Origin of the sequence: Cupriavidus gilardii, assembly GCF_013314895.1 — a bacterium.
GTDB classification, from domain to species: domain Bacteria; phylum Pseudomonadota; class Gammaproteobacteria; order Burkholderiales; family Burkholderiaceae; genus Cupriavidus; species Cupriavidus gilardii_C.
Map to the genome: position 1 here is coordinate 169,945 of NZ_JABTYE010000001.1, position 56,605 is coordinate 226,549.

Annotated in this window: 50 protein-coding genes (2 of these 50 running past the window's edge); 28 read left to right on the forward strand and 22 right to left on the reverse strand. The window is 66.4% G+C overall.

What is annotated here, in order from left to right; genetic code table 11:
- Positions 1-839, forward strand: the 3' portion of a protein-coding gene (gene nadB / locus HTY53_RS00800) for an L-aspartate oxidase (protein WP_174104493.1). The gene continues 760 nt to the left of window position 1, outside the view; 839 of the gene's 1,599 nt are visible here — the last part of the coding sequence; its start codon lies beyond the left edge, outside the window; it ends in the stop codon at positions 837-839.
- 89 nt (positions 840-928) lie between these two features.
- Here nadB and nadC read toward each other — a convergent pair whose 3' ends face one another.
- From nadC to purN, 6 genes are all read right to left on the reverse strand, one after another.
- Positions 929-1,813 (reverse strand): carboxylating nicotinate-nucleotide diphosphorylase, encoded by an 885-nt coding sequence (gene nadC / locus HTY53_RS00805; protein WP_254599730.1) that lies wholly within the window; start codon positions 1,811-1,813, stop codon positions 929-931.
- The gene (gene nadA / locus HTY53_RS00810) at positions 1,810-2,958 is read right to left on the reverse strand and encodes a quinolinate synthase NadA (RefSeq protein WP_174104494.1); all 1,149 of its coding nucleotides are present in this window, start codon (positions 2,956-2,958) and stop codon (positions 1,810-1,812) included. Before nadA ends, nadC begins: the two co-directional genes overlap by 4 nt.
- Positions 2,959-3,130: 172 nt before the next feature.
- Positions 3,131-4,321 carry a DesA family fatty acid desaturase gene (locus HTY53_RS00815; protein WP_174104495.1) on the reverse strand — a complete coding sequence of 397 codons (1,191 nt, stop codon included), beginning with the start codon at positions 4,319-4,321 and terminating at the stop codon, positions 3,131-3,133.
- Between the two features lie 353 nt (positions 4,322-4,674).
- Complete coding sequence (locus tag HTY53_RS00820) at positions 4,675-6,048, reverse strand: mechanosensitive ion channel family protein (RefSeq protein WP_174104496.1); 1,374 nt, start codon at positions 6,046-6,048, stop codon at positions 4,675-4,677.
- Between the two features lie 104 nt (positions 6,049-6,152).
- Positions 6,153-7,553 carry an RsmB/NOP family class I SAM-dependent RNA methyltransferase gene (locus tag HTY53_RS00825; protein ID WP_174104497.1) on the reverse strand — a complete coding sequence of 467 codons (1,401 nt, stop codon included), beginning with the start codon at positions 7,551-7,553 and terminating at the stop codon, positions 6,153-6,155.
- On the reverse strand, positions 7,550-8,293 hold the full coding sequence (gene purN, locus HTY53_RS00830; RefSeq protein WP_174104498.1) for a phosphoribosylglycinamide formyltransferase: 744 nt from the start codon (positions 8,291-8,293) through the stop codon (positions 7,550-7,552). Before purN ends, HTY53_RS00825 begins: the two co-directional genes overlap by 4 nt.
- Positions 8,294-8,489: 196 nt before the next feature.
- Between purN and HTY53_RS00835 the strand changes: the two genes are divergently transcribed.
- The gene (locus tag HTY53_RS00835; RefSeq protein ID WP_174104499.1) at positions 8,490-9,149 is read left to right on the forward strand and encodes a response regulator; all 660 of its coding nucleotides are present in this window, start codon (positions 8,490-8,492) and stop codon (positions 9,147-9,149) included.
- 75 nt (positions 9,150-9,224) lie between these two features.
- Here the strand turns inward: HTY53_RS00835 and HTY53_RS00840 are convergent, their stop codons facing one another.
- Entirely contained in the window at positions 9,225-11,036 is a 1,812-nt protein-coding gene (locus tag HTY53_RS00840; RefSeq protein ID WP_254599744.1) for a hybrid sensor histidine kinase/response regulator, read from the reverse strand.
- Positions 11,037-11,259: 223 nt separating this feature from the next.
- Here HTY53_RS00840 and HTY53_RS00845 point away from each other — a divergent pair, with 223 nt between their 5' ends.
- The 5 genes from HTY53_RS00845 to dut all read left to right on the forward strand — a co-directional run bounded on the left by HTY53_RS00845 (position 11,260) and on the right by dut (position 17,683).
- Positions 11,260-12,267 carry a bifunctional riboflavin kinase/FAD synthetase gene (locus HTY53_RS00845; RefSeq protein ID WP_174104500.1) on the forward strand — a complete coding sequence of 336 codons (1,008 nt, stop codon included), beginning with the start codon at positions 11,260-11,262 and terminating at the stop codon, positions 12,265-12,267.
- Between the two features lie 115 nt (positions 12,268-12,382).
- Positions 12,383-15,313, forward strand: coding sequence for an isoleucine--tRNA ligase (ileS, locus tag HTY53_RS00850; protein WP_174104501.1), 2,931 nt, complete (start codon positions 12,383-12,385; stop codon positions 15,311-15,313).
- Positions 15,313-15,837: a signal peptidase II gene (gene lspA / locus HTY53_RS00855; protein WP_174104502.1), complete on the forward strand. Its 525-nt coding sequence runs from the start codon at positions 15,313-15,315 to the stop codon at positions 15,835-15,837. The genes ileS and lspA overlap by 1 nt, the downstream gene beginning before the upstream one ends.
- A 94-nt stretch (positions 15,838-15,931) precedes the next feature.
- Complete coding sequence (coaBC, locus tag HTY53_RS00860) at positions 15,932-17,131, forward strand: bifunctional phosphopantothenoylcysteine decarboxylase/phosphopantothenate--cysteine ligase CoaBC (RefSeq protein WP_174104503.1); 1,200 nt, start codon at positions 15,932-15,934, stop codon at positions 17,129-17,131.
- Between the two features lie 51 nt (positions 17,132-17,182).
- Positions 17,183-17,683, forward strand: coding sequence for a dUTP diphosphatase (gene dut / locus HTY53_RS00865; protein WP_149316705.1), 501 nt, complete (start codon positions 17,183-17,185; stop codon positions 17,681-17,683).
- A gap of 25 nt (positions 17,684-17,708) precedes the next feature.
- Here dut and HTY53_RS00870 read toward each other — a convergent pair whose 3' ends face one another.
- From HTY53_RS00870 to clpS, 4 genes are all read right to left on the reverse strand, one after another.
- A complete protein-coding gene (locus tag HTY53_RS00870; RefSeq protein ID WP_174104504.1) occupies positions 17,709-18,563 on the reverse strand; it encodes a VOC family protein in 855 nt (284 codons plus the stop codon).
- Positions 18,564-18,617: 54 nt separating this feature from the next.
- On the reverse strand, positions 18,618-19,610 hold the full coding sequence (locus HTY53_RS00875; protein WP_238511171.1) for a Bug family tripartite tricarboxylate transporter substrate binding protein: 993 nt from the start codon (positions 19,608-19,610) through the stop codon (positions 18,618-18,620).
- Between the two features lie 177 nt (positions 19,611-19,787).
- Positions 19,788-22,085 (reverse strand): ATP-dependent Clp protease ATP-binding subunit ClpA, encoded by a 2,298-nt coding sequence (clpA, locus tag HTY53_RS00880; protein ID WP_174104506.1) that lies wholly within the window; start codon positions 22,083-22,085, stop codon positions 19,788-19,790.
- Entirely contained in the window at positions 22,082-22,408 is a 327-nt protein-coding gene (clpS, locus tag HTY53_RS00885) for an ATP-dependent Clp protease adapter ClpS (RefSeq protein WP_006578051.1), read from the reverse strand. Before clpS ends, clpA begins: the two co-directional genes overlap by 4 nt.
- A gap of 468 nt (positions 22,409-22,876) precedes the next feature.
- Here clpS and HTY53_RS00890 point away from each other — a divergent pair, with 468 nt between their 5' ends.
- The gene (locus tag HTY53_RS00890) at positions 22,877-23,083 is read left to right on the forward strand and encodes a cold-shock protein (protein WP_006578050.1); all 207 of its coding nucleotides are present in this window, start codon (positions 22,877-22,879) and stop codon (positions 23,081-23,083) included.
- A gap of 270 nt (positions 23,084-23,353) precedes the next feature.
- Here the strand turns inward: HTY53_RS00890 and icd are convergent, their stop codons facing one another.
- Complete coding sequence (gene icd / locus HTY53_RS00895) at positions 23,354-24,604, reverse strand: NADP-dependent isocitrate dehydrogenase (RefSeq protein ID WP_174104507.1); 1,251 nt, start codon at positions 24,602-24,604, stop codon at positions 23,354-23,356.
- A gap of 265 nt (positions 24,605-24,869) precedes the next feature.
- Between icd and HTY53_RS00900 the strand changes: the two genes are divergently transcribed.
- On the forward strand, positions 24,870-25,535 hold the full coding sequence (locus HTY53_RS00900) for a pseudouridine synthase (protein WP_174104508.1): 666 nt from the start codon (positions 24,870-24,872) through the stop codon (positions 25,533-25,535).
- 111 nt (positions 25,536-25,646) lie between these two features.
- Entirely contained in the window at positions 25,647-26,171 is a 525-nt protein-coding gene (locus HTY53_RS00905) for a DUF192 domain-containing protein (protein ID WP_371558506.1), read from the forward strand.
- Between the two features lie 79 nt (positions 26,172-26,250).
- Here HTY53_RS00905 and HTY53_RS00910 read toward each other — a convergent pair whose 3' ends face one another.
- Entirely contained in the window at positions 26,251-26,736 is a 486-nt protein-coding gene (locus HTY53_RS00910; protein WP_174104509.1) for a YajQ family cyclic di-GMP-binding protein, read from the reverse strand.
- Between the two features lie 167 nt (positions 26,737-26,903).
- On the opposite strand from HTY53_RS00910, the gene murB reads away from it, so the two are divergent.
- Positions 26,904-27,914, forward strand: coding sequence for a UDP-N-acetylmuramate dehydrogenase (murB, locus tag HTY53_RS00915; protein ID WP_174104510.1), 1,011 nt, complete (start codon positions 26,904-26,906; stop codon positions 27,912-27,914).
- A gap of 109 nt (positions 27,915-28,023) precedes the next feature.
- Here the strand turns inward: murB and HTY53_RS00920 are convergent, their stop codons facing one another.
- From HTY53_RS00920 to argF, 4 genes are all read right to left on the reverse strand, one after another.
- Complete coding sequence (locus tag HTY53_RS00920) at positions 28,024-29,064, reverse strand: patatin-like phospholipase family protein (protein WP_174104511.1); 1,041 nt, start codon at positions 29,062-29,064, stop codon at positions 28,024-28,026.
- Positions 29,065-29,138: 74 nt separating this feature from the next.
- Complete coding sequence (locus HTY53_RS00925; RefSeq protein WP_149316696.1) at positions 29,139-29,450, reverse strand: pyrimidine/purine nucleoside phosphorylase; 312 nt, start codon at positions 29,448-29,450, stop codon at positions 29,139-29,141.
- Between the two features lie 118 nt (positions 29,451-29,568).
- Complete coding sequence (locus HTY53_RS00930; protein WP_174104512.1) at positions 29,569-30,798, reverse strand: argininosuccinate synthase; 1,230 nt, start codon at positions 30,796-30,798, stop codon at positions 29,569-29,571.
- Positions 30,799-30,962: 164 nt separating this feature from the next.
- On the reverse strand, positions 30,963-31,886 hold the full coding sequence (gene argF, locus HTY53_RS00935) for an ornithine carbamoyltransferase (protein ID WP_174104513.1): 924 nt from the start codon (positions 31,884-31,886) through the stop codon (positions 30,963-30,965).
- 392 nt (positions 31,887-32,278) lie between these two features.
- On the opposite strand from argF, the gene HTY53_RS00940 reads away from it, so the two are divergent.
- Positions 32,279-32,578 (forward strand): DUF3579 domain-containing protein, encoded by a 300-nt coding sequence (locus HTY53_RS00940; protein ID WP_174104514.1) that lies wholly within the window; start codon positions 32,279-32,281, stop codon positions 32,576-32,578.
- A gap of 136 nt (positions 32,579-32,714) precedes the next feature.
- Here HTY53_RS00940 and rpsT read toward each other — a convergent pair whose 3' ends face one another.
- Positions 32,715-32,981 (reverse strand): 30S ribosomal protein S20, encoded by a 267-nt coding sequence (gene rpsT, locus HTY53_RS00945; protein WP_006579059.1) that lies wholly within the window; start codon positions 32,979-32,981, stop codon positions 32,715-32,717.
- Positions 32,982-33,313: 332 nt separating this feature from the next.
- Between rpsT and murJ the strand changes: the two genes are divergently transcribed.
- Positions 33,314-34,864 carry a murein biosynthesis integral membrane protein MurJ gene (gene murJ / locus HTY53_RS00950; RefSeq protein WP_174104515.1) on the forward strand — a complete coding sequence of 517 codons (1,551 nt, stop codon included), beginning with the start codon at positions 33,314-33,316 and terminating at the stop codon, positions 34,862-34,864.
- Between the two features lie 33 nt (positions 34,865-34,897).
- A complete protein-coding gene (locus HTY53_RS00955; RefSeq protein ID WP_023263957.1) occupies positions 34,898-35,746 on the forward strand; it encodes a SirB1 family protein in 849 nt (282 codons plus the stop codon).
- A gap of 102 nt (positions 35,747-35,848) precedes the next feature.
- On the opposite strand, the gene HTY53_RS00960 is transcribed toward HTY53_RS00955, so the two are convergent.
- Positions 35,849-36,481 (reverse strand): VTT domain-containing protein, encoded by a 633-nt coding sequence (locus HTY53_RS00960; RefSeq protein ID WP_371558503.1) that lies wholly within the window; start codon positions 36,479-36,481, stop codon positions 35,849-35,851.
- Between the two features lie 188 nt (positions 36,482-36,669).
- Here HTY53_RS00960 and mutL point away from each other — a divergent pair, with 188 nt between their 5' ends.
- From mutL to HTY53_RS00975, 3 genes are all read left to right on the forward strand, one after another.
- Complete coding sequence (mutL, locus tag HTY53_RS00965; RefSeq protein WP_174104516.1) at positions 36,670-38,658, forward strand: DNA mismatch repair endonuclease MutL; 1,989 nt, start codon at positions 36,670-36,672, stop codon at positions 38,656-38,658.
- 36 nt (positions 38,659-38,694) lie between these two features.
- Positions 38,695-39,648 carry a tRNA (adenosine(37)-N6)-dimethylallyltransferase MiaA gene (miaA, locus tag HTY53_RS00970; RefSeq protein WP_174104517.1) on the forward strand — a complete coding sequence of 318 codons (954 nt, stop codon included), beginning with the start codon at positions 38,695-38,697 and terminating at the stop codon, positions 39,646-39,648.
- Between the two features lie 78 nt (positions 39,649-39,726).
- On the forward strand, positions 39,727-40,233 hold the full coding sequence (locus tag HTY53_RS00975) for a GNAT family N-acetyltransferase (protein ID WP_174104518.1): 507 nt from the start codon (positions 39,727-39,729) through the stop codon (positions 40,231-40,233).
- A gap of 91 nt (positions 40,234-40,324) precedes the next feature.
- Here HTY53_RS00975 and purM read toward each other — a convergent pair whose 3' ends face one another.
- Positions 40,325-41,377: a phosphoribosylformylglycinamidine cyclo-ligase gene (gene purM / locus HTY53_RS00980; RefSeq protein WP_174104519.1), complete on the reverse strand. Its 1,053-nt coding sequence runs from the start codon at positions 41,375-41,377 to the stop codon at positions 40,325-40,327.
- A gap of 269 nt (positions 41,378-41,646) precedes the next feature.
- On the opposite strand from purM, the gene HTY53_RS00985 reads away from it, so the two are divergent.
- From HTY53_RS00985 to HTY53_RS01025, 9 genes are all read left to right on the forward strand, one after another.
- The gene (locus tag HTY53_RS00985) at positions 41,647-42,717 is read left to right on the forward strand and encodes an AI-2E family transporter (RefSeq protein ID WP_174104520.1); all 1,071 of its coding nucleotides are present in this window, start codon (positions 41,647-41,649) and stop codon (positions 42,715-42,717) included.
- A gap of 10 nt (positions 42,718-42,727) precedes the next feature.
- Positions 42,728-43,435, forward strand: a complete 708-nt coding sequence (gene hda / locus HTY53_RS00990) for a DnaA regulatory inactivator Hda (RefSeq protein ID WP_064576515.1) — start codon at positions 42,728-42,730, stop codon at positions 43,433-43,435.
- Between the two features lie 170 nt (positions 43,436-43,605).
- Entirely contained in the window at positions 43,606-44,280 is a 675-nt protein-coding gene (locus tag HTY53_RS00995) for an HAD family hydrolase (protein ID WP_174104521.1), read from the forward strand.
- A gap of 1 nt (position 44,281) precedes the next feature.
- Positions 44,282-45,787 (forward strand): polynucleotide adenylyltransferase PcnB, encoded by a 1,506-nt coding sequence (gene pcnB / locus HTY53_RS01000; protein WP_174104522.1) that lies wholly within the window; start codon positions 44,282-44,284, stop codon positions 45,785-45,787.
- The gene (gene folK / locus HTY53_RS01005) at positions 45,784-46,302 is read left to right on the forward strand and encodes a 2-amino-4-hydroxy-6-hydroxymethyldihydropteridine diphosphokinase (RefSeq protein ID WP_174104523.1); all 519 of its coding nucleotides are present in this window, start codon (positions 45,784-45,786) and stop codon (positions 46,300-46,302) included. The genes pcnB and folK overlap by 4 nt, the downstream gene beginning before the upstream one ends.
- Complete coding sequence (locus HTY53_RS01010; RefSeq protein WP_174104524.1) at positions 46,266-46,628, forward strand: DMT family protein; 363 nt, start codon at positions 46,266-46,268, stop codon at positions 46,626-46,628. Before folK ends, HTY53_RS01010 begins: the two co-directional genes overlap by 37 nt.
- Positions 46,629-46,683: 55 nt before the next feature.
- Complete coding sequence (gene panB, locus HTY53_RS01015; protein WP_174104525.1) at positions 46,684-47,505, forward strand: 3-methyl-2-oxobutanoate hydroxymethyltransferase; 822 nt, start codon at positions 46,684-46,686, stop codon at positions 47,503-47,505.
- A gap of 9 nt (positions 47,506-47,514) precedes the next feature.
- Positions 47,515-48,213: an ABC transporter permease gene (locus tag HTY53_RS01020; protein WP_174104526.1), complete on the forward strand. Its 699-nt coding sequence runs from the start codon at positions 47,515-47,517 to the stop codon at positions 48,211-48,213.
- Positions 48,210-48,932, forward strand: coding sequence for an ATP-binding cassette domain-containing protein (locus HTY53_RS01025; RefSeq protein ID WP_174104527.1), 723 nt, complete (start codon positions 48,210-48,212; stop codon positions 48,930-48,932). The genes HTY53_RS01020 and HTY53_RS01025 overlap by 4 nt, the downstream gene beginning before the upstream one ends.
- A 10-nt stretch (positions 48,933-48,942) precedes the next feature.
- Here the strand turns inward: HTY53_RS01025 and HTY53_RS01030 are convergent, their stop codons facing one another.
- Positions 48,943-50,847, reverse strand: coding sequence for a chorismate-binding protein (locus HTY53_RS01030; RefSeq protein ID WP_174104528.1), 1,905 nt, complete (start codon positions 50,845-50,847; stop codon positions 48,943-48,945).
- Positions 50,848-51,162: 315 nt separating this feature from the next.
- On the opposite strand from HTY53_RS01030, the gene HTY53_RS01035 reads away from it, so the two are divergent.
- Together HTY53_RS01035 and HTY53_RS01040 are read left to right on the forward strand one after the other, a co-directional pair.
- Positions 51,163-55,206: a hypothetical protein gene (locus tag HTY53_RS01035; protein WP_174104529.1), complete on the forward strand. Its 4,044-nt coding sequence runs from the start codon at positions 51,163-51,165 to the stop codon at positions 55,204-55,206.
- Positions 55,187-56,236, forward strand: coding sequence for a hypothetical protein (locus tag HTY53_RS01040; protein ID WP_174104530.1), 1,050 nt, complete (start codon positions 55,187-55,189; stop codon positions 56,234-56,236). Before HTY53_RS01035 ends, HTY53_RS01040 begins: the two co-directional genes overlap by 20 nt.
- A 110-nt stretch (positions 56,237-56,346) precedes the next feature.
- On the opposite strand, the gene dnaJ is transcribed toward HTY53_RS01040, so the two are convergent.
- Positions 56,347-56,605, reverse strand: partial view of a molecular chaperone DnaJ gene (gene dnaJ / locus HTY53_RS01045; RefSeq protein WP_006575623.1) — the 3' end only. The gene runs 875 nt beyond the window's last position; 259 of the gene's 1,134 nt are visible here — the last part of the coding sequence; its start codon lies beyond the right edge, outside the window — the gene reads right to left on this strand; its stop codon occupies positions 56,347-56,349.

Consider the following 56,605-nt stretch of genomic DNA (forward strand, 5'->3'; position numbering starts at 1 on the left):
GCGGCGAAGGCGGCCGGCTGGTGCTGCCCGACGGCACCCGTTTCATGCCCGAGCACGACGCACGCGCCGAACTGGCGCCGCGCGACGTGGTGGCACGCGCGATCGACTTCGAGATGAAAAAACGCGGCCTCGATTGCGTGTACCTCGACATCACGCATCAGCCGGCGCCCTTCCTGCGCGAGCACTTCCCGACCATTCATGCGCGCTGCCTGGAGCTCGGCATCGACATCACGCGAGAGCCGATCCCGGTGGTGCCGGCCGCGCACTACACCTGCGGCGGCGTGGTTACCGACACGTCCGGGCGCACCGATCTGGACAATCTGTACGCGGTTGGGGAGACGGCCTACACCGGCCTGCACGGCGCCAACCGGTTGGCATCGAACTCGCTGCTCGAATGCATGGTGATCGGCCGCGCGGCGGCCAGCGATATCGCGGCGCAGGACAAGGCCGGCAAACCCGACCTGACGCTGCCGCCGTGGGACGAGAGCCGCGTGTCGGATGCCGACGAGGAGGTCGTGGTCTCGCACAACTGGGACGAGTTGCGCCGGATGATGTGGAACTACGTCGGCATCGTGCGCACCAGCAAGCGGCTGGAGCGGGCGCAGCACCGCATAGCGCTGCTGCGTGAGGAGATCACCGAGTACTACGCGAACTTCCGCGTCACGCGCGATCTGCTCGAGCTGCGCAATCTGGTCGAAGTGGCGGCAATGATCGTCGACAGCGCCTATGCGCGTCACGAAAGCCGCGGCCTGCATTTCAGCCGGGACTATCCGGGTACCTTGCCGAAAGCGCTGCCGACCGTGCTGCAGCCGCCGAACGGGCGCCGGCGCGGCAACTGAGCGCGCGAACGAAGCGCAACGGACATGCAACGGACGCGCAACCGAAGACCAGGCCGGTCTGGCTCGCGCGGGATGTAGCCCCGGCTCGCTCAGCCGATGATGCGCAACGAGTAGTCGGTCGCGCGCACGTCCTTGGTCAGCGCGCCCACCGAAATCCGATCGACACCGGTCTCGGCGAAACGGCGGATCGTATTCGCGTTGACGCCGCCGGACACTTCGAGCACCGCGCGGCCGCCATTGATCCGCACGGCTTCGCGCATCATCGGCTCGGTGAAGTTGTCGAGCAGGATCGAGACCGCACCGGCAGCAAGCGCCTCGTCCAGCTCGACCAGCGATTCCACCTCGACCTGGATCGGCACGCCGGCGTTCAGCGCGGCCGCCGCCTGCAGCGCCGCGGTGACACCGCCGGCCGCGGCGATATGGTTTTCCTTGATCAGGATGCCGTCATAGAGCGCGAGCCGCTGGTTGTCGCCGCCGCCGACCTTGACCGCGTACTTCTGCGCGAGGCGCAGGCCGGGCAGCGTCTTGCGGGTGTCCAGCACGCGGGCGCGCGTACCGACGACCAGATCCGCATAGCGCCGCGTCGCGGTGGCCACGCCCGACAGCAGCTGCAGGAAATTCAGCGACGGCCGCTCGGCGGTCAGCAGCGAACGCGCCGGGCCGTCGATCTCGCAGACCACCGAATCGGCGGCCATCAGCGCACCCTCCTGCTGCAGCCAGCGCACCTGCAGGCGTGGATCGACCGCCCGCATGCAGGCATCGAACCACGGCTGGCCGCACAGCACGGCCTCTTCGCGCACGATCACGCGCGCATGCGCCTGTTTGTCGGCCGGCACCAGCTGGCCCGTCCAGTCGCCGGAGCCGACGTCTTCGGCGATCGCCGCACGGACGTTCTCATGCAGCGCCTCGGCAAGCGCGGGGCCGTATTGATCGAAGATCGGGTTCACTGCGTCGTTCATCGATGCATCGGTCATGCCGGACCGATCCCCTGGAACAGCGCCTGTTCCTGCGCCAGATCGGCACCGGGCCGTACCTTGGCCTTTTGCTGCGCGGCGAAGTCGAGCATGCGGTCGATGCAGGTATAGGCGCGACGGCCGATCTCGGGATCGACATGGATCTCGTTGCGGCCGCTCTCCAGCACCTCGGCCAGATTGGTCAGCGCATTCATCGCCATCCACGGGCAATGCGCGCAGCTCTTGCAGGTCGCGCTGTTGCCGGCGGTCGGCGCCTCCATGAAGTGCTTGCCCGGCGCGGCCATCCGCATCTTGTGCAGGATGCCGTTGTCGGTGGCGACGATGAACTCGTTGGCGTCGAGCTGCTGGGCGGCGGCGATCAGCTGCGAGGTCGAGCCGACCACGTCGGCCTGCGCCACCACGTTGGCCGGCGATTCCGGATGCACCAGGATCCTGGCCTTCGGATGTTCCTTGCGGAGCAGATCGAGTTCGATGCCCTTGAACTCGTCATGCACCAGGCACGAGCCCTGCCACAGCAGCATGTCGGCGCCGGTCTGGCGCTGGATATAGCTGCCCAGATGCTTGTCCGGCGCCCACAGGATCTTCTCGCCGCGCGCGTGCAGATGCTCGACGATTTTCAGACCGATGCTGGAGGTGACCATCCAGTCGGCGCGCGCCTTGACCGCGGCGCTGGTGTTCGCATAGACCACCACGGTGCGGTCCGGATGCGCATCGCAGAAGGCGGCGAATTCGTCGGCCGGGCAGCCCAGGTCCAGCGAGCAGGTCGCGTCCAGGTCGGGCATCAGGATGGTCTTTTCCGGGCTCAGGATCTTGGCGGTCTCGCCCATGAAGCGCACGCCGGCCACCACCAGCGTCTGCGCCGGATGGTCGCGCCCGAAGCGCGCCATCTCCAGCGAATCGGACACGCAGCCGCCGGTCTCCTCGGCGAGGTCCTGCAGGTCGGCGTCGACATAGTAGTGCGCGACCAGCACCGCATTGCGCGCTTTCAGCAAGGCGCGAATGCGATCCTTCAATGCGGTGCGCTCGTCCGGCGTCAGCACCGGCGGCACCTTGGCCCAGGCGTGGGCGACGCAGCTCGCGCCACCCTCGGCCTGCGTCTGCGTCGGCTTCTCGAACTCGACGGTCTTGATCGTTTGGGGGGTCATCTCCTGTACTCCTCGGGGCACCCTTGCTCGCCATCGCATCGCATCGTCATGGCGGCCGGGACCGGTGCCTGGATGGGGCGGCATCGCCAAAAGAAAAGCCCCGCCAGCGACAGCATGGCGGGGCTTCGGGCGCGCCTGGCATTGTAGCAGGCGCTGTCGTTCTTATCAGGCGTTACGCGTAGCGGCGCAGGCGCAGCGAGAACTCCTGCAGCGCCTGGATGCCGCTGGCTTCGGCGCGGTGGCACCAGGCCTGCAGCTGTTGCAGCAGCTGTTCGCGCGTCAGGTTCGAGCGGCCCCAGATCGCGGCCAGTTCGCGGCGCATTTCGACGAAGGTCTGCAGCGCCTTGTTGTGCTCGACGATGCTGGCCAGTTGCTCGCGCTGCGGCTCGGCCAGCTTGGTCTCGTCACGATGGAGCCATTTGCTGGCCAGCTTGAAGCGGCGATAGTCGGCAACGCGCTTGGCCTTCAGCTGGGCCAGTTCCTGCCGGTATGCGTTCTTCAGCGCCTTGCCATAGCGGGCCATCACGTCATAGCGGTTGGCGATGATTGCTTCGAGCGTGTTGTGATCGACCGGACGGGCCTCGACCAGACGGGCCTTGGGCGGCGTCTTCTTGACCTTGGCCAGGCCGACCGCCTGCATCGCGCGGATGTAGCACCAGCCGATATCGAACTCGTACCACTTGATCGAGAACTTGGCCGAGGTCGGATAGGTATGGTGGTTGTTGTGCAGCTCCTCGCCGCCGATGATGATGCCCCACGGCGACACATTGGTCGACGCGTCCTCGCACTCGTAGTTGCGATAGCCCCACCAGTGGCCCAGGCCGTTGATGACGCCGGCGGCATGGATCGGGATCCACAGCATCTGCACGCCCCAGACCGAAAGGCCGATCACGCCGAACAGCGCCAGATCGATGATCAGCATCAGGCCGACACCCTGCCAGGTGAAGCGCGAATACAGATTGCGTTCGATCCAGTCGTCGGGCGTGCCGTGGCCGAACTTGGTCACGGTTTCCTTGTTCCTGGCTTCCGCGCGATACAGCTCGGCGCCTTCGAGCAGCACCTTGCGGATGCCGCGCGTCTGCGGGCTGTGCGGATCGTCTTCGGTTTCGCACTTGGCGTGGTGCTTGCGGTGGATCGCGGTCCACTCCTTGGTGACCATGCCGGTGGTCAGCCACAGCCAGAAACGGAAGAAGTGCGAGGCGATCGGGTGCAGATCGAGCGACCGGTGCGCCATGCACCGATGCAGGAAGATCGTGACGCCGGCGATGGTGATATGGGTCATGACCAACGTAAAGATCACGATCTTCCACCAGGACCAGTCGAGAAGGCCGTTGGCGGCCCACTGAAGAATTGTGTCGAACAAACTGTTCTCCGTGCTAGATAGAGGCTGGCTGCGACGCGCGAGGGTGTCGCAGCAACGCGCAGAAAAATGACTGCAAATCCAGTGATTGCGTCTTATGGCGTCAGCCAAGGCGCCTTGCGCCTTCGCGGGACCCCGGCACGCGCCGCTGCAATCTGGCGGCTGGCCCTCGGGCACGGATCGGTAGTCCGGCCGGGAGAATTCCCGGGACGACCCGCGATTTTACCGGAACGCCACCGTTCCAGCATCCGCTTTTACCCGTGCATATGCTTTTCGTTTGCCGTGTTGGACGCCGAAAACGATACATCGTTCCTTCAATGGCAAACGCGTCACATATGCGCCGAATAGCGTCGCGGTTATGCCGATTCGGCCGCATTGGCCGCCACCATCGATACCGGTGTGACCGTCTGCGCCCCATTCTGGGGCAGCACACGCAACTCGCGCTGCGGGTAGGGAATCGAAATGCCGCTGGCGCGGAATGCCTTCCAGATGGCCCGGTTCATTTCCGATTGCACGCCCAGCTTGCCGTTCTGCGGATCGGCGATCCAGCCGGCCACTTCGTACTCGATGCCGCTGTCGGCAAACGCCACCAGAAAGGCCGACGGTGCCGGGTCGGCGAGCAGGCGCGGCACGCCGCCCACCGCCTCGGTCAGCAGTGCCAGCACCATTTCGGGATCGGCGTCGTAGTCGGCCTGCACGCGGGTCGCAACCCGCACATTGGTGTCCGAAAACGAATGGTTCTGCACCGATTGCGCGACCAGCTGCTCGTTCGGCACCAGGGTCTCGCCGTCGCCGTTGCGCACCACGGTGTAGCGGGTGCGGATCTGCGCGACGATGCCGGTGTACTTGTCGACCGTGATCTGGTCGCCGAGCTTGACCGAGCGGTCCAGCAGGATGATGAAACCCGATACGTAGTTGCTGGCGATCTTCTGCAGGCCCAGGCCCAGACCCACCCCGAGGGCGCCGCCGAACACGGACAGCACGGTCAGGTCGATGCCGACCAACGACAGGCTGAACAGCAGCGACACCAGCAGCAGCAGCGCCTTGGACAGCCGCGTCAGCACCACGCGCAGGCTGGTATCGATCGTGGCCGAGCGCATCAGCCGCTCTTCCAGCCACGAACCGAACCACAGTGCGGCCAGCACGGTCAGCAGGATCCACACGCCGGCCATCAGCAGACTGGCCACGCTGATGCGCTGCTGCCCCAGGGCGAACTGGATCGACTGCAGCCACTGCACGACCTCGGACAGCACGCCGAGCACATACAGCGCCATGCCGGCCCAGACCACCGTGGTCAGCACCTTCTCGACCAGCGTCAGCATGCCGTGCAACTGGCCGTTGCCGGACAGCACGCGGCGCAGCACGTAAAAGGCGAAGTACAGGAAGGTGATGCCGAACAGCGGCACCAGCGCCAGCCGCAGCATGCTGACCGGAATCAGCGGCGCCAGCGCGAAGCGCGCCGCCAGCACCAGCACCCAGCCGAACAGCGGAAACATCGCCCGCTCCAGGCTGGCGGCGGCAAAGCGCAGCGCGAAGCTCGAACCCGCGTAGCGGGCCTCGAGCCGCCCGGCAACATGGCGGGCCAGCGGCCAGGCCAGCAGCACGCAGCCGGCCAGCACGGCGAGCTGCCACAGAAAGCCCGGGTCGCCGGCGTCTTGCATCAGATCGCCGAGCATCTTGCCGAACACGGCGTGGGATTGCGATAGATCGGTCAGGGGATTGGTGGCCATCGAGCGACGAGTTCAACCAGTGAAGAAAGCGATGAACAAAAAAATACCGGGCCGCGGCTGCCCGGTATTCAGCACAAGGGCAGGATCACCCGCCCCTTGCCGCGTTACCGCGCCCGCTCCAGCACCGCGGCGAAGAAGCCGTCGGTCTGGTGCAAATGGGGGTACAGCGCCAGCGTCTGCGCGTCCTCCGGCAGGTCGGCGACCGCGATCTTCTGCTCGGCCAGCACCTGCGCGACCGGCACCAGCTGGAAGTCGGCATGGCGGCTCAGGAAATCCCGCACGATCGCCTCGTTCTCGGCCTCCAGCACGCTGCAGGTGGCATAGACCACGCGGCCGCCCGGCTTGACCAGACGCGCCGCCGATTCGAGGATCGCCGCCTGCTTGGCGGTCAGCTCCAGCACCGACTGCGGGTTCTGCCGCCATTTGAGGTCCGGATTGCGCCGCAGCGTGCCCAGGCCGCTGCACGGCGCGTCGACCAGCACGCGGTCGATCTTGCCGGCGAGCCGCTTGACCTTGGCGTCCTGCTCCGAGTCGATCAACACCGGATGCACGTTCGACAGGCCGCTGCGGGCCAGGCGCGGCTTCAGATTGGCCAGGCGCTTGTCCGACACGTCGAAGGCGTAAAGCCGTCCGGTCGAGCGCATCAGCGCACCGAGCGCCAGCGTCTTGCCGCCGGCGCCGGCGCAGAAGTCGACCACCATCTCGCCGCGCCGCGGCGCGACCAGATGGCACAGCAGCTGGCTGCCCTCGTCCTGCACCTCGACCAGCCCGTTGATGAACAGCGGCAACTGGTTCAACGCCGGCTTGCCGGCCAGCCGGATGCCGGTCGGCGCGATCGGGGTCGGCTCGGCCTCGAGTCCGGCCTCTTCCAGTTCCGCCAGCACGGCCTCCCGCGAGGTCTTGATCAGATTGGCCCGCAGATCCAGCGGCGCCGGCCGCAGCCAGGCATCGCCGAGCGCGGAGGTAAAGGCCTCGCCGTGCCGGGCGACCAGTTGCTCGTACAGCCATTCGGGCAGATTGGCGCGCACGCGCGGTGCCAGGCTGGCGCGCTCGATCGTCATCAGGCGGTCCAGCCACTGCGCCTCGTCGGGATAGAGGAACGGCGTCAGCGCGTCGCGGCCCAGCGTCGCCGCCAGGCCCAGCAGCGCCAGCCGGCGCGGTGCCGCGCCCGAGCCCGACTCCGCGAACTGGGCGAACTCGACGCGCCGGCGCAGCACGGCGAATACCGCCTCGGCGATGATGCCGCGCTCGCGATGGCCCAGCTTCGGGTTCTCGCGGAAGTAGTAGCTGACCACGGCGTCGGCGGGCCGCGCGAACAGCATCACCTTGCCGAGCAGCCGGTCGATATGCTGGATATGCGTGGCGTGCAGGGCGCCGTGCGGACGTGCCTGGCCATCGTTGGCGCTCTCGCGCGGCGAGGTGGCCTTGCGGATCGGGCTCGGCTTGCGCTTGGTGCGCGGGGACGGACGCGCGCCGCCGCGCGGTGCCTGGGCGGGACGGGTCATTGACGGGCTCCGGTGGGTTCGACAGGGGTGGCGGAGTCCGACTGGGAGTCCGGTGTGGAATCGGGCGCCGTGGAGGGCTCCGAAGGTGTGCCGTCGGCCGACGAGGCAGCCAACGCAATCAGCAATTGCGGTTCCGGCGGCTCGACATGGACCGCGCCATCCTTGACGCGCAGCCGCCCTTCGACGAACCAGCGCACCGCGCGAGGATAGATCCGATGCTCGCAGGGCAGCAGTCGTGCGGCCAGCGTCTGCGGCGTGTCGTCGGGGCCGACCTCGATCACCGCCTGCAGCACGATCGGGCCATGGTCCAGGGCCGCGGTGACGAAATGCACGCTGGCGCCGTGCACCTTGACGCCGGCCTCCAGCGCCTGCTGATGCGTATGCAGGCCGGGGAAGCTGGGCAGCAGCGACGGATGGATGTTCATCATGCGGCCGGCATAGTGCTCGACGAATTCGGGCGTCAGGATCCGCATGAAGCCGGCCAGCACCACCAGGTCGGGCACATGGGCGTCGATGGCCTTGGCGAGCGCCTTGTCGAAGCTGGCGCGGTCGGGATAGTGGCGATGATCGACCACGCCGACCGGAATGCCTTGCGCGGCGGCGAACTTCAGGCCGGGCGCATCGGGGCGGTTGGACAGCACGGCGGCGATCCGCGCCGGCCAGGCCTGCTCGGCGCAGGCCCGGACGATGGCTTCCATGTTGGAACCGCGTCCCGAGATGAGGATGACGATGTTTTTCATCGCGCAATTCTACCAAGCGGCGCCCCGCCACAGCGCCGCGGAGACCCCTGCGGCGCAAACTAACTGGCCGGCGCTTCCCCCGATTGCGGATTGTGACGCCCCGCTCGCTCTGCTAGAGTCGCCCTATCGCCAATCCGCCCGCACGACGGGACGGGACCATACAACAAGGGCGAAGCTGTTTTAGACGGGAAATCGCATGTCGAATGTTGCACCGACCTTGCTGGTGGTCGACGACCACCCCATGGCGCTGTCCGGCACCACCCTGTTCCTGGCGCAGGTGATGCCCGATGTTGCAGTCCATGCTGCCGGGAGCGCCTCCGAGGCGCTGGATACCCTTCAACGCGGGCTGCGGCCCGATATCGTGCTGCTCGATATCTGGCTGAACGATGGCACCGGCTTCGATGCGATGCAGACGCTCAAGTCGATCGTGCCGGCCGCCCGCTTCATCTTCATGTCGGCCGAGGCCACGCCCGAGGTTGTCGAACGCGCCCGCGCGCTGTCGGCCTTCGGCTTCGTCGGCAAGCATCTGGACGCCCCTGCCTTTGCCGCGGTGGTACGCCGCGTGCTGGCCGGCGATACCGCCTTTCCGTCAGACGAGGCGCTGAACGGCCAGCCGCGCGCCTTCGGCCCGACGCACAGCATTCCGGTAACGCCGGCCGAACTCGGCCTGACGCCGCGCCAGGGCTCGGTGCTGGCGCTGGTGCTGGAAGGCCTGCCGAACAAGGTGATCGCACGCGAGCTGGGACTGACCGAGAACACGGTCAAGGAGCACGTGTCGGCAATCCTGCAGCGGCTGGGCGTGCGCACGCGGATGCAGGTGATGTCTCGCATGGAGCGGTTCCGGCTGCGGCAGTAGGGGCCGGGGCAGCACGCCCGAAATCGCGAGCGGCTGGGGCAGGTTCGGCGCCGCTTCGCTCGGATTCGCGCAGCGTCAGGCGGTTTCGGCCGTCGGCAGCCAGCGCCGCAGCAGCATCCGCAACGCGCCCGGGTCGACCGGCTTGGGCAGCACGAAATAGCCCGCCTCCTCGGCCTCGGCCAGCGCCGCCGACTTCAGGTCGCCGGTCAGCAGCGCGCTGCGCGCCTGCGGCTGGGTCTGCTGCCAGCGCTCGAGCAGCGCCAGGCCGTTTTCCTCTCCCGGCAGGCGCAGGTCGCAGAAGATGATGTCGGGGCGCAGGCCGCCCCCAAACATCCGCTCGGCCTCGGCGCCATCGGCCGCGCACCACACCCGCACGCCCCAGGCCTCCATCAGCGCAATCCAGGCATTGCGCACGTGGCTGTCGTCGTCCACCACCAGCACCTCGCCGCGCAGCCGGTCCGGCATCGCGTGCTGCGCCACCGCGTCGCGCCGCATCGCGCGGATCATGGCCACCGACTCCGCCGGCGCTGGATTGAGCGTGAACCAGAACATCGAGCCCTTGCCCGGCACCGAGCGCACGCCGTAGGTGCCGCGCATCAGCCGCACGCACTCCTTGAAGATCGCCAGCCCCAGGCCAAGCCCGTGCGAGCGGTCGCGCTGCGGGTTGTGAACCTGGAAGTACGGGCCGAAGATCTCGGGCAGGTGCTCGGGCGGGATGCCGCTGCCGGTGTCCCAGACCTCGATCCGCACCTGGCCGCCGCGCATGCGGGCGGCGACCAGCACCCGGCCCTGGCGTGTGTAGCGCAGCGCGTTCTGGACCAGATTGAACAGCGCCCGGCGCAGCAGCACCGGCTCGGCCATCGCGTGCAATTCGCCGGCCACGCGCGGCGACAGCCGCAATCCGGCGGCCTGCGCGTCGCCGGCAAACTGGTCGCAGACCTCGCGCACCAGCTGCCCGACATCGCACGGCTCCAGTGTGGGCAACACCTTGCGGCCCTCCAGCTTGGACAGGTCCAGCAGCGAGCGGAACAGCAGATCGATGGTCTGCGTGCCCGCCGCGACCTGCTCGACCAGCGGCCGCAGCACCGGCGAATCGTTGCGCGCGCGCAGTGCCTCGACCAGCATCACCAGCGCGTGCACCGGCTGGCGCAGGTCGTGGCTGGCGGCGGCGAGGAAGCGGGATTTCTCCTCGCTGGCGTGCAACGCGCGCTCCTTTTCCTGCTGGAACTGCCGCGCCAGCCGCCGGCTTTCGCCCTCCAGCCGGATCGCGCGCACCAGCGATCCATGCAGGTTCAGCGCATGGCGCGCCAGCATCAGCGCATAGATCAGCAGCAGCAGCCGGATATAGCCGCCGTGGCCTGGAAACGCGTAGCCGGCCAGCAACAGATTGGGCACCAGGATCGGAATGCCGACATAGAGCAGATTGACCGGCGCTGGCGCCTGCGAGCTCGCGCCGCCGGCCAGCGCGCCCAGCGTCAGCACCAGCAGCACGCCCGAAAACACCGCCGACGACGACACCAGATGCAGCAGCGCCGCACTGCCCCAGCTCAGGCCCACCAGCACCGCCACGCCGCGCATCGGATCGCGCCACTTGCGGGTGTGGGCCGAGCGGCTCAGCGTTGGGATATCGCGCCGGTAGCCCAGATAGAACCAGGCGCATGCCCCCGCCTGCAGCAGCATCGCCGCGCACCAGGCCAGCAGCGCGCCGCGGCTGGCTTCGTGCCAGAAGGCGGCGGCGGTCAGCCCGGGCAGCAGCAGGGCCGCGACGATGCCGCTGGGCACCACCCGATGTACCGCGGCCAGCAGCTTGGCCTCGGTGTCGGCATCCAGCGGCGGCGCGGGCGGCGGGAGGATGCGCTTGAGCAGCGCGATCAGGTTGGCGGGCAGCACCGGAGGGCGGCGTGAGAGACGGCGAGAATGTGGACGCGGCATATCATGCCGGCTTTCGCCGCGGTGCGCCACCGGACTGCAAGGGGGGCCAGGGATGCTCCCGCCACGGCCGCCCGGCACGCGCCCGGCGCCGTTGTGCCGCAGCGCGGGGGAAAGCGCCGGTTCCCCGGCCGGTTCCCTTTATAATCCTGCCTTTACCCAACCGTTTGTCGCCGTCCTCGTGAAAGTCTTCCGCGGCCTGCCCAATGCCGAGAGCCGGGCACCCTGCGCACTCACCATCGGCAATTTCGACGGAGTGCACCGGGGCCACCAGTCCCTGCTCGCGCGCGCGCGCGCGGCCGCCGACGCGCGCGGGCTGCCGCTGTGCGTGATGACCTTCGAGCCGCACCCGCGCGAATTCTTCACGCCGGACCGCGCCCCGACCCGCATCGCGCTGCTGCGCGACAAGCTCGAAAGTCTGCGCCGCAACGGCGTCGACCGCGTCGTGGTCGAGCACTTCAACGCCCATTTCGCTGCCCAATCGCCCGAAGCCTTTGTCGAGAACGTGCTGTGGCACGGGCTGCATGCGCGCTGGGTGCTGGTCGGCGACGACTTCCGCTTCGGCGCGAAGCGGGCGGGCGACTTCGCCTATCTGCAGCAGGCCGGCAAGCGCTACGGCTTCGATGTCGAGCAGATGGGCTCGGTCTCGGAAGGCGGCGTGCGCATCTCGAGCTCTGCGGTCCGCGAGGCGCTGGCCGCGGGCGATCTGGAGCATGCCCGCCGACTGCTCGGTCACGGTTATGCGATCAGTGGACATGTGGTCCACGGCCGCAAGCTCGGCCGCGACCTCGGCTTTCCGACGCTGAATCTGCGCATTCCGCACAAGCGCCCGGCGGTCAACGGCATTTTCGTGGTACAGGTGCACGGCCTGGCCGACGGCCCGCTGCCGGGTGTGGCCAGCATCGGCGTGCGGCCGACCGTCGATGACGCCGGGCGCGTGCTGCTGGAAGTCCATCTGTTCGATTTCGACCGCAGCGTCTACGGCGAGCTGGTGCGGGTCGAGTTCATCAAGAAGCTGCGCGACGAAGCGCGTTTCGACTCGCTGGAAGCGCTGACGGCGGCCATCGCCAAGGACTGCGCGGATGCGCGCGCCTTCTTCGGCCTGACCGAGCCCGACGCCCAAGGCGCCGACAGCACGGCCGGCGCCCCGGCGGTGCGTACCACGTCGGCCACGGACCGAATTAGCTAGCGGCCGGCTTTCGCCGCATGCGCGCGCAGCCGGGTCACCGCCGACCCCGCCTCATTTTTTGCGCCGGCCCGCACTGTCCGGGCCGGGCGCTCACCGAATCGCCCTGAGAATCGTCATGTCCGACACCAAGCAAGCCAAGGCCGGCGCCAAGCCGGAGAACAAGAGCGCCGAGAAGAGCACCGAAAAGAGCAAATACCCGGTGAACCTGCTCGACACCCCGTTCCCGATGCGGGGCGACCTGCCCAAGCGCGAGCCGCTGTGGGTCAAGCAGTGGCAGGAAAAGAAGATCTACCAGGCGATCCGCGCGGCGCGCCGCGGCGCGAAGAAGTTCGTGCTGCACGACGGCCCGCCGTATGCCAACGGCGACATCCACATCGGCCACGCCGTCAACAAGGTCCTGAAGGACATGATCATCAAGGCGCGCGGCCTGAGCGGGCTCGACGCCGTCTACGTGCCGGGCTGGGACTGCCACGGCATGCCGATCGAGATCCAGATCGAGAAGCAGTACGGCAAGGGCCTGCCGGTGCAGGAGGTCCAGGCCAAGGCGCGCGCCTACGCCACCGAGCAGATCGCCCGCCAGCGCAAGGACTTCGAACGGCTGGGCGTGCTGGGCGACTGGGACGACCCCTACCTGACGATGAACTTCAGCAACGAGGCCGACGAGATCCGGGCGCTCGGCAAGATCCTCGAGAAGGGCTATGTGTTCCGCGGCCTGAAGCCGGTCAACTGGTGCTTCGACTGCGGCTCGGCGCTGGCCGAAGCCGAGGTCGAGTACAAGGACAAGACCGACCTGTCGATCGATGTCGGCTTCCCGTTCGCCGAGACCGACAAGCTGGCGCGCGCCTTCCACGTGCCGCTGGAACAGCTGAACGCCAAGCCGGGCTGGATCGTGATCTGGACCACCACGCCGTGGACGATCCCGTCGAACCAGGCGCTGAACCTGCATCCGGAAGTCGAATACGCGCTGATCGACACGCCGCGCGGCTTCCTGATCCTCGCCACCGAGCGCGTCGAGGAACAGCTCAAGACCTATGAGCTCGAAGGCGACGTCGTCGCGACCTGCTCGGGCGCGGCGCTGACCGAGATCCGCTTCCACCATCCGCTGGCGAAGATGGACGCCGGCTACGACCGCCTGTCGCCGATCTACCTCGGTGACTACGTGACCACCGATACCGGCACCGGCATCGTCCACTCGGCGCCCGCCTACGGTATCGAGGACTTCCAGTCCTGCAAGGCGCACGGCATGCGCGACGAGGACATCCTGAGCCCGGTGATGGGCGACGGCGTCTATGCCAGCTGGCTGCCGCTGTTCGGCGGCCTGTCGATCTGGGATGCCAATCCGCGCATCGTCGAGACGCTGAAGGCCTCGGGCAATCTGTTCAATTCGCACCGCTACGAGCACAGCTACATGCACTGCTGGCGGCACAAGACGCCGATCATCTACCGCGCGACCTCGCAATGGTTCGCCGGCATGGATGTGGAGCCGGCCGACAACGGTCCGACGCTGCGCGAGACCGCGCTGGCCGGCATCGAAGCGACCGCCTTCTATCCGTCCTGGGGCAAGCAGCGGCTGCACAACATGATCGCCAACCGGCCCGACTGGACGCTGTCGCGCCAGCGCCAGTGGGGCGTGCCGATGGCCTTCTTCGTCCACAAGGAAACCGGCGCGCTGCATCCGCGCACGCCGCAGCTGCTCGAGGCTGTGGCCAAGCGGGTCGAGCAGCACGGCATCGAGGCCTGGCAGACGCTGGACGCCACCGCGTTCCTGAAAGAACTGGGCGAGACCGACGCCGAGATGTACGAGAAAAACCGCGACACGCTGGACGTCTGGTTCGACTCGGGCACCACGCACTGGACCGTGATCCGGGGCTCGCACCGCGAGGACCTCTACGATGCCGCCGCCGATACGCCGGACGGGCGCCTGGCCGACCTGTATCTGGAAGGCTCGGACCAGCACCGCGGCTGGTTCCACTCGTCGCTGCTGACCGCCTCGATGCTGTACGGCAAGCCGCCGTACAAGGCGCTGCTGACGCACGGCTTCACCGTCGACGGCGAGGGCCGCAAGATGTCGAAGTCGATCGGCAACACCGTGTCGCCGCAGGACATCGCCAACAAGATGGGCGCCGAGATCATCCGTTTGTGGGTGGCCTCGACCGACTACTCGGGCGAGCTGTCGATCTCCGACGAGATCCTGAAGCGCGTGGTCGAGGGCTACCGCCGCATCCGCAATACGCTGCGCTTCCTGCTGGCCAACCTGACCGACTACGACCACGCGCGCGACGCGCTGCCGCCGTCGGAATGGCTGGAGATCGACCGCTATGCCGTCGCGCTGACCGCGCAGCTGCAGAAGGAAGTGCTGTCGCACTACGACGTCTACGAGTTCCACCCGGTGGTGGCCAAGCTGCAGACCTTCTGCTCGGAGGACCTGGGCGGCTTCTACCTGGACGTGCTGAAGGACCGGCTCTATACCACCGCGCCGAATTCGAAGGCGCGCCGCGCCGCGCAGAACGCGCTGTTCCACATCACGCAGGCCATGCTGCACTGGATGGCGCCGTTCCTGTCGTTCACCGCCGAGGAAGCCTGGCAGGTGTTCGCGCACGGCACCGCGCATACTGACACGATCTTCACCAGCACCTACTACACGGTGCCGGAAGTGGACCAGGCCGACGACCTGCTGCAGAAATGGCACACGGTGCGTGCGGTACGCGCCGAGGTCACCAAACAGCTCGAGGCGGTGCGGACCGAGGGCGGCATCGGCTCGTCGCTGCAGGCGGAAGTCTCGATCCAGGCGGGCGGTCCGGCGCTGGAGGCGCTCGCCAGCCTCGGCGACGATCTGCGCTTCGTGCTGCTGACCTCGGCCGCGACGGTGTCGCCTGCGCCCGAGGCCGGCGATCTGCTGGTCACCGTGCACCCGTCGAGCCATGCCAAGTGCGAGCGCTGCTGGCACTACCGTGAGGACGTCGGCCACGATGCCGCCCATCCGACCCTGTGCGGCCGCTGCACGAGCAATCTGTTCGGCGCCGGCGAACCGAGGAGCCACGCCTGATGGCCGCGACCACCCGTACTGCCCGCGGCCGCGCCGCCGGCAACAAGAGCCGCAGCGCCACCCCGCTGCTGTGGCTGGCCTTCGCCGCGCTGGTCGTGGTGCTGGACCAGTTCTTCAAGATCGTGATCGTGCGCAGCTTCACCTATGGAGAATCGCGCCCGGTCACCGGCTTCTTCAATCTGGTGCTGGTCTACAACAAGGGCGCCGCGTTCAGCTTCCTGGCCGACGCCGGCGGCTGGCAGCGCTGGTTCTTCACCGGGCTGGGGCTGGCGGTCGGCGCGTTCATCGTCTGGCTGCTGTTCCGCCATGCCGGCCAGAAGCTGTTCAGCCTGGCGGTGTCGCTGGTGCTCGGCGGCGCGATCGGCAACGTGATCGACCGCATCGTCTACGGCCATGTGGTCGACTTCCTCGACTTCCATCTGCGCGGCTACCACTGGCCGGCGTTCAACGTCGCCGACTGCGCGATCACGGTCGGCGCGGTGCTGCTGATCGTCGACGAATTCCGCCGCGTGCGCCGGCACTGAGCCTGCGCCGAAGCCCGCACCGGCAGGTGAGCCGGCGCGTCCTCCGGCGCGCCGGTATCATCGACTCCCTCCCCCTCGCATCGAAGGCCCCTCCATGGATCTGCGCGGCAAACATCTCGTACTCGGGCTGACCGGCGGCATCGCCTGCTACAAGTCGGCCGAGCTGGTCCGGCTGCTGACCAAGGCCGGCGCCACCGTCCAGGTGGTGATGACGGACGCGGCGGCGCAGTTCATCACGCCGGTCACGATGCAGGCCCTGTCGGGGCGGCCGGTGTTCACCTCGCAGTGGGACGGCCGCATCGCCAACAACATGGCGCATATCGACCTGTCGCGCGAGGCCGATGCGATCGTGATCGCGCCGGCGTCGACCGATTTCCTCGCGCGCCTGGCCAACGGCCTGTGCGACGACCTGCTGTCGACGCTGTGCATCGCGCGCGATTGCCCGCTGCTGGTCGCCCCGGCGATGAATCGGCAGATGTGGATGGCGCCCGCGACCCAGCGCAATATCGCGCAGCTGCGCGCCGACGGCGTGGCAGTGCTCGGTCCGGGCAGCGGCGACCAGGCCTGCGGCGAGGTTGGCGATGGCCGCATGCTCGAGCCCGAGGAACTGCTCGACGATATCGTCGCCCACTTCCAGCCCAGGTTGCTCGCCGGCCGCAGGATGCTGATCACCGCCGGCCCGACCTTCGAGGCGATCGACCCGGTGCGCGGCATCACCAACCGCTCGTCCGGCAAGATGGGCTTCGCGCTGGCGCGCGCGGCGCGCGAAGCCGGCGCCGACGTGCTGCTGGTGGCCGGCCCGACGGCGCTGCCGACCCCGCGCGGCGTCGCCCGCATCGACGTGCAGAGCGCCCAGCAGATGCACGAAGCGGTGCTGTCGCAGCTGCGCGGCATCGACGTCTTCGTCGCGGTGGCCGCGGTGGCCGACTGGCGTCCTGCCGAGGTGGCCGAGCAGAAGCTGAAAAAGGCCAACGACACCGACACGCCGACACTGCGCTTCGTGCAAAACCCCGACATCCTGGCCACGGTGGCGGCGCGGCCAGACGCCCCCTACTGCGTGGGCTTCGCCGCCGAGAGCGAGAACCTCGAGCAATACGGCGACCAGAAACGCCGCCGCAAGGGCGTGCCGCTGCTGGTCGGCAATATCGGCCACCACACCTTCGGCCTGGACGAGAACGAGATCGTGCTGTTCGACGAGCACGGCGCGACGCGGCTGCCGCGGGCGGACAAGCTGTCGCTCGCGCGGCAGCTGGTGGCGGCGATCGCCGAGCGGCTGCCGGTTGAACGGCCTTGAGTAGGCACGATCGTCCCGGACGAATCTGATCCACCGCAAACCTGAACCCTGATGACCGCTTCCCCGAACCCGACCGTCGAAATCAAGATCCTGGACGCGCGCCTGCATGAGTGGGGCCTGCCCAGCTATCAGAGCGACATGGCCGCCGCGATCGACCTGCACGCCTGCCTCGACGCGCCGTTGACAATCGAGCCGGGCACGCCGGCGCAGCTGGTGCCGGCCGGCATCGCGGTGCATATGGGCAACCCGTACATGGCCGCGACGATCGCGCCCCGCTCGGGTCTGGGGCACAAGAAGGGACTGGTACTGGGCAATTCGATCGGCGTGATCGACGCCGACTACCAGGGCCCCATCATGGTCAGCGTCTGGAATCGCAATGCGCCGGGCACCGAGCCGATCGTGATCCAGCCGGGCGAGCGCATCGCGCAGATGATGTTCGTGCCGGTGCTACGGCCGGTGTTCACCACGGTGGAAGCGTTCTCGAGCGAATCGGCGCGCGGCGCCGGCGGCTTCGGCTCGACCGGCGTCCATCACGGCGGCGCGGCGGCCTGACGGCCGGCAGCAACGCCGCCTGGACTTAGCGCTGCTCGAACAGCAGCGCGACGCCGGCAGCCGCGTGGGCCGGAATCAGCGTTTCGGTCGCGCTCAGGTCGAGGCTGGGCACGCCCGCCTCGCGCCACAGCGCGCGCGCCTGCTCAAGCGACGCGGTGCGCAGCCGGATCGCGGCATAGCCGGGCACCGCCTGGCGGATATGGCCGGTGCCCGTCGCCGCTGCCAGCGCCTGGGGGGTGGACAGCACCAGCGTCGCATCGCCGACGGCCAGGCTGCAGACATGCTCGCTCAACTGCGTCAGTTCGGCGCCCATCAGTTCGGCATAGGCGCGCGCGGCGGCATCGACCAGCGACGGCGCCACCACCAGGAACATCGTCCCGATCGCTTGCGCGCCGTTCGCGTGCGTCATCCATTCCGGCCGCCACAGCAGTTCCGGCGTGCGGTGCTCGCACAGGAAGAAGCGCGCGCCGGGCGCATCGTCCATCGCGGTAACGCGGAAGGTGGCCGGGTGTTCGGATCCGTCGTCCAGACGCACCGGACGCGAGAATTCGACCGGCTCGGCGGTATGCCAGCCGCCGCCGCGCAGCGCCGCGGCGTCGGCTATCGCATCGTCGCTGCGGCACGATAGCGCGGCACAGCCGCCGCCGTGCTGCTGGCTGTGCCAGTAGTACTGCAGCGGATCGCTGGAGCCGTCGACATGCATCAGCTCGAGATAGTCGCGAGCCAGCATCACGCAATGGTTCTGCGAACCCAGCGTATGAAAGCCCCGCGGCGTCAGCGTGAAGCCGAGCCGCTGCCAGGTCTGCGCGGCGGCATCCAGGTCGGGGCAGATCACGACGGCATGGTCGAACTGGCGCTGCGCTGCGATGGTCGCTGTCATTGCCGCTGTCCTTGCGTCACGTTGGGTCGATTGTTCCGATCGATTTCGGATCGATCATTCGAACTGAAGATTGGCCTGGCGCGCAACCGCCTGCCACCTGTCGTGTTCGCGCCGGACCAGCTGGCCCAGCGCTTCGGGTGTGCCGGCCACCGGCTCGAGGCCGTGCGCCGCCAGCGTCGATGCCACCCGCGGGGCGCGAATCGCGTTCGACAGGGCGCCATGCAGACGGCCGACCACGGCCGCCGGCAGGCCGGCCGGACCGAATACGCCGATCCAGCCATAGGCCTCGAAGCCGGGCACGCCCTGTTCCGCGACCGTCGGCACCTGCGGCAGCTGCGCCAGCCGGCGCTCGCCAGTCACCGCCAGCGCCTTCAGCGTGCGCGTCTGCAGGTGGGCCTGCACGGCCGCGTAGCTCGCCAGCACCAGGTCGGCCTGGTCCGACAGCACGGCCTGCACCGCCGGTCCCGTGCCCTTGAAGGCGACATGCCGCCACGACGCCCCGCCTTCGCTCGCCAGCGCCTGCGCAGCCAGCTGATTCAGGCTGCCGGCGCCCGGCGACGCGACACGGATCGGTTCGTCGCGCTGCCGCGCCAGTCCGATCAACCCACGGATATTGTCGACGGGCAACGAAGGATGGACGGCCACCACCAGCGGATGACGCGCCAGCTGGGAGATCGGCGTGAAGTCGCGGAAGGTGTCGTACGGCAGCTGCTTGTAGGCGATCGGCTGAAGGGCGAGGCTGTCGAAGGCCATCAGCAGCGTCTGCCCATCGGGCCTGGCGCGGGCCACCGTGGCGGCGGCCTGCAGGCCGGCGGCGCCGGGGCGGTGATCGACGACCACGGGCTGCCCCAACGCCTGCTTCAGTCCGGGCTGCAGCTGGCGCGCCACCACGTCGCCGCTGCCGCCCGGCGGGATCGGCAGGACCATCGCCACGTGGCCGCCGTACGTGCTCGCAGACTCGCCCGGCAAAGCGTGGGCGATCAACGGGATCGGAGTCGTCGCCGCCAGGGGCAGCGACTTCAGCATCAGACGACGCAGGCGAAACATCGGTGGCTCGTTCAGCGTGCCGGCAGGCATCGGCGCCGCGACAGGCGGCGGCCCGCACCGTGCGCGGCCAAATGAATAGGGGCGGCATTGCTGCCGCCCCGTACTATTTTGCCGAAGGATAGCATGGAACGCGGGTGGCGGGCCTTCATGGCCCGCCACCCGGTCCTGCTGCTGCGGTCAGGCCTCCGCGCGTTGCTCGCTTTCCGGCGCCTCCGGCGGCTCGGTATCGATCTCGGCGAACTCCAGCTTGATCTGCTCCTTCTCGTCCAGATCGACCACGACCTTGCCGCCCGAGGCCAGTTGCCCGAACAGCAGTTCGTCGGCCAGGGCCTTCCGGATCATGTCCTGGATCAGCCGTTGCATCGGACGCGCGCCCATCAGCGGATCGAAGCCCTTGCGCGCCAGGAACTTGCGCAGGCGCTCGGTGAAACTGGCCTCGACCTTCTTCTCGTGCAGCTGCTCTTCCAGTTGCATCAGGAACTTGTCGACCACGCGCAGGATGATTTCCTCGTCCAGCGAGCGGAAGCTGATGATCGCGTCGAGCCGGTTGCGGAACTCGGGCGTGAACATCCGCTTGATGTCAGCCATCTCGTCGCCCTGCTCCCGCGATGACGTGAAACCGATCGCCGCACGGTTCATCGTTTCGGCGCCAGCGTTGGTCGTCATGATGATGATCACGTTGCGGAAGTCCGCGCGCCGGCCGTTGTTGTCGGTCAGCGCACCGTGGTCCATCACCTGCAGCAGGATGTTGAAGATGTCCGGATGCGCCTTTTCGATCTCATCCAGCAGCAACACGCAGTGCGGCTTCTTCGTCACTGCCTCGGTCAGCAGACCGCCCTGGTCGAAGCCCACATAGCCCGGGGGCGCGCCGATCAGACGGCTGACCGCGTGACGCTCCATGTACTCGGACATATCGAAGCGCAGCAGCTCGATGCCCATGATGAAGGCCAGCTGCTTCGCCACTTCGGTCTTGCCGACACCGGTCGGGCCCGAGAACAGGAAGGAGCCGATCGGCTTGTCGGTCTTGCCCAGGCCCGCGCGCGACATCTTGATCGCCGATGCCAGCGCCTCGATGGCCGGGTCCTGGCCAAACACCACCGACTTCAGATCGCGGTCCAGCGTCTGCAGCTTGCTGCGGTCGTCCTGGTTGACGCTCTGCGGGGGGATCCGGGCGATGCGCGAGACGATGTCCTCGATCTCGCTCTTGCCGATGGTCTTCTTCTGCTTGGACTTCGGCAGGATCCGCTGCGCGGCGCCAGCTTCATCGATCACATCGATCGCCTTGTCGGGCAGATGACGGTCGGTGATGAAGCGTGCCGACAGCTCGGCCGCCGCCGTCAGCGCCGCCGAGGCGTACTTGACGCCGTGGTGCTCCTCGAAGCGCGACTTCAGGCCGCGCAGGATCTGCACGGTCTGGTCGACCGAGGGCTCGACCACGTCGATCTTCTGGAAGCGCCGCGAAAGCGCGGCATCTTTCTCGAAAATCCCGCGATATTCGGTGAACGTGGTAGCGCCGATACACTTGAGCTGGCCCGACGACAGCGCCGGCTTCAGCAGATTGCTGGCGTCCAGCGTGCCGCCCGACGCGGCGCCGGCACCGATCAGCGTGTGGATTTCGTCGATGAACAGGATCGCGTTCGGGTTGTCCTTCAGCGATTTGAGCACGCCCTTCAGGCGCTGCTCGAAGTCGCCGCGGTACTTGGTGCCCGCCAGCAGCGCGCCCATGTCCAGCGAGTAGACCACCGCCTTCTCAAGGATGTCGGGCACTTCGTTCTTGGTGATGCGCCACGCCAGGCCTTCGGCGATCGCCGTCTTGCCGACGCCGGCCTCGCCCACCAGCAGCGGATTGTTCTTGCGCCGGCGGCACAGTACCTGCACCACGCGCTCCACTTCGCTCTCGCGGCCGATCAGCGGATCGATCTTGCCGGCCTTGGCCAGCGCGTTCATGTTCTGGGTGTACTGCTCCAGCGGGCTTTCCTTGCCGTCACCGCCTTCGCCCTCTGCCCCGGCCTCGCCATGCTTGGCCGGCTCGGACTGATCCTTGCGGATGCCGTGGCTGATGAAATTGACCACGTCCAGGCGCGTCACGCCCTGCTGCTGCAGGTAGTAGACGGCGTGCGAATCCTTCTCGCCGAAGATCGCCACCAGCACGTTGGCGCCGGTGACTTCCTTCTTGCCGTTGGAGGTCGACTGGACATGCATGATCGCGCGCTGAATCACGCGCTGAAAGCCGAGCGTCGGCTGCGTGTCCACCTCGTCGGTACCAGGCACGACGGGGGTGTTGTCGACAATGAAATTCTTCAGGCTGGTGCGCAGGTCCTCGATATTGGCCGCGCAGGCGCGCAGAACTTCCGCTGCCGTCGGGTTGTCCAGCAACGCCAACAGCAGGTGCTCCACGGTGATGAATTCGTGGCGTGCCTGCCTGGCCTCGACGAAGGCCATATGCAGGCTGACTTCCAGTTCTTGCGCAATCATGCTTCCTCCATCACGCACTGCAGTGGATGCCCTGCCTGCCGCGCGTGCGTTGACACCAGCTCGACCTTCGTCGCGGCGATATCCCTGGTATAGATACCGCAGACTCCCTTGCCTTCCCGATGGACGGTCAGCATGATTTGCGTCGCCGTTTCTCGGTCCCTGCTGAAATACTGTTGCAGGATCATGACGACAAACTCCATCGGAGTGTAGTCGTCGTTCAGCAGGACGACCTTGTACATGGCCGGCGGTTTGAGCGCCTGCTCTTTCCGCTCCAGTACGGTGCCTGCATCGCGTTGTGGGACATTCGCCAGCCGTGTAGCCATGGCTTTATTCTAACCCCTCCGCTCAAGTCTGCAATTTGGGCAAAAGCTGTCGGTTTCAAGGGCCAGCTGGCACTTCTCGACCATTCCTCGACTCTCGAACCGCGCCGCCCGGCGCAGCGGGCAACGGCGTGCCCGAGGGCGTGCCCCAGCGCGTGCCAATACGCTGCGCGAGCCGTCACAGTAGCACGGTTGGGCGTCGTCCCATTCCTGCCACATTGGCGTCAGGGTCGGGAATGTGCCGGCTTGACAGTCTGATTGTTTGCCAGAAGAATCGTTCGGACATTCAGGTCCGGTCCCGCGAGCCAAAGCAACAGGCCGGACCTCGAGTGCTCCGTGAGCAGGGAGGCCTACGGAGTCGGCAGCGGCGCCTCGACCGAGGCGCTGCGTTGTTTGGCGCAATGATCGTTGCGCCGGCGGCTGGCCTGAGCGCCCCCCTGTTTGAAATCTGTTTTTTCGTTGGGGGAGTTTATGGCAAGCGGTACGGTCAAATGGTTCAATGATGCCAAGGGCTTCGGGTTTATCACCCCGGACGACGGTAACGAAGAACTGTTTGCGCACTTTTCGGCTATCCAGATGAATGGCTTCAAGACCCTGAAAGAGGGCCAGCGCGTTTCGTTCGAAATCGTGCAAGGTCCGAAGGGCAAGCAAGCCACGAACATCCAGAGCGCCGCCTGAGCGCGACATCGCGACCGCACCGGCCGACAGAGCGCGCGGCGGTCGCTACAGGCTTCGGCGGCAGGCGTCCGGCGGGGGCAATCGGAACATCGGTTGCCGAGACGCAGGTCGTTGGATCCTGGGGAAAGGGCCCGGCAATGCCGGGCCTTTTCCATTGCTGCTGACCTCAAAAAGACAAACCCCCGCTACCGGTCGGCAACGGGGGTTCGCGCAACGCTGTCGCGCCGCGCAGCCGAACAACAACGGGCCGCGCGACGCCAGCGAAGTCGATTACATATTGTCGATCATCACCTGACCGAAGCCCGAGCACGAGACCTGGGTCGCGCCTTCGAGCAGACGGGCGAAGTCGTACGTGACCTTCTTCGACAGGATCGACTTCTCCATCGACGAGATGATCAGGTCCGCCGCCTCGGTCCAGCCCATATGGCGCAGCATCATTTCGGCCGACAGGATTTCCGAACCCGGGTTCACGTAGTCCTTGCCGGCGTACTTCGGCGCGGTTCCGTGGGTGGCTTCGAACATCGCCACCGAGTCCGACAGGTTGGCGCCCGGCGCGATGCCGATGCCGCCGACCTGCGCGGCCAGCGCGTCGGAAACATAGTCGCCGTTCAGGTTCAGCGTGGCGATCACCGAGTACTCGGCCGGACGCAGCAGGATCTGCTGCAGGAACGCGTCAGCGATCGCATCCTTGACGACGATGTCCTTGCCGGTCTTCGGGTTCTTGATCTTGCACCACGGGCCGCCGTCGATCAGTTCGGCACCGAATTCCTTCTGCGCGAGCTCATAGCCCCAGTCGCGGAAGCCGCCTTCGGTGAACTTCATGATGTTGCCCTTGTGGACCAGGGTCACCGAGGGCTTGTCGTTGTCGATCGCGTACTGGATGGCCTTGCGGACCAGGCGCTGGGTGCCCTGCTTCGACACGGGCTTGACGCCGATGCCCGAGGTTTCCGGGAAGCGGATCTTCTTGACGCCCATTTCGTTCTGCAGGAAGGCGATGACCTTCTTGGCCTGCTCGCTCTCGGCTTCCCATTCGATGCCGGCGTAGATGTCTTCCGAGTTCTCACGGAAGATCACCATGTCGGTCTTCTCGGGCTCGCGCACCGGCGAGGGCACGCCCTTGAAATAGCGCACCGGACGCAGGCAGACATACAGGTCCAGCTGCTGGCGCAGCGCGACGTTCAGCGAGCGGATGCCGCCACCGACCGGCGTCGTCAGCGGGCCCTTGATCGAGACCACGTACTCCTTGAGCACGTCCAGGGTTTCGTCGGGCAGCCACACATCCGGGCCATAGACCTTGGTCGACTTCTCGCCCGCGTAGATCTCCATCCACGAGATCTTGCGCTTGCCGGCGTAGGCCTTGGCCACGGCCGCGTCCACCACCTTGATCATCACCGGAGTGATATCGAAGCCGGTACCGTCGCCTTCGATATAAGGGATGATCGGATTGTCCGGAACATTCAGCGAGAGATCCTGGTTGACCGTGATCTTCTCACCGGCCGGGACCTTGATGTGTTGGTACATGACGTCTCCAGTACGGAACGGGGGTTTTCGAACGGCCGGCGGGTTCGTGACCAGACGGCGAAATGCGGGCCTAGCGGGAGGCATTGTAACGGCCCTCGCGACACCGGCATTGCTGCATCGCGAGACTGCGTCCTATTTGAGTCTTATATAAGACACAAGACCGGTTTCGTATTATGCAGCAATTTTTCATCATCCGCCATCCCGGGCAGGCGCTTGCGACGCACCCGCTGCGGCATACTGGCGCCTTTCCCGCACCGGTTTCCCCATGACCTTGATCGCCCTGAACAAGCCGTTCGGCACCATGAGCCAGTTCTCGCCCCATCCAAGCCGGCAGACGCTCGCCGACTGGATCGCGATGCCGAACGTCTACCCCGCCGGCCGGCTCGACGCCGACAGCGAAGGGCTGCTGCTGTTGACCGACGACGGCGTGCTGCAGGCACGCATCGCCGACCCGCGCCAGAAGCTGGCCAAGACCTATCTGGCGCAGGTCGAGGGCGTGCCGGACGAGGCGGCGCTGGCACGGCTGCGCGCGGGCCTCGACCTTGGCGATTTCCACACGCTGCCGGCGCAGGCCACGTTGATCGACGAGCCCGATTTCCTGTGGCCGCGCACGCCGCCGATTCGCTATCGCGCGGCGATCCCGACCCAGTGGCTGGAGATCGTGATCCACGAGGGCAAGAACCGGCAGGTGCGCCGCATGACCGCGGCGGTCGGCTACCCGACGCTGCGGCTGGTCCGGGTCGGCATCGGTGCGCTGGACCTGCGCCAGCTCGGTCTGGCGCCCGGAGAATGGCAGGAGGTCGCACCCCAGAGCCTGGGCATGTCCGGCCCCGCCCGCGGCGCCGCGCCTGTGCGGCCGGGGCGGCCGACTCCGGGCCGCACCAATACCAGCCGGACGGCGGGCCCCGGCCGGCGCCGGCGTCCGGCCTAGCAGGGCTGCGCTATGCTTGCGGCTGCAGTTCTGCCGCCGTCATGCCGCAGTTCTGCTGCACATGCCCCGCGTTCTGCCGGCCTCGCCGTCATGATCTTCGCCATTGCCGCCATTGCCGCCATGCCCTTCCGCCGTCCGTCGTCTGCCGCTGCGTTCGATTGCACTTCGTTTCCTTCGCCCCGTCGCCCCCTGGCGCGCCGGCTCGCCGCCCTCGCCTGCGGCGCAGCGCTGCTGGCCCCGCTCGCGCACGCGCAATCGCAAGCGCAGCAGCGGCTGCCGGTAGTCTCGCTGAGCGCCGGCATGTACGTGATCCGCGCCGAGGTCGCCGCCGACCAGCAGTCCCGTCAGCAGGGCCTGATGTACCGCAAGTCGATGCCGGCCAACGCCGGCATGCTGTTCGTGTTCGAGCAGAAGGCCGGCCACTGCTTCTGGATGAAGAACACCGAACTGCCGCTGTCGATCGCCTTCCTGGCGGACGACGGCACCATCGTCAATATCGAGGACATGCGGCCGCACAGCGAGGACAACCACTGCCCGAAGGCAGCGATCCGCTATGCGTTGGAGATGAACCAGGGCTGGTTCGCGCAGAAGGGCATCAAGGCCGGCGCGAAGATCGGCGGCCTGCCGGCGCAATAAGAGGGATCGGGCAAGGGCCGGAAACGACGACGCGGCCTGTCAGCCAGGCCGCGTCGGCATCCGCCAGGTCGGACCGGACTCAGTCGCGGAAGTTGTTGAAGTCCAGCGGCGCCTCGGGCACGTCCTTGCGCAGCATCGCGATCACGCTCTGCAGATCGTCGCGCTTGGCCCCCGACACGCGCACCGCATCGCCCTGGATGCTGGCCTGCACCTTGATCTTGCTGTCCTTGATCATGCGCACGATCTTCTTGGCCAGATCGCCGGTGACGCCCTTCTTGATCGTGATGACCTGCTTGACCTTGTCGCCGCTGATCTTCTCGGTCTTGCCGTAGTCCAGGAAGCGCACGTCGACATTGCGCTTGGCCATCTTGTTGAGCAGCACATCCTTGACCTGGCCGAGCTTGAAGTCGTCATCGGCAAACGCGGTCAGCTCGCCTTCCTTCTGCTCGACACGGGAATCGGAACCCTTGAAGTCGAAGCGGGTCGAGATTTCCTTGTTGGCCTGCTCGACCGCATTCTTGACCTCGACCATATTCGCTTCGCACACCACGTCAAACGACGGCATCGCCTACTCCTTCTGTATTTCCGGTACCTCGGACCTCGGGTACCCATGTTCGATCCGTGAACCGGCCGGCCCTCGCCGGTGGTTCCGTATAATCCCGCCAACCCTGCAGTCAGGCCGTTCCGCTCCATCCCGCTGTTCGGGCGTTCTCGTCCGGCAACTTTTTCCGCATGGCAGATTTCCACGAATTTTATCCGCTGCGCCAGCACAACACATTGGGTTTCGACGTACGCGCGCGCTTCGCGGTCGCGGTGCGCAGCGAAAACGACCTCGTCGAGGCGCTGGCCGACCCGCGCGCGGCACAGCGGCCGGTCGTGGTGCTGGGCGCCGGCAGCAATGTGGTGCTGACGGGCGATCTCGATGCGGTGGTGCTGCTGATGCAGATTCCGGGCTACACGGTCGCCGGCGATGACGATGCCTGGCTGGTCACCGTGGGCGCCGGCGAGAACTGGCACGCGACCGTCAATCGCACCATCGCCGACGGCATGCCTGGGCTCGAAAACCTGGCGCTGATCCCCGGCAGCGTGGGCGCCGCGCCGATTCAGAACATCGGCGCCTACGGCGTCGAGCTGCGCGAGCGCTTCCACAGCCTGCGCGCCTGGGACCGGCAAACCCGCAGCTTCGCCACGCTGAGCCTAAGCGATTGTGCCTTCGGCTATCGGGACAGCCTGTTCAAGCAGGCTGGCCGCGATCGCTACGTGATCACCGCGGTCACGCTGCGGCTGCCGCGCCGTTGGCAGCCGGCGCTCGGCTATGCCGAACTCGCCCGCGAGCTGCACGATCATCCGGCACCGGATGCGGCTGCGATTCGCGATGCGGTCATCGCGATCCGCCAGCGCAAGCTGCCCGATCCTGCGGTGCTGGGCAATGCCGGCAGCTTCTTCAAGAACCCAGTGGTCAGCGCCGCGCAGCGCGACGCGCTGGTGGCCGCGCATCCGGACCTGGTCAGCCATCTGCAGCCCGACGGCAGCTACAAGCTGGCCGCGGGCTGGCTGATCGACCGCTGCGGATTCAAGGGCCTGCGCGAAGGCCCGGTTGGCGTGCACGAGCGCCAGGCGCTGGTGCTGGTGCACCACGGCGGCGGCGACGGCCGCGCGCTGCTGGCGCTGGCGACGCGGATCGCCGACACGGTGCGGGAGCGCTTTGGCGTCAGGATCGAGCCTGAGCCGGTGGTGCTGTAGCGCGCGCGATATTGCCAGCGCTGTGCGCTGTGCCCTCTGCCCCAGCCCCTCTCCCGCGGACGGGAGAGGAAGAACACCTCTGGCCGCTCGATCGCCGGTCTGCGATCCCTTACAACGGCAGATCCTGCAGAAATTCCTTGCGGATATCGACGGTGCCGCGCTTGCCGACGGCATCGTAGTGCCGCTCAAGCCAGCCCTGTGCCGCGGTGCGGCCGCGCTCGCGCAGCATCAGCAGGAAGTTCCAGTCGGTGACCAGCTTGGTCGACGAAGACAGGTCCGCCAGCGCCTCGTCGGCGCGAATCGAATGCAGCAGGATGTATTTGAGCTTGTCGCGGTATTCGGGCTTGAGCCACTCCTCGTCGAGCAGCTTCTGCACAAAGGCGATCGCGCGCATCTCGCGCAGCAGCGACGCGTTGAAGGTGATCTCGTTGAGCCGCTCCATCACTTCCTGCGGCTGCGTGGGCACGTCCGGGCGCGAGATCGGATTGATATGGACGACCAGGATGTCGCGCGTCGCGGTCTGGTAGAAGAACGGAAACAGCACCGGATTGCCCATATAGCCGCCGTCCCAGTAATACCGGTCGCCGATCTCGATGGCCGGATACAGATAGGGCAGACAGGCCGAGGCCAGCACGGCGTCGACGGTCAGGTCGGCCGTCTGGAACACGCGCACGTTGCCGCTATTGACGTCGGTGGCGGCGATGAACAGCTTGGATTCGGGGCAGGCCCGCACGCGCTCGAAATCGACCTGATCCTCGAGCAGCGCGCGCAAGGGATTGAAGGTGCTGCCCTGCGCGGTCGCACTCCACCAGCCCGACCACATCCGCATCCAGTCCTGCAGCGGCCAGCTGTTGCCGGGCTGGCCGGACAGCCAGTCGACCGTCTGCTGTCCGATCGTCGAGAACGGCGAGCCGGCACGCGACACGCCGAACCAGAAATCGTGCAGTTTCTCTCTGGCACGCTCGGCGCCGCCTTCGAGCAGGCCATCGATCATCACCACCGCGTTCATCGAACCGGCGCTGGTGCCGCTGATGCCGTCGAAATGCAGGCGGCCATCCTCCAGCAGCGCGTCCAGCACGCCCCAGCCGAAGGCGCCGTGCGCGCCGCCGCCTTGCAGGGCGAGATTGATCGGCTTGTGTCGATTTGCCATGCCGGAACTCCGTGAAGCGGGACGATCGGGAGACGGCCGCCGTATTCGCGCGGCCGCGGACGCGCGAGGGGCGATCAGCCGAAGTGGCAGACGTAGTCGAGGGTCTGCTGTACCTCGATATCGAAACTGCTGTCGCCCGGGACGTTGAACTGCTGGCCCGCGCCGTAGGTCTGCCACTCGTCCGAGCCCGCCAGCCGCACGCGGCAGACGCCGGCATTGATCTCCATGATTTCCGGCGCGCCGGTCTTGAAGGTCAGCGAGGCGGGGAAGATCACGCCCAGCGTCTTGCGCGTGCCGTCCGGAAACAGCACGGTATGGCTGACGCATTTGCCGTCGAAATACAGATTGGCTTGCTTGACCACGGAAACATTGTCGAACTGGCTCATCACTGCTCTCCTGATAAACGATGGAAGTTGGGTGCGGACATGCGCGGATATGAAAAGAGGGGCCGCCTGGGCCCCTCTCCTTCCTTACCGATGCGCGTGGCAGCCGCTGGCTGGCGGCTTACTCGCCGCGTTGGCGGCGCGCATTCTCGGCGATACGCATGCGCAGCGCGTTCAGCTTGATGAAGCCGCCGGCGTCGGCCTGGTTGTAGGCGCCGAAGTCTTCGTCGAAGGTCGCAATGTTCTTGTCGAACAGCGTGTCCTTCGAATCGCGGGCCAGCACGATCACGTTGCCCTTGTACAGCTTGACGCGCACCCAGCCGTTGACGTTCTGCTGGGTATGGTCGATGAGCACCTGCAGCGCGCGGCGCTCCGGGCTCCACCAGTAGCCGTTGTAAATCAGGCTGGCGTAGCGCGGCATCAGGTCGTCCTTCAGGTGGGCGACTTCGCGGTCCAGGGTGATCGACTCGATCGCACGGTGTGCACGCAGCAGGATCGTGCCTCCCGGGGTTTCATAGCAGCCGCGGCTCTTCATGCCGACGTAGCGGTTTTCGACCAGGTCCAGACGGCCGATGCCATGCTTGCCGCCCAGGCGGTTCAGTTCGGTCAGCACTTCGGCGGGCGACATGCGCTTGCCGTTCAGCGCGACGATGTCGCCGCGCTCGAATTCGATGTCGAGGAATTCCGGCGCATCCGGTGCCTGCTCCGGCGACACCGTCCAGCGCCACATGTCTTCCTCGGCCTCGGCCTTCGGGTCTTCCAGATGGCGGCCTTCGAACGAGATATGCAGCAGGTTGGCGTCCATCGAGTACGGGGCGCCGCCCTTCTTGTGCTTCATGTCGATTTCGATGCCAGCCTTCTCGGCGTAGGCCAGCAGCTTCTCGCGCGACAGCAGGTCCCATTCGCGCCACGGGGCGATGACCTTGACGCCCGGCTCCAGGCCGTAATAGCCCAGTTCGAAGCGGACCTGGTCGTTGCCTTTGCCGGTGGCGCCGTGCGACACCGCGTCGGCGCCGGTGCTGCGCAGGATCTCGATCTGGCGCTTGGCGATCAGCGGACGGGCGATCGAGGTGCCCAGCAGGTATTCGCCTTCGTAGACCGCATTGGCACGGAACATCGGGAAGACGAAGTCGCGTACGAATTCTTCGCGCAGGTCGTCGATGAAGATGTTCTCGGGCTTGATGCCGAACTTGAGCGCCTTCTGGCGAGCCGGCTCGAGTTCCTCACCCTGGCCGATGTCGGCGGTGAAGGTGACCACCTCGCATTGGTAGGTGTCTTGCAGCCACTTCAGGATCACCGAAGTGTCCAGCCCGCCGGAGTAGGCGAGCACGACTTTCTTGATATCGCTCATGTTCGACTCGATGCGCAAAGGAGGCGCGGACCGGCAGGTAAGACAGCCCGCGCATCGGATAAGGAAAAACGGAAAGCCGCTATTTTGACATGACCGCCCGGGCTTGGGCGGCACATCGCCGGACGGCGCGGCCCGGGCGCCAGACGATCGATCGGATCAATCGCTCAATATCGCCCGCACAGCAGGTACTCCATCAGCGCCTTCTGCACGTGCAGCCGGTTCTCGGCCTCGTCCCAGACCACGCTCTTCGGGCCGTCGATCACGGCGGCCTCGACTTCCTCGCCGCGATGCGCCGGCAGGCAGTGCATGAACAGGGCGTCGGGATTGGCGCGGTCCATCATCGCGGTGGTCACCATCCAGTCCTGGAAGGCGCGCTTGCGGACCTCGTTCTCGGCCTCGAAGCCCATGCTGGTCCAGACGTCGGTGGTCACCAGATCAGCGCCCTGACAGGCGGTCAGCGGATCGTCGAAGACCTTGACCAGGCTCGCGGCGCTGGCGGGCACCATCGCCGGATCAAGCTGATACCCCGGCGGCGCGGAGAAATGGAAGGTGAAGCCGAGCCGCTCGGCCGCCTGGATCCACGTGTACGCCATGTTGTTGGCGTCGCCGATCCATGCCACCACCTTGCCGCGGATGCTGCCGCGGTGCTCGATATAGGTGAAGACGTCGGCCAGCACCTGGCAGGGGTGGTATTCGTTGGTCAGCCCGTTGATCACCGGCACGCGCGAATGGGCGGCGAAACGGTCGATGATCTCCTGTCCGAAGGTGCGGATCATGATGATGTCCACCATGCGGGAGATCACCTGTGCGGCGTCCTCGATCGGCTCGCCGCGGCCCAGCTGCGAGTCGCGCGTGTTCAGGAACACCGCGTGGCCGCCCAGCTGGTGGATGCCGGCTTCGAACGACAGGCGCGTGCGGGTCGAGTTCTTCTCGAAGATCATCGCCAGCGTGCGGTCGTGCAGCGGGTGCCAGGTCTCGTAGTTCTTGAACTTGGTCTTCAGAATCCGGGCGCGGTCGAGCAGGTACTCGTACTCCTTCGCATCGAGGTCGCTGAACTGGAGGTAGTGCTTGATCGGCGTTGGGCTCATAAAACAAAGAAGGCGGCTCGATGGGGACACGCGAGGCCATGAACGGTCATGGAACCACGCTGTCGCGGAGCCGCCTTTCGCGTCGCTTGCGCAATGTGAGTTCAGGAATCATAAGGGATTATTCCTGCTTTGGCGAGCCTGGGCGGGCGCACGGCCAGGGCGCCGGGGACCCCTCCCGGCTTATGCGGCAGTCTTATATAAGATATAATACCCGCTGATTCACGCGGGGCCCGGCATACCCTTGCCGCCGCCTGCCGCCGGCATCAAAAGTGCCCCCGCCACTCCCGACGCCCCGCCTTCCGGCCAGATTCGCGCGAACCGATCGCCTCTCGCCGCGTCAAACGGGCGCCCGTTGCGGGTTTCCCGTCGAGTCACCAGCCTCACCGCAGTCCATGAATTCCACCGTTCGCCAGTACTTCATCCAGGGCATCACCAAGGAAGGCAAGACCTTCCGTCCGAGCGATTGGGCTGAACGGTTGTGCGGCGTGATGGCGCAATTCCGCCCGCCTGGCGATACCGGCGATCCTCGCCTGACCTACTCCCCCTACGTGCGGCCCGTGATGGCCGGCGGCGTCAAATGCGTGGTGGTTGATGCGCGGCTGCGCGAGATCGAGCCGAAGGCGCTGGACTTCGTGCTGAACTTCGCGCGCGACAATCATCTGCAACTGGTCGAGGCCTGCTCGCTCGATTGAGCGAAGGCCGAAGAGCCCAGCGGGAGCGAACAGGGAAAAGCAAAAAATCAAAAAGCAAAAAGCAAAAAGCCCGTCATCGGACGGGCTTTTTTCACTACGCCGACAGCGCACCAGGCGCGGCCGAAGAACGCGGCAATCAGGCGGCCATGGCCTTGATCGCTGCCGACAGACGCGACTTGTGACGCGCTGCCTTGTTCTTGTGGACGATCTTCTTGTCGGCGATGCTGTCGATCACGGCTTGCGAGTTCTTGAAGATCTCGGCAGCAGCGGCCTTGTCGCCGGCGTCGATCGCCTTGCGGACAGCCTTGACGGCCGTGCGCAGACGCGAGCGCAGGCTGGAGTTGTGCGCGTTCTGGGCGACGGCTTGACGCGCGCGCTTGCGAGCTTGTGCGGAATTTGCCATTTCGTAAATATCCTGAATTCAGATGCGTGCGTGGAGTTGCACAAGAGCGACCCGGGATGCACTGACACACGAATCCGGAACGCAACTATCTTCTCGAATCGGCGATTATACACACAAGATCGAAGCCGCCGCAAGGAAGATCCCACCCGCCGGCGAAGGCGGCGGGCCGCGCACACCCATCCGTATAATTGGCGCCACAATTGGCGGGCCCCGGCCAGCCGGGTGTGGTGCGATTGCAACTTTCGGCGCTCAGCGGCCGTCTGACTGCGATCCGCCGCCCCGGCGACGCGCTCCGGGGCGGCGCCCCAACCGTTTCCCTTTCCTCCCCGACCTTGAACCTGCTCAAATCGCTCGCCACCATCAGCGGCCTGACGATGCTGTCGCGCATCACGGGTCTGATCCGCGAGATCCTGATCGCCCGCGCGTTCGGCGCCTCGGACATGACCGACGCGTTCAATGTCGCGTTCCGCATCCCGAACATGCTGCGCCGGATCTTCGGCGAGGGCGCGTTCTCGCAGGCTTTCGTGCCGATCCTGGGCGAATACCACAGCAAGCGCGGCGACGAGCCGACCCGGCTGCTGGTCGATGCGGTCGCCACCGTGATGGCGTGGGCGCTGGCCGCGGTGTCGCTGATCGGCGTGCTCGCCGCCCCGGTGATCATGACCATCGTCGCCACCGGCTTTCGCGGCGACAACCAGACCTACGACGCGGCCGTCTTCATGACCCGCGTGATGTTCCCGTATATCGGCCTGATCTCGATGGTGGCGCTGGCCTCGGGCGTGCTGAACACCTGGCGCAACTTCGCGGTGCCCGCCTTCACCCCGGTGCTGCTGAATCTGTCGCTGATCGGCGCCGCGCTGTTCGTCGCGCCGCACCTCGAACAGCCGATCTACGCGCAGGCCTGGGGCGTGCTGGTCGGCGGCGTGTTGCAGCTGGCGATCCAGATCCCGGCGCTCAAGCGCATCGGCATGCTGCCGCGCATCGGCGTGAACGTACGCGCGGCGTGGCGCGATCCCGGCGTGCGCCGCATCCTGCGGCAGATGGGACCGGCGCTGCTGGGCGTGTCGGTGGCCCAGATCAGCCTGATCATCAATACCAATATCGCCTCGCGCCTGGCCACCGGCAGCGTGTCTTTCCTGACCTATGCCGACCGTCTGATGGAATTTCCCACCGCCCTGCTCGGCGTCGCGATCGGCACGATCCTGCTGCCCAGCCTGTCCAAGGCGAGCGCGCGCGAGGACGGCGTCGAATACTCGGCGCTGCTCGACTGGGGCCTGCGGCTGACCTTCCTTCTGGCGATCCCCAGCGCGATCGGCCTGTACGTGTTCGGCAAGCCGCTGACCGCGGTGCTGTTCCACTATGGCAAGTTCGACGGCCATGCGGTCGAGATGACACGACTGGCGGTGATGGCCTACGGCGTCGGCCTGGTCGGTCAGATCCTGGTCAAGATCCTGGCCCCCGGCTTCTACGCGCGGCAGGACATCCGCACCCCGGTCAAGATCGCGATCGCAATGCTGGTGATGACGCAGCTGGCGAACCTCGCCTTCGTGCCGTGGCTCGGGCACGCCGGGCTGGCCCTGTCGATCAGCGTCAGCGCGACGCTCAATGCCTTGCTGCTGTTCATCGGCCTGCGCCGCGTCGGCGTCTACCGCCCCGCGCCGGGCTGGTGGCTGTTTCTGGCCCAGCTCGCGGCGGCGGCGACGCTGCTCTCCGGCGTGCTGCTGTGGTTCGCGCGCACCTTCGACTGGGTCGCGCTGGGGACCACGCCGCTGCTGCGGATCGCGCTGATGGCTTCGTGCCTGGTGCTTGCGGCGGTCGTCTACTTCGGTACACTGTGGCTCACGGGCCTGCGCTATGCTGCCTTCAAGCGCAAAGCAGCCTGAAGACCAAGGCGCCGGCCGCAACCAGGAACCGCTATGACCTCGACCAAAGTCCTGGACTATTTTGCCGCGCTGGTGGCGGACGACAGCGGCATCCCGCTGACCGAAACGGCCCTGTCTATCGCACAGGATGCCTATCCCGACCTCGATCTGCAGGCCGAACTGGCCGCCATCGATGTGCTCGCGCTGCGGCTCAAACGCCGGATCGCCGACGGCACCCCCGCCATCCAGCGCCTGCGCCTGCTGAACCATTTCTTTTATCGCGACCTGGGCTTCGGGCCTAACGCGAACGACTACTACGACCCCGACAATTCGTATCTGAATGTGGTGCTGCGGCAGCGGCGCGGCATTCCGATCTCGCTCGCGGTGCTGTACATGGAGCTGGGCCAGCAGATCGGCCTGCCGCTCAAGGGCGTCTCGTTTCCCAACCACTTCCTGTTGCGGATGTCGATTCCGGCAGGCGAGGTCGTGCTCGATCCGCTGACGGGCGAGACGCTGTCCAAGGAGCAGCTTCAGGACATGCTGGATCCGTACCTGGAACGCGAAGGGATCGCCGATCCCAACGCGGTGCCGCTGGGCCTGTTCCTGCAGACGGCGAGCCATCGCGAGATCATCGCGCGGATGCTGCGCAACCTGAAGGCGATCTACCTGCAGGAGTCGCGCTGGCAGCGCCTGCTGGCGGTGCAGAACCGGCTGGTGATCCTGCTGCCCGATTCGATCGAGGAAGTGCGCGACCGGGGCCTGGCCTATGCCAACCTGGAGTGCTTCCGGCCGGCGCTGGAAGATCTGGAGGCCTATGTCAGCGCGCGGCCCGATGCGGCCGATTCGACCCAGATCCGCGACCGCATGCCGGCTTTGCGGATGATGAGCCGATCGCTGAACTGACCGGCCCCGAGCAAGAGAACAAGGAAAGGAAGGGACAGGCCGGCATCGCCAGATGCCGGCCTCGCATCGATCCGCGCTTTACGACACCTCTTACGACACGACTTACGACACCCGGCGGCGCTTGTCGCCGCGACGCAGCAGGCGCCACAGGCCGCCCAGAATCAGCGGCACGATCGCCGCGCTGATGCCGACCAGCACGATCAGGTTCAGGTACTGCTTGATGAACGGCAGGTTGCCGAAGAAGTAGCCGGCAAACACCAGGCCGACCACCCAGGTGACGGCGCCGACCACATTGAACAGCTGGAAGCGCGCGAAGGTCATCTGCGACACGCCCGCCACGAACGGGGCGAAGGTCCGCACGATCGGCACGAAGCGCGCGATCACCAGCGTCTTGCCGCCGTGGCGCTCATAGAAGTCGTGCGTCTTGCGCAGCGCCTGCTGGTCCAGGAAGCGCCATTGATGGTCGAACACCTTGGGTCCGATCCAGCTGCCGACCCAGTAGTTGACGGTATTGCCGCCGATCGCGGCGACCAGCAGCAGCCCGATCAGCACCCACTCGTTCATCGCCCCGGTGGCGCAGAACGCGCCGGCGATGAAGAGCAGCGAATCGCCCGGCAGGAAGGGCGCCACCACCAGGCCGGTCTCCGCAAAGACGATCGCGAAAAGAATGGCGTAGACCCAGGCGCCATATTGCTGAATCACGGTGCCGAGGTACTTGTCGACATGCAGCAGCATGTCAATGACCTGCAATACGATATCCAAGACGTTCCCCATCTTTTTCCAGCCCGACATCATACAAGACGAACGTGCCCGCACCGGTGACGAAATGGGTGCTTGCGGACCCTGGGTGCGACCTCCCGCACGCAGCATCGCCACGAAACCATGAGAAGGCCGCAACGAAGCCGGCACGTATAATCGCTGCCATGTCCGCGCCGCCCTTCTCTCCTGCCTCCATCGCCGCTTCGTCAGACCGCCCCCAGCGCCGCCTGGCGCCGGCGCGCCCGATTCGGCCGCTGCCCGATCAGCTGGTCAGCCAGATCGCGGCCGGCGAGGTGGTCGAACGTCCGGCATCGGTGGTCAAGGAGTTGCTGGAGAACGCGCTCGACGCCGGCGCGACGCAACTGTCGGTGCGGCTGGAGGAAGGCGGCGTACGCCGTATCGTCATCACCGACAACGGCTGCGGCATCCCGGCGGACGAGCTGGCGGTCGCGCTGATGCGCCATGCCACCAGCAAGATCGCCTCGCTCGATGAACTCGAATCGGTGCTGACGCTGGGCTTTCGCGGCGAGGCGCTGGCCTCGATCGCCTCGGTCTCGCAGCTGGTGCTGACCAGCCGCACGGCCAACTGCCCCCATGCCAGCCAGATCCATGCGGATACCGGCGCGTTGCAGCCCGCCTCGGGCGGGGTCGGCACGACCGTCGACGTGCAGCATCTGTACTTCAATACGCCGGCCCGCCGCAAATTCCTGAAGAGCGAACAGACCGAGCTCGGCCATTGCCTCGAAGTGATCCGACGGATCGCGCTGGCCCGGCCCGACGTCACGCTGTCGGTCCATCACAACGGCAAGCCGATGGAGCACTGGAACGCCGGCGATGTCGCCACGCGTACCGCGCAGGTGCTCGGCAGCGAGTTCGCGCGGGCGCGGCTGCCGCTGGACGAGCAGGCCGGCGAACTGGCGCTGTACGGCTTCGCCGGACTGCCGACCGCCTCGCGCGGCCGCCCCGACCAGCAGTTCTTCTTCGTCAACGGCCGCTTCGTACGCGACAAGCTGCTGACGCACGCGGTGCGCAGCGCCTATCAGGACGTGCTGCACGGCGACCGTTTCCCTTCGTACGTGCTGTGCCTGGACCTGCCGCCCGAGCTGGTCGACGTCAACGTGCACCCGTCCAAGATCGAGGTGCGCTTCCGCGAATCGCGTGCTGTCCATCAGTTCGTCTACCACGCGGTGCAGCGCTGCCTGGCGCGCCAGGCGGGCGAGAACGGCGACAGCCTGCATACGGGCGACGACAGCATCGGTCACGGCAGCCCAGCCCCGGCGCTGCGCGTCGCTGCCACCAGTCCCGCCCAGCCGGGCGGTCGCCCCTGGGTCGATTACACCGCGGCCGCGCGCCAGGCCGAACTGGGCATCGCGCAGCCGCGCCAGGCGTATCTCGGCATGGTCCGGGATGCGATGTCGCCGTCCGGCCAGCGCTTCGCGCCGTCGAGCCAGCCGCCCGCGTGGCTGGCCGATGCTCGCGCCGCTCGCGCAGACGAACCGCCGTCGCTGCTCGACCGCGTGCCGATGCAGGGCGCGAGCGAGGGACAGGGGCCGGATCAGGGCAGCGACGACCATCCGCTCGGCTATGCGATCGCCCAACTGCACGGCATCTACGTGCTGGCGCAGAACGCGCGCGGCCTGGTGCTGGTCGACATGCACGCCGCCCACGAACGCATCCTGTACGAGCAGATCAAGACCGCGCTCGACGCGCGCCAGATGACCGTGCAGCCACTGCTGATTCCCGTCACGCTGCCGGCCAGCCCGGTCGAGATCGGCGCGGCCGAGGAACATCAGGAAACGCTGGCGCTGCTGGGCTTCGATATCGCGCCGGTCTCGCCCACCACGCTGGCCGTGCGCGCGATTCCCGCGCTGCTGAAGCAGGCCGACGCCGAGGCGCTGGCGCGCGACGTGCTGCGCGACCTGCATGCCTACGGCGGTTCGCGGGTGCTCGCCGAGCGCCAGAACGAGCTGCTGGCGACGCTGGCCTGCCACAGCGCCGTGCGCGCCAACCGCAAGCTGACCGTCGAGGAAATGAACGCGCTGCTGCGCCAGATGGAGCAGACCGAGCGCGCCGACCAGTGCAACCATGGCCGGCCGACCTGGGTCCAGCTGACGGTGGCCGAGCTGGACCGGCTGTTCCTGCGCGGCCAGTAAGGCCGCCGCCCCCCCCTGTCGTTGTCCGCCTCGTCCATGGCCCCCGTTTCGCCCGCTCCCATCGTCTGCCTGCTCGGCCCCACCGCCTCGGGCAAGACCGCGGCCGCCCTGGCGCTGGCCGCACGCGCGCCGCTCGAGATCATCAGCATGGACTCGGCGCTGGTCTATCGCGAGATGGATATCGGCACGGCCAAACCCTCGGCCGCCGAACTGGCCGCGGTGCCGCACCATCTGATCGACATCATCGATCCGGCCGACAGCTATTCGGCCGCGCAGTTCGTCAACGATACCAATGCGCTGATCGACGCGATCCGCGCGCGCGGACGCGAGCCGCTGATCGTCGGCGGCACCATGCTCTATTACAAGGCGCTGACCCAGGGCCTGAACGACCTGCCGCAGGCCGACCCGCAGTTGCGCGCCGAACTCGACCAACTCGCTGCCGAGCGCGGCTGGCCGGCGCTGCATGCGATGCTGGCCGAAGTAGACCCGATTACCGCGGCGCGGCTGGCGCCCAACGATTCGCAACGCATTCAGCGCGCGCTGGAGATCCACCGGCTGACCGGCCAGCCGATGTCGGCGCTGCTGGCCCGCCAGGCCGATGCACGGACCTTCGATGGCCAGGCCGGCGCACGCTTTCGTGCGATCGCGCTGGAGCCCTCGGATCGCGCGGTGCTGCATGCGCGCATCGAGGCCCGCTTCGACGCGATGCTCGCCGGGGGGCTGCTCGATGAAGTCCAGCGCCTGCGCGGGCGCGGCGATCTGCATCCGGGCCTGCCTTCGATCCGCTGCGTCGGCTACCGGCAAGTCTGGGAGTATCTGGACGGGCTCTGCGATTTCGCCACGATGCGCGAGCGCGGCATCGCCGCGACCCGGCAGCTGTGCAAGCGGCAACTGACGTGGTTGCGGTCGACGCCCGAGCGGCTGGTGGTCGATTGCCTGGCGCCAGACTATGTCGAGCAGGTGGCCCGACTGGCGCAGCTGGGCGGATAGCATGGGCGCCGGCGTCGGGCGATAATCGCGTCTTTGTCCCTTGTCCAATTCGATACGGATTCGCCCGACGCTGACATCATGACCGACGCCGCCTTCACGCTACGCCCCGCCACCGCCGACGACTGCGACACGCTGCTGCGCCTGATCCGCGAGCTCGCCGAGTACGAGAAGCTGACCCATCTGGTCGAGGCCACGCCCGAGAAACTGCGCCAGACGCTGTTCGGCGCCCGTCCGTCGGCCGAGGCGGTGCTGGCCGAAGTGCCGTCGTCCGAAGGCCCGCGCGCGATCGGCTTCGCGCTGTTCTTCCACAACTATTCGACCTTCCTGGCCAAACCGGGCCTCTACCTCGAAGACCTGTATGTCGAACCGGCCTGGCGCGGCCACGGCATCGGCAAGGCCCTGCTGGTCCATCTGGCGGGACTTGCGGTCGAGCGCGGCTGCGGCCGCTTCGAATGGAGCGTGCTGGACTGGAACACGCCGTCGATCGATTTCTATCGGGCGATGGGCGCCAGCGTGCTGCAGGACTGGCGCATCTGCCGGGTCACCGGCGAGGCCTTGACGGCGATGGCGGCCAAGCAGAGCTGACCTCGACACCGCAGCGGCACGCCCAAACGAAAACAGGCGGATGCCCGAGCATCCGCCTGTTTTTTATCGGCATTCCGAAGCCGAAGGGAAATCAGACCACCACGGTCGGCGCCTGCCCTTCCTCGCGCTCGCGGATCTCGCCGATCTGCCACACCGCCTCGCCGGCCGCCTGCAGATGCCGGATCGCGCGTTCGGCGTCTTCCTTGGCCACGATCACGACCATGCCGATGCCGCAGTTGAACACGCGGTGCATCTCGTCGTCGGCGACGCGGCCCTGGGCCTGCAGCCACTGGAACAGCGGCGGCAGCGTCCAGGCATCGCGCTGCAGCACCGCGGCAACTTCCTTGGGCAGCACGCGCGGCACGTTCTCGGTCAGCCCGCCGCCGGTGATATGGGCCATGCCCTTGACCGGCAGCGTTTCGATCAGCGACAGCAGCGGCTTCACGTAGATGCGGGTCGGCGCCATGATGGCGTCCTGCAGGCGCTGGCCGTGGAAATCGGCTTCGAGGTCGGGCTTGGCGACCTCGATGATCTTGCGCACCAGCGAGTAGCCGTTCGAATGCGCGCCCGACGAGGCCAGGCCCAGCACCACGTCGCCCGGCACGATGGTGGTGCCGTCGATGATGCGGCTCTTCTCGACCGCGCCGACCGCGAAGCCGGCCAGATCGTATTCGCCGTCCGGATACATGCTCGGCATTTCGGCGGTTTCGCCACCGATCAGCGCGCAGCCGGCCAGTTCGCAGCCATGCGCGATGCCCTGGATCACGGTGGCCGCGGTATCGACGTCGAGCTTCCCGCAAGCGAAATAGTCGAGGAAGAACAGCGGCTCGGCGCCCTGCACCAGGATGTCGTTGACGCTCATCGCGACCAGATCCTGGCCCACGGTATCGTGGCGGTTCAGCTGGAAGGCCAGCTTCAGCTTGGTGCCGACGCCGTCGGTGCCCGACACCAGCACCGGTTCCTTGAACTTGCGCGACAGCTCGAACAGCGCGCCGAAGCCCCCGATGCCGGCCATCACGCCCTCGCGCATGGTGCGCTTGGCGAAGGGCTTGATACGGTCGACGAGCGCGTCGCCCGCATCGATGTCAACGCCGGCATCGCGGTACGAAAGGCCTGCCTGGCCGGAAGTGGGGGCTGCGCTCATGGAGTTCTGCGGATCCTGGGTGGTGGAAATGACGACACTCGGCGGGTCGAGTCACGCACAAGTGAGGAATGCGGCCCTCGCGGCGCCGGTTGGCGGGTCGCGAGTCCAGTAGAATCGCGATTTTAACGGATACAGGGTGTCGGCTTCCAGTTGCATCGGCTCGTGCCGTGCAAACCCGCCGCCGCCGGGCGACGACGCACGTTTCCCCGCTCGTCTTCGCCTTTCTTTTTCGCTGGTCTCTTTTTGCCGGTCTTTTCCCGACTTTCCCGATGAACGCCCCCCTGCTGTCCCACGAGGCCAAGCGCATTCTGCTCTGGGTCGCGCTCGGCGTCGCGCTGTTCGCCACGCTGATCGCGCTGGCGCCGGTGCTGTCGCCGTTCCTGTTCGCGTTCATCTTCGCCTACATCCTGAACCCGGGCGTCGACTGGCTGCAGCGGCACAAGCTGCCGCGGATGATCGCCGTCTCGCTGATGATCCTGCTGCTGATCGTGGTCGTGGTGCTGCTGGTGCTGCTGGTCATCGCCGTGCTCCAGCGGGAAATTCCGCAGCTGCGCGAGCAATTGCCAGAACTGCTGAAGAAGCTCAATTCGGTGGTCGCGCCGCGCCTGTCCGAGCTCGGCGTGCGCGTGCGCTTCGACTTTCCGGGCCTGCGCCGCATGATGTCCGAGCGCTTCGCCGCCAGCCCCGAGGATCTGCTGGCGGTGCTGCTGACCTATGTGCGCGTGTCCGGCACCGCGCTGGTCACCTACGGCGGGCTGGCGCTGCTGGTGCCGATCGTCATGTTCTATCTGCTGATGGACTGGCACATGGTGATGCGCCGGATCGAGGGCCTGGTGCCGCGCCGCTGGGTGCCGAAGGTGCGCGAGCTGACCGCCGAGACCGACGCACTGCTGTCGCAGTATCTGCGCGGCCAGATTCTGGTGATGCTGATCCTGGCGGCGCTCTATTCGATCGGCCTGACCATCGCCGGCTTCGAGATCGCGATCCCGATCGGCGTGTTCACCGGCCTGGCGGTCTTCATTCCCTATATCGGCTTCGGATTCGGCCTGGCGCTGGCCATCGTCGCGGCGCTGCTGCAGTTCGGCAACCTGTACGGGCTGGGCGCGGTCGCGGTCGTCTACGGTATCGGCCAGTTCGTGGAAAGCTTCTACCTGACCCCGCGCCTGGTCGGCGACCGGATCGGGCTGCATCCGCTGGTGGTGATCTTCGCGCTGCTCGCCTTCGGGCAGCTGTTCGGCTTCTTCGGCGTGCTGCTGGCGCTGCCGACCTGCGCGGTACTGCTGGTCGGCGCCCGCCAGCTGCGGCGGCTGTATGTGACAAGCGACCTCTACCGGAAGTAATCGATACGCCATGTCTCCGCGCCCCAAGCAACTGTCGCTCGAACTGGGCAGCCCGCCGCCGTCGACCTTCGAGAACTTCTTCGTCTCCGCCAACCGCGAGCCGGTGCAGCGGCTGCGCGAGCTGCCGGGGGCGGTGGCGCAGGAGCGCGCCGCCGACCGGCTGATCTATTTGTGGGGCGAGACCGGCTCCGGCCGCACGCATCTGCTGCACGCGCTGTGCGACGCCGGCGCCCATGCCGGCCTGCGCTGCCGCTATCTGAGTCCGCACCACGCGCTGGCCGATTTCATCTTCGACCCGAGCTGCCAGCTGTACACCGTCGACGATGTCGACCTGCTCGACGAGGCCCGCCAGATTGCGGTGTTTTCCCTGTATAACGAGGTGCGCGCGCACGTGCGCACCGCGCTGGTGGTGGCCGGCAGCCTGGCCCCGGTCACCATGCCGGTGCGCGAGGACCTGCGCACGCGGCTCGGCTGGGGCCTGGTCTACCAGCTCGCACCGCTGTCGGACGACGACAAGATGGCCGCGCTGGTGCAGGCCGCGCGCGAACGCGGGCTGCAGCTGTCCCCCGAAATCCCCCACTGGCTGGTGACGCGCCACTATCGCGACATGCCCAGCCTGATGGCGCTGCTGGACGCGCTCGACACCTATTCGCTCGAACGCAAGCGGGCCGTGACACTGCCGCTGCTGCGCGAAATGTTTGCCGAGTTGCGTGAATAGCGCGCGGGCCGGCGGAAGGGTCCCGCACTCGGCTCGCCCCCGCCCTCGCCCCGGCACGCCCCCTGCAATCGGCGGCCAATCCGGCGCGAATCGGCCGTGAATCGGCCGTGAATCGGCCGCGAATCCGCCCCGAATCCGGCCGCCATCCCCTTAAGGTAAAATCGCCGCCCATGAATCTGGCATTGTTCGACCTCGACCACACTCTGATCCCGACCGACAGCGACCACGAATGGGGCCGCTTTCTGGTCCGTCTCGGCGTGGTCGACGAGGAAACCTACCGTCGCAAGAACGACGAGTTCTACGGCCATTACAAGGCCGGCACCCTCGATATCCAGGCCTTCCTGAAGTTCGCGCTGGCCCCGCTGGCGGCCCATCCGCGCGAGCGCCTGAACGCCTGGCGCCAGCAGTTCATGCACGAAGTGATCGAGCCGGCCATCACGCCGCAGGCGCGCGCGCTGGTCTACAAGCATCTGGACGCCGGCGACCTGTGCGCCATCGTCACGGCGACCAACAGCTTCGTCACCGCGCCGATCGCCGCCGCCTTCGGCATCAAGCACCTGATCGCCACCGAACCGGCGACCGCCGACGGCCTGGCCGAGAGCGCCTACACCGGCGAGGTGTTCGGCATCCCGAGCTTTCGCGAAGGCAAGATCGCGCGCGTCGAGGCCTGGCTGAAGGAACAGGGCGCGCGCTGGCAGGACTTCGCCGCCACCACCTTTTACAGCGATTCGATCAACGACCTGCCGCTGCTGGCCAAGGTCACCGAGCCGATCGCCACCAACCCGGACGAGCGCCTCCGCCATCATGCCGCCGCAGCCGGCTGGCGCATCATGGACCTGTTCTGACGTGATCAAGAAGCTTATCAACCGGCTGCTGGGCAAGCCCGGGCCCAAGCAGCGACGCCTCGGCCGCGCGCACACGCCGCGCATCATCACCGCCGACGAGCACCAGATCGATCCCACGCTGCTGTCGCGCAATGCGGTCAAGGTCACCAGCACGCTGCAGCAGGCCGGCTACCAGGCCTTTATCGTCGGCGGCGCGGTGCGCGACCTGCTGCTGGGCATCAAGCCGAAGGACTTCGACGTGGCCACCAACGCCACGCCGGACCAGGTGCAGGCCCTGTTCCGCCGCTCCCGCATCATCGGGCGGCGCTTCCAGATCGTGCACGTGACCTTCTACGGCGGGCGCGAGCAGGAAATCATCGAGGTGTCGACCTTCCGTGCGCTGGTCGACGCGGTGGCCAGCGAAACGCTGCCCGAAGGCCGCCGGCTCAAGCGCGCCGAACTCGACAACAAGACCCACGCGATCGACGCATCCGGCCGGGTGCTGCGCGACAACGTCTGGGGCTCGCAGGCGGAGGACGCCGAACGGCGCGACTTCACCATCAATGCGATGTACTACGATCCGGCCGAGCAGACCGTGCACGACTACCACCACGGCATGGAAGACATGCGGGCGCGCACGCTGCGGATGATCGGCGACCCGGTCACCCGCTATCGCGAGGACCCGGTGCGGATGCTGCGCGTGGTGCGTTTCGCCGCCAAGACCGGCTTCGACATCGACGAGGCCACGCGCCAGCCGATCGCCGACCTGGCCTCGCTGATCCACAACGTGCCGAGCGCGCGGCTGTTCGACGAGATGCTCAAGCTCTTGATGTCGGGCCACGCCTGGGCCTCGCTGCAAGAGCTGCGCAAGGCCGGCCTGCACAAGGGCCTGCTGCCGCTGCTCGACGTCGCGATCGAACAACCGCTGGGCCAACGCTTCGTGCAGCTGGCGCTGGACAACACCGACCGCCGCGTGCAGGCCGGCAAGCCGGTGTCGCCGGGCTTCCTGTTCGCCGCGCTGCTGTGGCATCACGTGCTGCAACGCTGGAAGGCGCTGCGCGAGGGCGGCGAGCATCCGATCGCGGCGCTCAACGCGGCGATGGATGACGTGCTGGAGCGGCAGACCGGTCAGCTGGCGATCCAGCGCCGCTTTGTCACCGACATGCGCGACATCTGGGGCATGCAGCCGCGCTTCGAGAAGCGCGTCGGCCGCATGCCGTTCCGCCTGCTGGAATCGCCCCGCTTCCGCGCCGGTTTCGACTTCCTGCTGCTGCGCTGCGAGGCGGGCGAGATGCCGGCCGAACTGGCGACCTGGTGGCAGGACTTTCAGGACGCCGACTCCGAAGGCCGCGAGAACCTGATCGAGGCGGCGCGCGCCTCCGGCACGGCCGGCAGCGAGGGCCCGGCGCGCAAGAAGCGCCGTCGGCGGTCGTCGCGGAAATCGGATAAAGTTTCCCCCCGGGATGAGATGGACGCGGCAGCCGACCAGCACGGCGGCGCGCGCGGCCAGCCGGAGGAAACCGAATGACACTGGCCTTCATCGGCATCGGCGCCAACCTGGGCGACGCAAAACAAGCCGTCAAGGATGCCATCGTCTGCCTGGCGCAGCAGGTCGGCATCCGCATCGTGGCGCGATCCTCGCTGTACCGCAGCGCCCCGGTCGATGCCGGCGGGGACGATTACTACAACGCGGTGGTCAAGCTGGAGACCAGCTTCACGGCCGCCCAGCTGCTGCGCATCTGCCACCATATCGAAGATCAGTTCGGCCGCGAACGGCCGTTCCGCAATGCGCCGCGCACACTGGACCTGGACCTGCTGGTGTTCGGCGACGAAATGCATGACGGCGCCCAGCTGACGGTGCCGCATCCGCGCGTGGCGGCGCGCGCATTCACACTGTTGCCGCTGCTCGAACTCGAACCCGAACTGGTGATTCCGGGCCTGGGCCGCGCCGCCGACCATCTCGCCGCGGTGGCGGGCCAGCGCATCGACAAGGTGTCCTTCTGCCAATGTACGCGCCAAGCGGAATCTCGCCCTACCTCCTGACCGCCGGTCTGCTGACGCTGTCCAATGTGTTCATGACCTTCGCGTGGTACGGCCACCTGAAGGATCTGGCCAGCCGGCCCTGGTATATCGCGGCCATCGTCAGCTGGGGCATCGCGCTGTTCGAATACATGCTGCAGGTGCCGGCCAACCGGATCGGCTTCCAGCATGGCATCTCGCTGGCGCAACTGAAGATCCTGCAGGAAGCGATCACGCTGACGGTGTTCGTGCCGTTCTCGCTGCTGTACATGCAGCAAAGCTTCAAGTGGGACTACGTGTGGGCGGCGCTGTGCATGGTCGGTGCCGTCTATTTCATCTTCCGCAGCTGAAGCGGCCGCCCCTACCGGGCGCCGCGCCGGCAAGGCGGACCTCCGAGGCACATCGATGAGCTATCTCCTGGAACCCTCCCGCAAGTCCATCACCATCCCCAAGCTGCAGGCGATGCGCGCCGCCGGCGAGAAGATCGTGATGCTGACCGCCTATGATTCGAGCTTCGCCGCGCTGCTCGACCACTGCGGCGTCGAGGTGATCCTGATCGGCGATTCGCTGGGCAACGTGATGCAGGGCCAGCAGACCACGCTGCCGGTCACGCTCGAACAGATGGCGTACCACACCGAATGCGTGGCGCGCGGCAATCAGACCGCGCTGGTCGTCACCGACCTGCCCTTCGGCACCTACGGCACGCCCGAGCAGGCCTTTGCCAGCGCCGTGACGCTGATGCGCGCCGGCGCGCAGATGGTCAAGCTCGAAGGCGGCGAATGGCTGGCGCCGACCGTCAAGTTCCTGGTCGAGCGCAGCATCCCGGTGTGCGCGCATATCGGGCTGACGCCGCAATCGGTGCATGCCTTCGGCGGCTTCAAGGTACAGGGCAAGACCGACGCCAGCGCGGCCCAGCTGCGCCGCGATGCCGAAGCGCTGCAGAGCGCCGGCGCCCAGCTGATCGTGATGGAGGCGGTGCCCGCCGCGCTGGCTGCCACCGTGACCAGCCAGCTCGAGATCCCGACCATCGGCATCGGCGCCGGCGTCGACTGCTCCGGCCAGGTGCTGGTGCTGCAGGACATGCTGAACATCTATCCGGGCCGCAAGGCCAAGTTCGTGCGCAATTTCATGGAAGGCCAGACCTCGATCGAGGGCGCGATCCGCGCCTATGTCGCCGCGGTCAAGGACGGCAGCTTCCCCGCGCCCGAACACACGTTCTCGGCCTGACGCCGCCCGATGGAGATCGGCGCCGCCACCGCGGCCGCGTTTGCGCTGCTCGCCGGCGGCGATCCCGCGCTGTGGCAGATCGTCTGGACCTCGCTGAAGGTCGCCTTCGCCGGGCTGGCGATTGCCACCGCCCCGGCGGTCGGCGCCGCCTACCTGATCGCCACCCATGACTTCCCCGGCCGCCGGGTGGTGGTGGTGCTGTCGCAGGCGTTCCTGTCGTTTCCGACGGTGCTGGTCGGCCTGATCCTGTATCTGCTGCTGACGCGCCAGGGGCCGCTCGGCAGCCTCGAACTGCTGTTTACGCCGGCCGGCATGATCATCGGTCAGGCAGTGATCGGCTTCCCGGTGGTGCTCGCCTTTGCGCTGTCGACGCTGCAGGGCGCCGACGCACGGCTGCGCGAAACCGCGTGGGTGCTCGGCGCCGGCGCCTGGCGCACCTTCTTCACCGTATTGCGCGAGTTGCGCTTCGGCCTGATGGCAGCCGTGGTGGCCGGCTTCGGCCGCGTGATCGCCGAAGTCGGCTCGGCGCTGATGATCGGTGGCAATATCGAAGGCTCGACCCGTACCATCACCACCGCCATCGCCCTGGAAACCAGCAAGGGCGAATTCGCCCAGGGCATCGCGCTCGGCATCGTGCTGGTGGCCCTGGCCCTGCTGGTCAACGTGCTGCTCGCGTGGCTGCAGGGCGCCGGAGGATTTCGCCGATGAATGCACCGGAGCCGGATCGGAACCGCCCCACCGCCGACGCACTGGCACCGCCGCTGCTGGTGGTGCGTGGACTGCGCCGCCGAATCGGCGCCCGTGCGCTGTTCGACATTGACGCGCTGGCCTTCCCGCGTGCCACCGCGGTGGTGCTGACCGGCGTCAACGGCGCCGGCAAGACGACGCTGCTGCGCATGATCGCCGGCCTCGAACGCGCGCCCGGCGCGACCGTCGACTGGACCGGCACTGACGGCCAGCCGTGCACCGCTGCGCTCCATCCGCTACCGGCCGCGCTGCGCCAGCGCATCGCCTACATGCATCAGCACCCGTATCTGTTCCGTACGTCGGTGCGCGAGAACATCGCCTACGGACTGCACGCGCGCGGACTGCCGGCCGACGAGGTCGCGCGCCGCGTCGGCGCCGCGCTCGGCTGGGCCGGCATCACGCATGTCCAGGACACCGCGCCGGAGCGCCTGTCGGGCGGCGAAATCCAGCGGGTCGCCCTGGCCCGCGCCAAGGTGCTGGAGCCCGATCTGCTGCTGCTCGACGAGCCAACCTCGAATCTGGACGGCCACGCGCGCGAACAGGTGATCGCACTGGTGCGCGAGCTCGCGGCCGAGGGCCGCACCGTGGTGATGATCTGCCACGACCGCGACCTGATCAATCTGCCCGGCGTGGTGCGCTGGAAGCTGACCGACGGGCGGCTCGACACCCATCACCGCTGACGCCTTTCGTTCAGGGCGACAGCAGCGTGGCGGGCAGTACGCCGCGCAGCGCGTTGGCCACCGCGAGTTCGTCAGCGCGCAGCAACATCTCCCGCGTGATCACGCGTTCCACGACCGGCCCGCCCAGATAGACCTCGCCATCGCGCAACACCGCATCGCGCATCACGCCGGGCAGGATGTCCGCCGTCAGCGGCGGCGTCAGCCAGCGGCCATCGACGCGCACGAACACCGAGCTGCGCCCGCCTTCGAGCAGTTCGTCGCGCGTGTTGAAGAACAGGCTGTCGAAGGCCCCCACGCGCTCTGCCTCGCGCCACCCGGCGTCGTAGGTCTCCCGCGCGCTGGTCTTGTGCCGACGCAAAGGATCGGCGAGCGGCAAGGCGGTGCCGGCGACGATCAGGCCGACCGGGCCGTCCTTCAGCGGGGCGAGCGCGCCGCTCGTCAACTGCAATGTTCCGGCCTTGTCCAGCGTGACGCGCAGCCGTGCGGCACCTTGCTGCAGGGCTGCCGCTTGCTGGGCGATCGCTGCGCGCGCCTGTGCCTCGTCGAACCGAAAGCCAAAACACGCCGCCGAGGCGCGCAGCCGGGCCAGATGCGCATCGAGCCGCAGACAGCGGCCCTCCTCGACGCGCATCGTCTCGATCAGCGTGAAGCCCGGATCGTGCGCCGTCAAAAAACGCGCCTTCCAGCCGCACTCCGCGTATTCGTCGGCGGCAACGCTGTCGTGCACGATGCCGCTTCCGACGCCCATTTCGCCTGCCCTAAGGCCATCGTCTCGGCGCGGACCCAGCACCAGCGTGCGGATCGCCACGGACAACGCCGCCTGCCCCAGCGTTTCACCCGGCTCGGGCGCATCGACCCAGCCGATCGCGCCGGTGTAGAGCCCGCGCGGCGCGCGTTCCAGCTCGGCAATGATCTCCATGGTCCGGCGCTTCGGCGCGCCGGTGATCGAGCCGCAGGGAAACAGCGCGGCCAGCATGCCAGCCAGCGTGATACCGGCGCGCGCGGTCGCCGTGACAGTCGAGGTCATTTGCAGCACCTGGCCGAATGGCTGTACGGCGAAGCGTTCGGGCACTCGGACCGTACCCGGCCGTGCGACCCTGCCGAGATCGTTGCGCAGCAGGTCCACGATCATCACGTTCTCGGCCCGGTTCTTGTCGTCGGCCGCCAGCGCGGCGGCGGCTTCGGCATCGCGCTTCACATCGCCGCTGCGCAACGCGGTGCCCTTCATCGGCCGGGTGACCAGCCTGCCGCCGCCATCGTGGCGGAAGAACAGCTCGGGCGATAGCGACAGCACCCAGTGATCACCGGGCAGCCGGGCCAGCGCGCCATACGGCACCGGCTGCGCGCGCCGCAAGTCCCGATAGAAAGCGAGCGGATCGCCAAAGGTTTCGAACCGCAGGCGCTGCGTGAAGTTGACCTGGTAGGTGTCGCCGGCCTCGATCCAGTCGTGGATACGGGCGATGGCGGCGTGGAAGCTCGCTTCGTCGGTATCGGAGCGGACTTGCATTGCGCCAGCGGGCGCGGCGGTGTCGCAGTGCGCTTCCAGCCATTGTTGAACGGCCGCCGCATCGCACATCGTTTTCGAGGCAAACCACAGGACGCGCATCGCGCCGTCGGTGAACGGATTGTCGCCCCTCGGCTGGGCGAGCGACGGCGCCCGAACCAGCGGCGCGCCGAATTCGTAGGGGGCGAACAGGCAGGCGTGCCATCCGGCCTGCCAGCCTTCCTGCATCCGCGCTTCGAAGTCATCCGGCGCGCCAGCATGGACCACGTCCATCCGCATGAACTCCGTATAGAGCCGGCAAGTTGCCGCCTCCTCCGTGGCGTCGTCGAGCAGGACGAACGGGGCGCCGGTCTCGATCCGTGGCAGGACGGACGACGTAGATACGGCAGATCTGTGGGACAGCGTGGACATCGAGCAGCGGGAGAGAGAACGCCTTGGGCGCGCGGCGTCTAGCGGGGCAGACAAATGGCAGCCGACATTATCGCCCGCGATGAAAACTTCCCGCCAATTTCCTTGCGACGAGCGACTCGACGTCGCGGTCTGTCTTCCTTCCAACAAGGTCGCGGCCTTGGCCGTTGCCGGCGAAAACAAGTCTCCGCGTTTTTCTATAGCGAACTCTTTGCGATGCGCGGATCGTTGCCGCCATGCCGTCCGCAGTGATGGCGCAAAAAACGGGGCCGTCACCCCGTGCATGGCGCACGGGACTGAAACCGCTACGGGGGAGAGATGGGAGACAGGATATCCACCATCAAGTGTGCGCGCCTCGAGGATTTGGCCACCATCCCAAGGTCAGAGAAGGAACCGCTGCTCCGCGTTCGTGAAGGCGACATCGGCTATGTGAATGTACAAGTCGAGGGCCACGAATACCTGGTGACCAGAACCCACCAGTTCGGTGTCCAGGTCACCCGACTCGACATCGAAGATCTCCCGCTCCCGGCGCGGTTCTTCCAGGCCATCAAGGAGTTCTTTACTCACCAGATTGCCGATTTTTTCCAGCTCCGTGGCGTAGGCAGCCGGTCCTATCGGATCGGCAAGGCGGTCGAAAGCTGGACGGGGTTTGCGGATGGGCAAGAGAAGGCAGAAGGGCCACCAAGCGTACTGACGCCAACAGTCAGTTTCCAGACACCAGGGAGAAGAACGACGGAGGGCCAGTCGGACTACGCCGTCGTGCATTTGGCAAACCATGGTACGCGGCCGGCCGGCAAGATCAAGATTTCGACAGCGTGCAAGCCTCTGAGCGAACGAGATTGCGCGTGGCGAAATGGTTTGCTCTGTCAGCTCTTCGGGCCAGCAACGAGATTGCAGGCTGGAAAAACGCCAGAGTTGGATGACGCGGCTTGCCGAACGGAACTTGCGGCAGCCTTCGACCTCGCCGGAGAAGACGCACAGCAGGCATTCGCGCGGCTATATGAAACGATGCATGTCATGGTGAGCGCCCAAGGGTCCGCGCTTGCCGATGCTGGCAGTGCGAACGTGCCGCTCGTTACCCGCGCAAAGCTGCTGCTGCTTGGATCCGCCATCTCGACCCAGGTCTCCGCCGAACAAAAGCCACGGAAACGGTCACCGCAGGAAGCAGCCGAGGTGCTCGGCATGCTGGGCTCTTCGTGGCATGAGTTGAGCGACCACAGTGAGGCAGCGATTCAATGCTGGCAGGTTGCTCGTCGGCTATCCCGTTGCGAGTTTGGCCTTCAAATGCTGTTGGAACTGATCGGTCGGCCCGCCGATTTGCCGGGGCCGGTCGTGGAGCAGCGGCAAGCGGCATTGCGGATCTATCTTCAATCGTGCGATTACTTGATCGCCCGTAGTGATGCCGCCCGCCACGAGTGCGCCGCCGGCGCAAGCGAGATTGACGCGCTGCGGGCCTGGACTGGACATCCAATCGGCGCCGCTGAATATGCGGCGGGCATGCTGGCAGATGCAAACCACCCAAGGCAAAACCGGCTGGCGTATCGCGCGTTGCTCGGCGCCGTCAAGCTGCTGCAGATTCGCGCATTGGCCGACCCCGCGTGGATGAAGGCTCAGCGCCAAGTGATGGAAGCCGAAAGTTCGGGGCCATCCTTGACGGCACCGTTGTCGAAAGACGAAGTCGTGGCTCTTGCCTTGTGGCGTAACGGCTTCCGCGACGACCTGGATGATGGCCTGCTCGCACAGTTTCAACACCTCCTCAACAAGCTCGTTATGGAGTGGCTACCGCGCAGGCACGTGGATCTGCTGACGGGTGTCGAGAGCGAGCTGATGCCCGACGATTCACCCGTTGCCTTGGCGCTGGGTGATCCCATGACGCGGGCCGCCACCCGGAGAACCGTAACGCAGCAGAGCCAGGACTACCACACGGCAATGGGCCGCATGGCACGGTTGCTGGTGTTGCATTTCAAGATGGCCGCGGGGGCTCCGCTGCGTCAGCATGAGGCATTGTTGCGGGATGTATTGGTATTCGGGGATGAAATACGAAAGCTTGGTTTGCCGGCAGAAGCCGCTGCGGAATTTGAGCTGGAACTCGAGCACATTTTGGCCCGGCTCGACAGTGTCGCGCGCGTCATGGAAATTGATAAGGGCGCTCAGTCTTACTCCACGGACAATCTTCAAAAGCTGCATCACCACCTTCACATCCACGGCGACACCAAAACTTGTCTGGCAGAGCTTCGTCGGCATCTGGCAGCCATGCAGGCACGGTTCGCGCAAACCGACTTGGCTCTAGAGTCGCAGCACCGATTCGACGGGGTGGCGCAGGATATTGCGACTACGCAGCAAATAGCTTGCCTCGTTCGATATGGTCTTCTAACGCAATGGTTGTGTTCTACCGAATTCGGCATGCGTTTGCACGCGTATACCGTTACGGATGCATTCAAGAACGCGGTCATCAGCAACCTGATTGATTTCCCAGCCAACCGTCCGCATCGACAAGAAATTGAAGCGGAATTGAGCGGCATTACACGAATCGACCTCGACGTGATAGATGAATGGGCAGTGGAGGTCGGCATGCTCTGTGCAACGGCACCGCAAGGGATGCCGGCGGGGTCGGAAGTCTCTACAGGAGTGCCGGAGATGTCTCGCCGCTTCCGGGAATACCGGCAGGTCGTCGCGATGCTACGAGCTGGGCGCGACAAGGCCGATGCCGGGGTGGTACTCCCAGAGGCGCCGCGCACTAGGGAAGATTTCCGACGGATCGCTAGTCATCGAATCGACACCAATCTCGGTAACGGTGCCAAGGGCAGCGTTTCGAGGACTGCGGGCGCAGCGGCGAGCGTCAGCATCGATGCCGGTGCCGCCACAATCCTCGCAGGCCCTGCGCCCACGATTAGCGTCTCGTTCTCTCAGGCCAGTACCACCACCCGTACGGGAAGCTTCGGCATCTTGAGTAGTTCCGTCGGTGGGCAAACGATGACCGTGAGCGAGACCACGGGAGACACCGGCCAGATCGGGGCCGGCATCAGCGTCTCCACGGCGACCGCCCTGGACGTCGGGGTGGACGCAAGCTACGTCGATCGAGATGGTACCGAGATCGGCATCGCCATACGTGCCCCGGCCATCCCCGGTTCAAGAGATTGGGTAAAGACGAGCCAGAATGCCGTCAACGTGGTTTTCGGCAAGAAATTGGCGAACAAGATTGAGAAAGACCTGGCTGCTGTGCCGTATCAATCGAAAGGTGACCGCGCGCTTCGGGAGCTGTGCTACCAGTGCTTTCAGCCACTGTTGAAGGGCGCGCTCGCCCTGAATGTTTTTGACAATAAGACCTCATCGGAATCCGTCAACGCTGGCATTTCTGCCGGCGTCGGGGTCAAGGTAAAGGAAGAGCTTCTTCAGGGCTCTGTCAATGCACGCCTTGGCAAGGAGACCGATCTGCTGACTCGTCAGACACGGGTCGACCGAACAGGATCCACGCGGGTGGCGGTTCACGGCATTGGGACCGGCTCGCGATGCAGCGCGGCAGTGCGCGTGCTCGCTACCGTGCTGCCAAGAGAATACACAAGTCATCTCAAGAGCGGCCTGTCATCGGGCGAGCTGGTGGGTACAACCGTAACTTTCAGGGAGCGAGGCGCTCAACATTTTATCCGGCGCGAGACAAGGGACGGCATCACCCAGCCTTCATTCGCGTGGGACATTGTTTTTCGCAATGTCGACGACTTGATCGCGCACTTGAACATGCCGGAAGTGCACGAGCAATGGACGGCGTACAACGAATCGCAGACGCCTGACGTGGTGAAACTGGAGCTCGGTAAGTGCATGCAGTATCTGCGATTGCACACTCGGGACTCCAGGCAGACGTTCATGGTCCGGCGATATCTGCTGGACGACAAGCTCACCGAGCTTAACGCGTGGACGGCGTTGGCAGAAGGACTGAGCGGCGCGATCTTTCCGTTCGGCGATCTGTGTAGTCGCTACGCCGTGACGCAGCGCTGCTTGAGTTTGCTGACCAAGAATGAGCACTACAAGCTCGGCGGATTCGGCGCCTACACCGGCGACTTTCGCGAAGAAGAGATCGGCCTCCACGGCGGTTTGATGCTCACCGAGACGAGAACGGTGTCCGTGTCGACGGAGCTGCTGTGGTTCAACGCTCGAATCTCTCCACGCGCACCGAAGTCTTTGGAGGAGACAGACGCATCGGTATCTAAGGGGCACAACCCCACGTTGCTTGTGAAGCCGCGAGAAAAGTCAATCCGTGCGTCATATTCGCCCGAGTTGCGTAACCCACCCCATTCCGAGGTCCAGGCGCAAGTCGGCTCTCCAATCCCATCCCAGGAACTAGACCATGCTCCACTCCTCCACTAGCCGCTCGTCACCTTTGAACGCGCTAAACCCCATGGACCACGCGCGTCGCGCCTCGGCCTTCATTTCGCGTACCTGCATCGAGCCATCGCCTTCAGACGCGAAGCGCTTAGGACAATTCGCTATCGCGCCAAGCGATCATTCCACCGTTGGAGTTGCGAATGCATGTAAATCCGCGAATCCAGAGCCTGTGGGCAAGAGCGACATGCTGAAGACGCTAAAAGCGCGCAACCTGAGCGTCCACGGTGCACATGTATATCATGTTGGGATCCCAGCTATCTTGTTGCTAGCATCTGCGTATGCCGCCGATCGAATAACGCGTAAGGTCTTTTTTGAGACCCTGGATCTTTTTGTGCAACACGCGCAAACAGACTGGGATGACCCGGAAGCGATCAAACCGCATCACCTCACGCACCTAGGCATCGCTGCGGCCGACGCTAGAAAACTTCCATTGCATGATTCCATGCACGACATCGTGCTAGTCGCTGGCCTGTTGAACGGCGTAATCGACATGGAGGATTTTGAGCTGCTATACGGTCCCGGGTCAAAGGGGCGTTTTTTGCAACGCCACTTTCCCGGCGCGCCCGTACTGCCTCCGGCTCCGCCCTTGGCCAATCACTTCTACTGCGCTCCCTACGACGTGCAGATAAAGGACACTAGCTACCGTCGACAGGAGTTGAAGGAAAAGCTCCCGCTGATATGTGCTCGGATGGAACAAGGCCCCGACTTCTACACTTCGACAAATCACTACAAGCTCCGCCTGCTGGCCGCCGAACAGAAGGGGGTGTCACTAAACGTCCTAGGCCCCTTCGACAACGAGGCATCGATGAGGCAAGCCTTCGCCGACACCTTCCATGTCGTGCACCCTGACTACGAACCGAACGGTACCTGGCGCCAGGATGTCAAAACTTTCCGCTTTGTTGAGCCAAAGCGGATCGACTGGATACCGCCGCAGCCGAAGAAATCGGAAACGGGTACCGACCGGTCGAAGCCGAGTCGCACTTGCGCTGAGCTCCTATGCAACGTCGTATGACTGCCCAGCAGAGGTAGCTCGAACATAACGATTCACCTACAAAAAAGGCCGCGCCCTTGGTTGGGCGCGGCCTTTTTATCGCTCCCCGCCAATTGCGGGGAAAGCATGACTCAACTAAAAAAACTCTTCACCTTATCCAACCAGGACTGCTCCTGCGGACTGTGCCGCGAGCCGCCCTCGTGGACTGAGCGGTCGAACTGGCGCAGCAGTTCCTTCTGGGCTTCGGTCAGCTTGACCGGGGTCTCGACGTTGACGTGCACGTAGAGGTCGCCCGGCGTGCCGGAGCGCACGCCCTTGATGCCCTTGCCGCGCAGGCGGAAGGTGCGGCCGGTCTGCGTGCCTTCGGGGACCGGGAAGCTGGCCTTGCCG

What these genes read in the sequence shown, in the direction of transcription:
- nadC (WP_254599730.1), bottom strand. Translation starts at nt 1,813, where the DNA reads ATGACCGATGCATCGATGAACGACGCAGTGAACCCGATCTTCGATCAA.
- nadA (WP_174104494.1), bottom strand. Translation starts at nt 2,958, where the DNA reads ATGACCCCCCAAACGATCAAGACCGTCGAGTTCGAGAAGCCGACGCAG.
- HTY53_RS00820 (WP_174104496.1), bottom strand. Translation starts at nt 6,048, where the DNA reads ATGGCCACCAATCCCCTGACCGATCTATCGCAATCCCACGCCGTGTTC.
- HTY53_RS00825 (WP_174104497.1), bottom strand. Translation starts at nt 7,553, where the DNA reads ATGACCCGTCCCGCCCAGGCACCGCGCGGCGGCGCGCGTCCGTCCCCG.
- purN (WP_174104498.1), bottom strand. Translation starts at nt 8,293, where the DNA reads ATGAAAAACATCGTCATCCTCATCTCGGGACGCGGTTCCAACATGGAA.
- HTY53_RS00835 (WP_174104499.1), top strand. Translation starts at nt 8,490, where the DNA reads ATGTCGAATGTTGCACCGACCTTGCTGGTGGTCGACGACCACCCCATG.
- ileS (WP_174104501.1), top strand. Translation starts at nt 12,383, where the DNA reads ATGTCCGACACCAAGCAAGCCAAGGCCGGCGCCAAGCCGGAGAACAAG.
- lspA (WP_174104502.1), top strand. Translation starts at nt 15,313, where the DNA reads ATGGCCGCGACCACCCGTACTGCCCGCGGCCGCGCCGCCGGCAACAAG.
- coaBC (WP_174104503.1), top strand. Translation starts at nt 15,932, where the DNA reads ATGGATCTGCGCGGCAAACATCTCGTACTCGGGCTGACCGGCGGCATC.
- dut (WP_149316705.1), top strand. Translation starts at nt 17,183, where the DNA reads ATGACCGCTTCCCCGAACCCGACCGTCGAAATCAAGATCCTGGACGCG.
- HTY53_RS00870 (WP_174104504.1), bottom strand. Translation starts at nt 18,563, where the DNA reads ATGACAGCGACCATCGCAGCGCAGCGCCAGTTCGACCATGCCGTCGTG.
- HTY53_RS00875 (WP_238511171.1), bottom strand. Translation starts at nt 19,610, where the DNA reads ATGTTTCGCCTGCGTCGTCTGATGCTGAAGTCGCTGCCCCTGGCGGCG.
- clpA (WP_174104506.1), bottom strand. Translation starts at nt 22,085, where the DNA reads ATGATTGCGCAAGAACTGGAAGTCAGCCTGCATATGGCCTTCGTCGAG.
- clpS (WP_006578051.1), bottom strand. Translation starts at nt 22,408, where the DNA reads ATGGCTACACGGCTGGCGAATGTCCCACAACGCGATGCAGGCACCGTA.
- HTY53_RS00890 (WP_006578050.1), top strand. Translation starts at nt 22,877, where the DNA reads ATGGCAAGCGGTACGGTCAAATGGTTCAATGATGCCAAGGGCTTCGGG.
- icd (WP_174104507.1), bottom strand. Translation starts at nt 24,604, where the DNA reads ATGTACCAACACATCAAGGTCCCGGCCGGTGAGAAGATCACGGTCAAC.
- HTY53_RS00900 (WP_174104508.1), top strand. Translation starts at nt 24,870, where the DNA reads ATGACCTTGATCGCCCTGAACAAGCCGTTCGGCACCATGAGCCAGTTC.
- HTY53_RS00910 (WP_174104509.1), bottom strand. Translation starts at nt 26,736, where the DNA reads ATGCCGTCGTTTGACGTGGTGTGCGAAGCGAATATGGTCGAGGTCAAG.
- murB (WP_174104510.1), top strand. Translation starts at nt 26,904, where the DNA reads ATGGCAGATTTCCACGAATTTTATCCGCTGCGCCAGCACAACACATTG.
- HTY53_RS00920 (WP_174104511.1), bottom strand. Translation starts at nt 29,064, where the DNA reads ATGGCAAATCGACACAAGCCGATCAATCTCGCCCTGCAAGGCGGCGGC.
- HTY53_RS00925 (WP_149316696.1), bottom strand. Translation starts at nt 29,450, where the DNA reads ATGAGCCAGTTCGACAATGTTTCCGTGGTCAAGCAAGCCAATCTGTAT.
- HTY53_RS00930 (WP_174104512.1), bottom strand. Translation starts at nt 30,798, where the DNA reads ATGAGCGATATCAAGAAAGTCGTGCTCGCCTACTCCGGCGGGCTGGAC.
- argF (WP_174104513.1), bottom strand. Translation starts at nt 31,886, where the DNA reads ATGAGCCCAACGCCGATCAAGCACTACCTCCAGTTCAGCGACCTCGAT.
- HTY53_RS00940 (WP_174104514.1), top strand. Translation starts at nt 32,279, where the DNA reads ATGAATTCCACCGTTCGCCAGTACTTCATCCAGGGCATCACCAAGGAA.
- rpsT (WP_006579059.1), bottom strand. Translation starts at nt 32,981, where the DNA reads ATGGCAAATTCCGCACAAGCTCGCAAGCGCGCGCGTCAAGCCGTCGCC.
- HTY53_RS00955 (WP_023263957.1), top strand. Translation starts at nt 34,898, where the DNA reads ATGACCTCGACCAAAGTCCTGGACTATTTTGCCGCGCTGGTGGCGGAC.
- HTY53_RS00960 (WP_371558503.1), bottom strand. Translation starts at nt 36,481, where the DNA reads ATGCTGCTGCATGTCGACAAGTACCTCGGCACCGTGATTCAGCAATAT.
- mutL (WP_174104516.1), top strand. Translation starts at nt 36,670, where the DNA reads ATGTCCGCGCCGCCCTTCTCTCCTGCCTCCATCGCCGCTTCGTCAGAC.
- miaA (WP_174104517.1), top strand. Translation starts at nt 38,695, where the DNA reads ATGGCCCCCGTTTCGCCCGCTCCCATCGTCTGCCTGCTCGGCCCCACC.
- HTY53_RS00975 (WP_174104518.1), top strand. Translation starts at nt 39,727, where the DNA reads ATGACCGACGCCGCCTTCACGCTACGCCCCGCCACCGCCGACGACTGC.
- purM (WP_174104519.1), bottom strand. Translation starts at nt 41,377, where the DNA reads ATGAGCGCAGCCCCCACTTCCGGCCAGGCAGGCCTTTCGTACCGCGAT.
- HTY53_RS00985 (WP_174104520.1), top strand. Translation starts at nt 41,647, where the DNA reads ATGAACGCCCCCCTGCTGTCCCACGAGGCCAAGCGCATTCTGCTCTGG.
- hda (WP_064576515.1), top strand. Translation starts at nt 42,728, where the DNA reads ATGTCTCCGCGCCCCAAGCAACTGTCGCTCGAACTGGGCAGCCCGCCG.
- HTY53_RS00995 (WP_174104521.1), top strand. Translation starts at nt 43,606, where the DNA reads ATGAATCTGGCATTGTTCGACCTCGACCACACTCTGATCCCGACCGAC.
- folK (WP_174104523.1), top strand. Translation starts at nt 45,784, where the DNA reads ATGACACTGGCCTTCATCGGCATCGGCGCCAACCTGGGCGACGCAAAA.
- HTY53_RS01010 (WP_174104524.1), top strand. Translation starts at nt 46,266, where the DNA reads ATGTACGCGCCAAGCGGAATCTCGCCCTACCTCCTGACCGCCGGTCTG.
- panB (WP_174104525.1), top strand. Translation starts at nt 46,684, where the DNA reads ATGAGCTATCTCCTGGAACCCTCCCGCAAGTCCATCACCATCCCCAAG.
- HTY53_RS01020 (WP_174104526.1), top strand. Translation starts at nt 47,515, where the DNA reads ATGGAGATCGGCGCCGCCACCGCGGCCGCGTTTGCGCTGCTCGCCGGC.
- HTY53_RS01025 (WP_174104527.1), top strand. Translation starts at nt 48,210, where the DNA reads ATGAATGCACCGGAGCCGGATCGGAACCGCCCCACCGCCGACGCACTG.
- HTY53_RS01030 (WP_174104528.1), bottom strand. Translation starts at nt 50,847, where the DNA reads ATGTCCACGCTGTCCCACAGATCTGCCGTATCTACGTCGTCCGTCCTG.
- HTY53_RS01035 (WP_174104529.1), top strand. Translation starts at nt 51,163, where the DNA reads ATGGGAGACAGGATATCCACCATCAAGTGTGCGCGCCTCGAGGATTTG.
- HTY53_RS01040 (WP_174104530.1), top strand. Translation starts at nt 55,187, where the DNA reads ATGCTCCACTCCTCCACTAGCCGCTCGTCACCTTTGAACGCGCTAAAC.